The following is a 57,671-nucleotide window of genomic DNA, read 5'->3' as shown; positions in this document are numbered from 1 at the left end:
CGCCGGGCCAACAACCAGATGCAGGCAACCACGGCGCTGACCAGGGACAACATGGCAACGGCATATAGCCCGCCCCCCGTTGCAAGCACCGTCCACACGGTTGTTGCACCGAGCACGCCCTGGATCAGTCGAATGGTATAGACCTCCGTGACGCCACCGCTTCCCTCAGTCAACGCTAGGACGGGAAGAAACAGGAAGTTGGCCGCCGTCGCACCAACCAGCAAGGCCCAGGGCCCGCGCCAGTCATAAGCCAGATCGGCCTGAGCGCCGAGGATGAAAACGACACCGGCCGGATAGGCCAGCAGAAATATCACCGCCGCCAAACCGTACCAGCGCAGGGACAAACGTGCCAGGTCAAGAAAACGGGAGCAATCCTCCCCTTCAACCGTGCCGCCGCGGCCCCAGGACAACCCAACAAACTCCCGGGCCGCAAACTGAACCAGCACGGCCGACAGGCCCATATCCAGGGCCATATGCAGGGCCGCAATACCAGCCAGCGTGTAAAAGTATCCTTGCTCGGCGGGTGACAGAAAGTGGGCGACAAATACCAAGGTAAACACACCGGCCAAAGCTTGCCATGCACGCTGAACAAGCACCATCGATGACCCAGCAAAAAAAGAAATAAATCCACCCTTCTCTAATAGCACCCTTGTGCTCCAAATAATTTTCCGCTACTTATTCTGACTGGGTTTTTCTAATGCCTTGGTAAAGAGCTGGAAATCAATCGTCTGATCTGTCTTCACCCCATCTTTAAGGAGTTTCCCGGAATCCACGATCAAACAACAGGCATTTTCAAAAATGATTGTTCCTGCCTGCAATTCATACTTTTTATTCATGTCTTTCTCAACAAATAAATATACCTTGTGATTCAGATAACTCCTGAAATAGGGTTTATCTTTCCAGCGATCAGCAACCCAATCCCCTGGAACAATCCAGGGCGTCGACAATATTGCCGGATACATTACCCGATTACTTTGTAGACGATACGGATACATGATAACGTTTTGAAAATTTACCCCTTTAACATCTTCATGGAGAGAGATTTTAAATTCCTCAATCAAAGTTGCTTCGTTTTTATACTGAATAATATAATTCGAACCACTTGCTATAATGGGCAAACCCATCAAAAGAAAAACAATATTTTTTGCAACAAGACTCGACGAATATTTATCAAAAATTGCTCCAATTGCAGACCAAAATGCCATGAACAGTATGGCAGCAAAAAATATATATATCTTCATGTACAAATAATTGTTATCAGGTTTCTTCCAGAAAATTAACACTCCCCAAATAACAACGAAAACAATGCTGGCAATTTGAAGGACGTTGACGTCGGGTTTGGTTATTTTAAAATTCAGTATCAGTGCATGAAGAATCGCATATGAGAGTACACACCCGAAAATTATATTCAGCGTGGATCTGGATAGCAGTGTTCCCGGCGACTGGAGCGTTAGTTCATATATATTCACAAAACCCAGGATCTCATGCGGCAAAGCCCAGTGCGGCTGCATGTAACCGTTCCCACCCGCCTGCATTAATTGAGCCCATGCATACCTTGCCCAATCAACAACGTGCCCGCTAGGCAGAACAAGCATGGCCAGGCCCCAGCCGATAACAAGGATGATATATGGTCGCCACTTTATCGATCTATTGATAAGCAGATCCACTAAAAAAGCGAACATGAAAAATGGCAGCAGGATAAATACAGCGCCGTCAATCAAGCAAAAAAAGCCGGCTACAAATACAAGAGCAAGCAAAAGTACCTGTCTTACTGTTTCTTTTTGACTATCCTGATTCGAAACCCTAAGCGCCTCATAACCCATCATTAACAGCGTAAAAAAACAAAGCCCTAAAGCATTGGCGTAAAATCCTTCATACCAAAAATTCAATACATTTGCGTTCAATGCAAATGCAAAAAAACCGATTAATGCGGCACCTGTCCCAACATGCTTTTGTTTTTTTAACCAGAAAAAAATCAAACCGCATTGCAACAGGTGGGGTATGACCATCGACAAAAATATGGTTTCATATGCCTGTTTCGAAAAAGTGACTATCGTTACCAGCGTATGGTAAGCAGTTGTTCCCCATCTGAAGAAATAAAATAGAGCCCAAGATAACGTTGAATCGCCGTATTGGTTAAATTCGACTGCGGACATCCCTTCAAACTCTTTAACTCTCTTGTTGGCATCCATCCAGGTTGCTCCATCCAGAAAAAACTGCTCTGCATACGCATAGAATGCCATGTCAGGTGCAACTCTGATAGGTGAAGTTAGATACCCGGAGGTAAGAACCGGATAGATGAGAAGAAGAATTAAAGGGGTCAAAATCACGGTGACAATGACCAGAGCTCTTGGCAAATCAACCCACATTTCTGACAATAGCTGCGACAAATTTGCTCTGTTGCCATAAAAATTAACGAGCAACCCGAGCATGGATAGGCAAATCAGCGCGGCCACTAGATACCGGATATCTAAACTTAAGCCTATAAAAAAACCTCCAACGACCACTACCAAAAGGAGACCGCTTAGCGGAGCTAGCAACAAAAAAATAAACCGTTCTTTTTCTCGCACCTTACTACTGATGACGGGATTTATACCTATCCCAATTGCAAACAGGAACAGGTATGTAATTACAATAATTCGGTAGGCAGGGAATAAAAGCACTAGGGACAACTGCAAGGTGACCACGCATATGGTAACTAATGCGGGCAATTGGAGAGACCCTCGAAAATATTCTCCAGCCCCTCTTACCTGGGTGATTGCATTTCGCCCCACTAGACACAGCAACGCTAGCATCAACACACCCAACAGCAGCAGAATCCCCAGCGGAGCTTCTGTCTTGTATGCTGCATCGAGGTTAAAGTTTTTAATCGAACCGGCCAGTGTGCGTTTAGCGGCTAGCCCTGTTCCAACCACAATATGTGAAATATCCAGTTTTTCAGCATATGACTTCATGTTCGGAGCGCTTAACACCTCTAACCCGTTCAGATTCACGAGGAACAATTTGCTGGCCGCATATTGCAGCCTTAAAAAATATTGCCGGCCAGCCTGAATACTGTCCGATACCGGCAGTATCTTCCCATCGCCAAGAATGAGAACCAAATTGTTTGGAGGTTGAAACTCCATGCGAATTGCCTTATCCGAATCGCCCGTTTGGAAAAGGTTACCGTAAGAAAGACCATCATCCGCTACCTCAAAATTCAATGAAATGTCAAGTGACTGTAATTCCGCTCCTTTTGGCAATACTGCTAGCTGTAAAGGTGTGGTCGTTGGTCGGGATTTACCATTGGCATCAGCACTCGAATTTCCACGATATTCAATATTCTGAAATTGAACCGATTGATGTTGTTTGTTAAAGCCCACCCAGCCGACAAATAAAGCCGCGACACTCAATAAAATGACAAGCACCAAATCATGAGCTTTTGGTTGAAATGCCACATTTCGAAAGTAGTCAGTAAAACTCATACGCGTTTAGCTCAGCGAAGCAGTTGAATACATACATTAGCGGAGATTTTCGGTGTCGATTCGCGATTAGACATTTAAAACTTTTCACACAAACTTGAATCGAAATGCTGTTTTAACGCAAGGGTGTCAACTTCGACTGACCAAAATAATCCCGCCAATTATAAAAATCAGACCCGATATTTTGGCGAAATTCAAAGACTCATTAAATACCACCGCTCCTCCGACCATGACGAGGACGAATGTTAGAGAAGTTAAAGGGTAGGCCTTCGATAATTCCAATTTTGTTAGCGCCACTGCCCAAGCAATGAAACCCAAGAATATTGCTGCGAATGCGCTTACTATCCAGGGGGAAATAGATAGCTTACCAAGAAACCAAATCTTATCTATAAGTAGATCAGGAAACGGGCCAGCTATCGAAACCCGCCACTTAATTATTAGCTGGCTATACACATTCAATATAACCACTAACATGACATAAGCATAACTCATTTGATCTCTCATAGTAACTTGGCGAAATAATCAGCGATAGTATTCGTCGCTAGCCAGCCACTCCATTTTTATCTGCCTGATAACACGGATCAATGAAAACTCAGCCTGTCAAGTACAGTCCGAAACAACGAGTTGTAAGCCAATGCCATTTCAAAGCCTGTTCTATCCAGAACAGCGCACCTTTGAAGCCCGTGCAAAAACAACAATAGAAATTCCAAACGGCAAAGCAGACTTCGATAAGATGTATCGCTCTAATGCAAATATATATCGCAGGCTGGAGTTAATAAATGGCGCCGGTAAACCCATGGCTACCGAAGAGCCAACATTAAAAATTTTTGTTAAGATTATATACAGCACACTGATCGGAAATAAAAACGTATTAAAATAGCTTGCGTAAACAACATCGAAGCCACATTTGTCTAGTAACTTGCGGATTTGAGGAAGGGTATAGCGGCGCTTATGGTGGGAAAGCTCGTCATGAGAGCTCCATAACCAGTTATACGCCGGAACAGAAATCATTAATAAGCCATCTGCATTCAACTTCCCTTTTAACGCCGATATGGCAGCGGCATCGTCGTCTACATGCTCGATCACATCGAGCACTGCTACGAGATCAAAGATCTCTCCTGCATAAGGCACGGCATCTGGGAGCCACCCTTTTTCTACCGTTGCGACTCCCCTCGCAATGGCAACTGCCCTTGCGCCATCATCCAACTCAACACCAAATAGCTCACCATATTCTGAAAGCATGGAAAAGTTTCCACCATTACCACAGCCTACTTCCAATACGCGAACACCTTCTCTCAACTTGACGTGCTTATTCAACAGCGACTGAAAGATAATTCGCCTCGCTTGAAACCACCAATGTTTATTTTCGACTTCGGCAGCCTGGGTATATGTTTTCGATTCCATTAAATTCTTTACGCCTCAGATAGTGAAATAATATTTACTCATTACTTCGACCTACAACAATTTTTTCCAACACATAGGCAGGTCTTTTTCGGCTCTCATCAAGAATTCTCAATAAATATTCGCTGATAATCCCCAAGGAAAACAAAATGAGAGACCCTAGAATCAGCAGTAAGCCAACCACGGTCATCCATCCAGCGGGGGCAGCGCCTGTAATGTACCAGCGATATAGTAGAAACAAAAGGAAGAACATCGCCACAACGGACGCCGATAAACTCATCACAGTGATAAATCTGCTGGGTAGATAGGTGAATCCGATGAGCGTATCAAGTGTGAATCGAATTTTGGTGAGAAGTCGCCATTGTGAACTGCCCTTCTCCCGAATTTTTCTAGTAATTGGAATACGAACTGCTTTGTATCCAAACCAATAAATCAATACAAAAATCGAGGAATTTTTTTCGTTGATCTTGTTTATGTCATCGACGACCTGTCTATCCAGCAAGCAAAAGTCATAACCCATATCGGGGAAGTCAGAAAACGCGTGACGACGTATCAAGCTCCAATAGATCCCCGACACCTTGCGGTGCCACCAGAGCTCCTCACGTATCTGCCTTTCACCAATAACAAATTTCGCTCCTTCTGTCCAAACTTTAATCATCTCAATGAACATCTCGCATGGCTCCTGGAGATCTGCGGATATCACCCCAATGCAATCACCGGTCGCATGCTGCAGCCCCGCTTGTGTTGCTGGAGTTTGGCCAAAGTTTTTGGTGAGCTTGACCAGCTTGATTGCTTCAGGATGCCGAGATTGAAATTCTTCTAACAAGTTATACGACTGGTCTCTGGACCCATCGTCAACAAAGATCAATTCCAAGTCCATGTCCCACTGATCTAAACTATTTTGGAGCGCCAGTAACCGCGGAACGGTACTCGGAATGTTTAATTCATTCTGATAAATAGGAACCACGATAGAAAAAATACGCTTCATAGCTTCACTTTCAGTCAGGCAGGTCGCCTCATAAGTCACAATCTTGAAGCAGTAAACCTACTTGAACTGATCAGAATGATCCTTAGAGGCAGATAGAGTGAACTACCAAAATCACATACAAAGCAAATAGCTCATAGTCATGCAAGCCATTCAAAGAAACTCAGGAGGGAAAATGCCACATAGATTGGATCAATATCCTGTCGAATGGCAAGGTCGCCTCGAAACTATTTCTAGCATGAAGCATTCTTGTGTCATTAAATACAAAGCAATCATCAGTTTCACATTTAACCAGTTCAACACTTCTTGTGCGTTCTTTTCTTTCCAAAAATTCAAAAAAAGCATTACACATTCTCATAATATCTTGGTGAGACTTATCTGTGCGATAGAAATTCCAAAATACTTGAGGTGAATTCGAGTCTTTAAGAATTGTAGTCTCGTTAAAATATCCACCATCACCTTTGCTTATCACCACTTTGGTGGTAGTTAGGTCTTTAAAAAGCGCCGGCTCTTCGGATGCCAAGTCCTGAAAAAGCCTGGAAACTTGGTAAAACATTTGCTCTCCTCCGGATGCAGCTTGCTTCTCCATAATAAAAAAGTTGAGTTCGGCAGGCTGAGAAAACCAAGCATTGTCCGTATGAAAAGGTTGTTTCGTGTTGCTGTAAGCATAACTTGTCGCTTTATCAGGCTGAAAAGATATTTCCCACCAATCAGCCAGCTCAAGCTTTTCCGAAAAATTGTAGTGACTACGATCATGCTTTAACCCACAATCCGCAAGCAGAAAGCTCTTCCACTCGCTCGCATTTAGAAATTTCTTTCCCCCACGTATTATCAACGGTTCTTCACTCAAACGTAAAGAAAGAATTTCATTTTTAACCTCACTCAGCGATAACCGGCTATCCAGGAAGATTTCCATTACAACTCTCCAATATCATTGGCATCAAGAACTATATAGCTATGCATCATTTTTTTAATTTCACCTTTTTCACAATTCATAATAATGTCCATTATGGAAAGGCCAGGTGTAAATATTTTGGAAGAACTTGAATAGGCAGGAAAATTAGATTTGATAAATTTGAGATCACATCCGATTTTTTCGAATTTCTCAGAGTGGTATAGATTTTTCCCAGCTATAAGATTGACATATCGTAGCGACTTCTCTTTTACGCAAATGTCAACTATACGTTCTTGCGCTTTTAAACTTGAGTTGTTATAAATTGACGAAGTTGGAACAATAACTGCCTTTAATTCCAAATACTGAGCCACTTCAGTAATTGATTTAACACAGTAATTTACCAGTTTAGAAGAATCAGAATCTATAACTCTTTCGAGAAGCGCCATTCCCTCAGTTTTGAATGGTGATTTTGCATAGACAGTTTGAAATGTCCGCAGCATCTTCTTTTTCCATTTTCCGTCTTCAACAATATCGATTTCGTTAATCTTTCTATTTTGGGAAGCGGCTCTCAAAGGAATGGTAAAGTATCTAACTTCTCCTTCTATCGGAATTCTATTCCGATTGATCCATCCTCTATTAATATAGCTCACATCATCAAAAATGACGAATCGATCTACGGATTCAAGAAGGTGAAAATACCCTAAGTATGGAAAAAAATACGGCTGCATGACAGCCAGGTTCATAACCGATCCCCTGCTCCGCAAATAATACTCACTATCTTATTCTGGTTAAATAAATCCAAATCCGGATATATTGGAAGGCACAGGATATTTTCGGCAATCTGTTTGGCTACAGGAAGGTTATCCGGATTGGCTGATTTCAAAGAAGAATAGTATTCAAAGTCGGAAATTAATGGATAAAAGTATCGTCGCGCAATTATATTATTTTCCGCCAATAGCTCCTTGAGCTTATCTCTTGATAACGGGAAATCATCTCCTACTAAAATCGGAAAATACGAATAATTGTTTATGACTTTCTCGGGATACTCCAAACACGTTATTCCGGGAGTGTAGCAAAATGACTGCCGGAAAAATGAGTCGATCTTTTTCCTCTTGGCTATCGATTCATCAACATATTTCAGTTGGACCAAACCAAACGCCGAGTTTATTTCAGAAAGCTTCCCATTGAGTCCCAATTTGTTGACTGTAAGCTCATCTCCGTATCCGAAGTTTTTAGTACTATCAATAAGCGCTTTCATATCAGCGGAGGAGCAAACAATGGCGCCGCCTTCAAAAGTGTTAAAAACTTTTGTTGCGTGAAAACTTAAAACGGACAAGTCGCCATATTTTAAAATACTACCCGTTTCATCTTGCACCCCAAAAGCATGAGCTGAGTCGTAAATAACCTTTAAGCCATATTGTTTGCCTATCTTTTCCAAAGCCTGCACATCACACGGAATACCGTAACAATGTGTCGCTAAAATGGCCGTCGTTTTTTGAGTTATTGCCGCTTCAACCTTCGTTGGGTCTAAATTCATGGTCAGTGGATCAATATCAACAAAAACCGGTGCTAAATTATTCCAGGTAATTGACTGACTGGTTGCAATAAACGAATACGGAGACGTTATCACTTCACCAGAAAGGCTCAGTACTCTCAGCGCGGTTATCAGGGCTATTGTTCCGTTATTGAAGAGGGAAATGTGCTCGACGCCTAGGTGATTGCAAAGCTCATTCTCAAGTTGTCGATGAAATTTCCCTCCATTCGTTACAATTCTGCTTTCCCATATTTCTTCCAAATAAGGAATAAACTCTTCTAACGGAGAAAGCGAAGGTCGGGTAACAAATATTTCAGGATTTTTTGCCATCATAGGATGTATTGTGATAACTTTTTATCTTTAGCGCAATTTTTGAAGCGTACATGGTGCAAAAAGCGTTACGTCTACAATCTTTTAATCGCCATCCACCAGATCAAAATTCTGAGTGCCTCTAACGATATATAACGGCCGTCCTTTGATCTCACGGTATATTTTGCTGATATATATTCCGAGAACGCCTGTAGACAACAGTTGAATACCGCCAAAAAACAAAATGATAACGGTCGTAGATGTCCAGCCTTGGATAGAAATTGAAGGATCTATAATTTTACTTATGACAAGTAAAATTGCGAGAATAAAGCTGATTGAGGTGATAAATACCCCAACCAAGCTGGAAAAATAGAGTGGTTTGTCGGTGAAAGAAGTTAAGCCGTTCATTGCAAAGTTGACATACTTCTTGAGTGAAAATGTCGAGACCCCTGCGTAACGCTTATCTCTCTCGTACGTAACTCCTATTTGTGAAAAACCGACCCATGCCACCATTCCTCGATAGTAGCGATTTTCCTCTCGCATCAGTTTTAGTGAATTAATCACCACCTTATCTATCAGTCGAAAATCGCCCGTATCTTTGGGAATATCGGTTTCACTAAGTGCTCCAATGATTCTATAATATAATTTCGCCACCAACTTGAATACCGGATTTACCCCTTGCCTTTTAGGTCTCACGCCATATACGACTTTATACCCTTGTTCCCATTGAGCTATAAAATTATTAATCACCTCAGGTGGATCTTGCAAATCATCGTCAATAATGAGAGCCAACTCCCCTCTGGAATAATCGATGCCTGCGGTAATACCAATTTGATTACCAAAATTTCGCGAAAAATCTATCAGTTTAACTGCGGGATCGCTCTGCGCAATAGTTTCGAGTATGCTATATGTATTGTCAGTACTGAAGTCGTTAACGAATATAAGTTCATATTCAAAACGGGGGGCCAACGAAAGCAATACCGCCTTAGTTCGTCGATAGAATTCCCAAATGCCATTTTCGTTATTGTATGTCGGAACAATAACTGACAACAATTTGGAAGATGCTCTTAGATGCCCGAAATACTTTCCCAAAGATCTGGGTATATATCTCTCGCCGAAATCGATATCCAGACGCGCCAAAATTAACCGAATGTCCGAAACATCGATTTCGTAACCAGTGCCTTTATCCACTAGACGATATCGGGCTTTCACATCAAAAAACTCTTCAACGTGTCGAACTAGCTGCAAAACCGTAACTTCGCAAGGATTAGCAACGTTAAAGATTTTGTTCAGATTCTGCTTTTCTTTCAAAATCTCGCCAACAATCGAGTGCACGTCATCAATGTCAATTAGATTTTTCTTAGCATTTTCCCAAAGCTCGAAATCCATTCGATTACAGACTGAATGTACAAGGAACTTAGCTAAACTCGTTTCAGTATCACAAAGGCCTAGGACTTGGGGCAACCGAATAATCAAAAACTTCTTTGCAGTATTTCCAACTAATTTTTCCATCCGCGTCTTGTGCAGTACGTAGGGTGTGTACGCAACCGCTGGATCATTAACACTACAAGAACTGAAATAGACAAATGTGACGTTACCAGCAGCCGATAAAGCTTTCGCCAACGCCGTTTCCTCTGCCGAAATTATTTTTTCATTTTGAATACTAGAATCGTTTACACTGCCCGCAAAAACAGTATGCGGAGACTGAGATGTGTAATCCGAGAATCTATTTGCTATTACGCCTGTACCAATCACTGAGCCCATTAATTCCTCCAAGAATTGGAAGCAGCGAAAGCTTTCTATCCCCTAGCGCCTACTGGAGGGCGCCCGAAGAAAAAAGACGCGAACGCTGATACTTTTGCCGACAGTCTATTTCTTAACAACTGCCAAAATCGAGACGCCAAACGGTAAATTTAGAATTTTCAGCAAATATTTCTCTAGCCCGAAAATCCACCTCAGCAACGAGTTGACTGGCGCACTCGGCATATCCACATCAGATGCCCCGTCCCGACCAAGAATGTTATTAAACATGCGGACTAAAAAAACGATTGGGAAAAGAATGGTGTTGAAGTAAGAAATTTTTTCTATTGTAAAGCCCGCCTGCATTAACTTCGTCTTAAGTTCCGTGAGCGTATATCTCCGTTTGTGCTCGTTCATTTCATCAAATGCCGACCAGAGGAACATATAGGCTGGCACAGTGATTATTGCTTTACCATTGGCAGTCAGCCGACTCCTCATCGCTCTTAATGCATTAACATCTTCATCCACGTGCTCGATTACATCCAGTGCGGTAATGAGATGAAAGAAATTCTCTGGATAAGGAACTTGGTCCGGCAAAAAACCCTTTTCTACTTGGCCTTTGAATATTTCTTTACTAAAGTTTATTGCTTCATCAGACATATCCATCCCAAACGTTTGACCAACATCTGCTAGCGCGCAGAGCATCAACCCGCTACCACAACCGATATCTAGAATGTTAACTTTTTCATGCCTGTTCACATGACTATCTATGGCATCCAAAACAATTTCTTTCTTTGTGACGAACCACCAATGCTTCTGTTGGATTTTAAAAAAAATCCGATACATATTGATATTCATAATTGACCCAGCTTATTCATCTCAATAGTATAGAACTCAAAACTTAACGAGCGATTATCGCTGTGCAGAAGTCGACAAAGGTTTACCCAATTCTCTGACTTGTTTAGCTATTTCTATAATACTTGGCGTACGCTTCGCATTTACCAAAATATTTTCAACAAAAATAACACCCAACATGCAAATCATAATCGCGGTGTTCATTAAATTATTTAATGACATGAATTGGTTTCCATTAAAGTAGAGATATCCTTTACTAATAAAAAGCAAACCAAATAAAATGGTATAAAGGACATCGGTCTTTGCAGTCTTGTAATTCGTGATGAAGTAGAAGCACGGAATGAAAAAGAACAGCAATTTATAATCAGTAGAAGTTGGCGTAAGCAGGCAGAGCGCGATGCACAATACGGCAATCTTTTTCCAGAACTCCATGGCGCTTACAATTGCATATCCAGTCAGTGACAATAGACTCATACCAGACACGATATAGTATATTGGCATAAACGGCTTAGTTTGAACATCCGGCCATATTGTCCTGAATGAGTTTAGAATGCTATGGCCGAAAGAAATACCACTTGTAGACTCGACCATTACGCTATTATAATAAGCCATCCCTTTTATCAATCCGTCCAAATATAAATCTAAAGTCGTAGGCCAAAACATAAAAGGCAACAAAGACATGACCAGAGTCCAAGCCGCTGTATACAAAATGTAGCGGTAACTTTTATTTGTTAGAAACAGGACAACGAAAATTGCGGGGTAAGCCTTCATAGAAATCGCCGCAGCCAAGAATGCCACGGCCGTAAGCGGCCGATCCGTCGTATAGAAGAGAAAAAATAGCGCGGTGAAAATATATACTAAAATCTCTAGATTGGCGGTATGTATTGTGAAAAGAAAGGGATACGACATCATGAAAATGACGAAAGTATAGAGAATAGAAGCTGATCCACAATTAGCTCTAAGAAAGCGCCAAGACACCCAGAACGCAATTATCGATGCGAACAACAGATAAAACGCAACAGCCCTGTATGAGTTTCCTTGGCCCATCCAGCCAAATAGCCCAAGAAATAAAGCTGCAAATGGGAAATAGTTTGATTCACCACCAAGGCCAGATCGTGAAAATAGATCATATACCCGAAAGAAGTCGCAAAAAATATTTGCCGGGTAGTGAAACATGGTGCTCATCCACCCTGTGCCTGGAGCGGGGCTCCACGCCCATGCAAACGCATTTTTTATGTAATGAAACACAATCGACAGCATGGTTCCAACGCAAACAATGGTAGCTACCCAGGCAACTTTCTCTTGGCTCTCGAGAGGACGTATTGGGTTTAATTTTGCTCTGAAGGATTTATACCAACTGATCCACTGACCGCCCCACGCGTGCGCTATGCCAGGGAATGTCTTGTAGGGAAGTGAACACAATAGCGCGACACTTAACATGATGGTAAGCAACCAACGCGACAGTTTGGCAGCAGTGTCGTAATAACTGTAACTACTGTTGATCTGAAAATTTTTGACTGTTCCGAGCAACGTCCGCTGTTTTGCCAATCCTGCCCCTACAACGATATTCGACATATCAAATCTTTCGGCAAGCGCTCTCTTATCCGTTATATTCAGCGCTTCGACCCCATCGATAAAAACCTTTAAAAAGTCATTTTTTTCATATCGTAAGCTTATTCCGTAGTACCGTCCGATTTGAATTGATTTTGAAAGCGGAAATACCTTGCCGTTGCTTAACACGAGGACCAAGTTGCTGGAGGGCTGCAATTCCATTCGAATAGCGTCTATGGAATCCCCCGTCTGAAATAAGTTTCCATACGAAAATGTCGGCTCGTTTGTGATGAACTTGAATGAAATATCAAGGTCTTTCAAAACTCCGGGATGGTCGATTTCGTTAATAGCAACCGGCCCCGTCAACCGGGGAGAAGTTTCCTGCTTCCCATCCACCAGCGCACCGACATAATTCACGCCACCCACCGTGATCCTCCCCATCGATTTGGATTGTGCGGCCCACGCAAGAATAACAACACATGTTGCCAGCGATAACCATTTGAGAAGCATCGGCATGTTACGAGCAAATATCATTCAGGTCGCTACCTTTGAATTAAGAAACATATTGATTCACCTGGGAATTTTCGAGAGCCCAGACCGCAAAACCCATCGCTGAACACCTCAGCCAAGCACGACTCCAGATGTCATGAGAAAATTAATTTATCCCGGTATAAACCTCGAATACAAATTGAGTATCTATTCCAATTCCATCACGAACTCGTTTGCCGGTATCAATTATTAAGTAAGCATCATTTTCAAAAACAAGCGTACCAATTGATGTAGACCGAACTTTTTCCAATTTTTTCTCTGCAAAAATATATACCTTGTGGTCCAGATATTTTTGATAATAGGGCCTATCCTTCCAACGCTCAGCAGTCCATCCGCCGGGCATCATCCATATAGCGGGAATTATAGCTGCATACATCACTGGAGACCCGGAGATCCCAACTGGGTATAAAACAACATTGCTGAAATCGATGTACTCCAGTTCTTTATGCAGTGCGATTTGATGCTTCTTCACAAGCGTCAATTCATTTGTATATTGCAATATGTATACAGAACCGGTCACACCAATTGCGATTGAAAAAAACGAGAAGAATAGCACCTGATGACCGGCCCAGCGACGCAAATGCTTATCGTAAAAAATCACCAACGAGGTCCAGAACGCGATAAATACAATTGGCAGAAAAAATACGTACGACTTCATATACGTATAGTTATTTTGGGGACTTTTATAAAATACAAGTGCCGCAGAAACTGCCGTCATGAAAATGGCCGTGATATGCAGGGCATTGTTTTTTCGTTCCTTGTGCTTCGCATACAACGCCAGCAAATACATAGCCACAAGCGAAAGACCTATTCCTAGAATGAACTGCCACATAGGTCGAGTGAGTTCCTTACCAGCGACATCGGGGGTCGCACCCAGATAGATGCTGGCCAGCCCCAGGATCTCGTGAGGAAACGCCCAAAGCGGCTGGGTATACCCGTTGCCTCCTTCTTGGGTCAATTGCTTGAACGTCAGAGCCGCCCACTGCAAAATAAAGTTGCAAGGGAGTACCATCACCAAACCAAATATAGCTGAGCCCAATATTGCGAGATAAGGCGTAAGCCGGATTGACCTATTAAGAAGCAAATCCACTACAAAAACTACGACTAGAAATGGTGGTAAAACGAAAAACACGCCTTCTCCATAACTTAAAAGACTGGCAGCAAACGCCGCTGAGCAAAGTATGAAGGCAGGAATATTGCTCTTATTGAATATCGATGGCATCTCACGAAAATAAGCGAAAATAATCAGAATAAAAACGAACAGGCTTAGGGCGAAGGCGTTGCCATAAAAGCCTTCGTACCACATATTAAGCATGTTTGGGTTTAGTACGAACGCGAAGGCCCCAAGCACGGCTGGAACGGCGGCAATACCTGCCTTATTTTTTAGCCAAAATAATATCATTCCACAAGTAAACAGATAAGGAAAAAGCATCGATACAAATGCCACCTCGTAAATATGCTTTGCAAAGGTTAGGTTTGCCGCAGCCGTTTGAAACGCGGTCAAGCCCCAGCGAAAATAAAACATCAGCGGCCAGGACATGGTGGCCTCGCTGTAGCGATTTATCTCCCCGGGTGACATTCCTACAAACTCTGATACCCGTAAATTTGACGCACTCCACGTTCCGCCATCGAGTAGATACTGCGCCATCTTTGCATACGACGCCAGATCCGGACCGATCCTGTAAGGAGATGTAAGATACCCTGGAAGGAGGACAGGAAGTAACAGCAACATGATGAGAGGCGTCCCGATGACCGTGAAGTAAGCCAAAGACACCGGAATGCTCAATTTAATCTCTCGGAAATTTGCAAAAAATCGGGCTCTCCAAAATATACAATTAACTGCTAGGTAGATAGATGCAACCAGCAACAGCGCCGGCACTAATTTATTGATGTTAACGTCGAAGCCCACAAAATAGCTTCCAACGATCGCCAGAAAAATAAACCCAAAGAATGGAATGAACAGAAAAGAAAAAAATCTGTCACGCAGGAAGTCCGGGATTAGATTTATATAAAAGCCAAGACCAATAAAATACAGGAATAGGTAGATAAGGATGACATCCTTGTACGCTGGCAACAGTGCCAACAGTATCCCTTGAAAAACGATGACCCTCAAGGGCGCGCCCACGGCGGATTTGAAAATGCGAGTCACCGCCCGCCGAATTCCGTTGAAAAAGCCGATTTTTAACAGCGCGCATAAAAGTAGAGAGAGCGCGAGACCTGCAGTTGCGACCAGAGACAACAAAGCATGCAAGGACCTTGGAACGTAGCGCACGGCGGCTCTCGTGACCCGCGAGAGGTTTCCCTTCACTACCGACACATCCCTTATCTCGCCGAGAAACGGCCTGCTTCTATCGAATCCCACCCCAAGCAAAAATTCTGATAACTGCATTGAGAATCCACGACTGCTGACGTCCGCAACTTGCTGTCCGTCCAGGAAAGCGCGAACATACTCATGGTTTAAGGCCTCTATTTCCAGCAAATACCACTGTCCAACGCTAATTTGGTCGGAGATATATATGACACGATATCCATCCTTCAAACTGGAGTCTGCGATAATCAATGTCGCAGTTGAATCCTTAAACTCAATGCGCAATCCCGTATTGAACTCTGCAGTTTGGAAAAGGTTTGGGTACCCTTCAGAGTTGTCCAGCCGAAACCGGAGTTTCAACCGAAAGTGAGCCCCACCCGGATGGTCAATCCTCCCTAATTTGGGGAAGCTATCCCCCTGGTTGTACGAGGAGACATTGACATACTCCTTGTTCTTTATAAAATCGTCGGCTTTAAAAAAAGGTAAATAGATATTCATAACCGATAAGGCTATTAATATCAGGAAAAACGAAAGGGCCGCTATTGTTATTCGCGAAAGGATTCGATCAGACAAAATTCCTCCCAGATCCGATTTGGTCTACAGGAAATTTATTCTTTAGTCGCTCGGTATTCGATGACTTTTAACCATGCGAAACTTAACAGCACGCCCAGCGCTAGTCCAAGCAGCGCGGTTCTCCAAAGGGATGTAAATATGCGCTTACCGGAGACGGAGGCCGCTTCAAGAAGGGCTGTTGGACGCCCATTAGCAGCAGACAATGATTCTCTTAACGCCAAGGTGCGCGCCATTTTTTGTTCCAGAACAGGCTGAGTGGCAATAATGACCAACCCTGCGACAGCCCTGTCGCCACCAAGCGGCCTGTTGGCTGCTGCCTCCATGCGTTGCGCAAGCGCATTAATCTGAAGTTCCAATTGGACAAGTTCTTTCTGGGCGTCGGCCTGATAGGAGTTCAGGATGATCTGATGCTTGGAGACAAGTTCAGCAACAACAGCGTCAATGGCAACACGTGCAAGCTGTTCTGAATTGGCGGACACTGAGATCGCCAGTGAGTCGCTATTTCTGGTCGGACGAACGACCATTCCACCCCCCTCATCAACACTCAACAGAGCTAAAAGCCTGTCATCCTTCGCGCGTTGGGCAACGGCTTTGACAAATGACGGTGACTTTAACCGTTCAACAACGGTAGATATCGGCTCGATAGACGAGGTGTTGTAGCCTTGGCCTTGGCTTTGAGCCTGGCTCTGGGAAAACTGCCCCACCCTCACCAGCGCCTGACCCATCCATCTGTCAGGTTGCACAAAGTACGCGCTAACGCCCAGAACTAGTCCAATTGCTCCGCCAGCCGCAATCCAAGTAAATTTGTTCGTAGTAACCACTTGTAACCTCTTCATTTTAAAATGCTCTGGGGGATGAAGCTGGATGCTTCTCTAAAAAACATTCCGCCTTAGGCTTTTTGACCTTAAAAGCGAATTCATAAGTCAGCGTCAGCAGAAATAACAAGTTAATTCCCGGCCGAATAAAACTTCCCGCGCCTAGCTGCCAGAATATTTCTATACTTTCGTCGGCCAAATAGGAATACTGCAGGCCGATGCTTTCATTTAATATTAAGATTAAGTCAAGAGGAATGGCCAATAAAAATATGTACAACATATAAACCCGTTTTTTTTGCATCTTTATGAGGACGGGAACAAGCGCCAGATACAATATAAATGTATAGCCTCCCACCCAGATGCCCAGATTACTGATGGCAACGACAAGTATGGCAAAAATCTCGCCATCACGGAGTGCAGTATTTTTGAAAAACACACTTGCTACTGAGAGGCCCAAAACGAGCCATTTAATCGTTTCAATTACAGCGATGAAACGGAATATTGTTTCAGCAGTAACAACTTCGGCAGCGAATGCTGCGCCCTCAGGATGACCGAGGACATATGAAAAAACAGATACGCTGGACGGAAGTGCCAACACTTCCCTCAAAGAAAAAAGAGTTTCCTCTTTTGAAAAACTCAGCAAGTTGCCAAAAAATACCAGGAAGTTATCATCCATAGCGAGACCTGTCGCCAGGAAAATCATTCCGGCAATTGCAGCGCAGCTGACGAAACCCCTCCAGTTCCGCCTAGCTAGGTAGTAAATCATCAAGATTGCAAAATAGGGCTTAAAATTGATCAGCAACGCAATATAAAAAGCTCTCGGCGTGCCAACAGTGGAAGTGCCAAGCGCCAGTATAAGTGGGCAAAAAATGATTAGATTTCCCCGTTCTAGGGAGAAAAGCATGGGAGCACTCAGTACAACTGCGAAGTAGATAAGTATTTTCTGGATTAATGAAAATTCTTGCCACTGTCTGAGTCGCAGTACAAGTATTGGCAATGTCAGGTAAATGAGAAGAAAGCTCAGAATTAATCCCAGGGAACCTTCTCTCATGTTTGCCGGATCGCCCAAACCACCGCCCATCAGCAAAAAATTCCATCCTCTGACAATAAGAAAACTCAATGGCGGATAAACTGCACCCCATTCAATATAGCGGCCTTCGTCGTATGCCCAATACAGCACATTGAACAGGTCCATGAACGTGTCTGACTTGTCATAAATGAATGGGCTTGGCAGATAGCCCTGCTTGTTGAAATAGTAGATGTAATAAAAAAATCCTGCCACATTGAGCAGCAGGATCAATGAGATGAAGGCAGGTCGTGAAATTAGCCGGCCATACAGCAACACCTCCTTACCTTTCAAAATTGATTCTCTCTTTTTCCACGACTACTGGGCGCCGTTGAAGATACGTATGAATGGAGCCGATGTATTCACCTAAGATGCCGATGAACATCAACTGGACCCCGAACAGGAAGAACAGGCCTATAACCACGGGGGCGATCCCGAGCGGAAATGAATCCCAGAACAGCATTTTGAGAATCAGGAACACGATTGCAGCAAGAACACTGATGGTGCCCAAGGCAAAGCCTACAAAAGCTGCAATCCGGATCGGGACTTTGGAATGGCTAACGATCCCCAACATTGCGATGTCATACAGCGTGTAGAAGTTGTTTTTTGATATGCCTCGCAGCCGTCTCGGTTGATCGAAGGGAATGGTCTTGATGTCGTAACCCAGCTCGCAAATCAGACCACGTAGAAAAGGATAAGGGTCGTTGATCTGGCGCAAGTGGTCCAGCACCTTGCGGTCGTACAGACCAAATCCAGTGGAATCAGCCACCAGCGAAATGTCGGAAATTCCGTCCACAAAACGATAGTAGGCCTTGCGGAGCGCATGGACCCAGGCAACGCCCTTGCTTACGGGTTTGATGGCCATGACAAGCTTGTAGCCTTCTTCCCAATGCTGAATGAATTGCGGAATCAATTCAGGGGGATCTTGCAGGTCTGACGCGAGGTAAATCGTCGCTACGCCGCGTGACTGAAGGATGCCGTAATAAGGTGAACGAATGTGTCCGAAGTTGCGCGCATTCACGATCACCTTCACGGCCGGATCCCTTGCAGCAAGGTCCCTCAATTTGGCAACCGTTCCATCTTCCGAATGGTTATCAATGAAAATCAGTTCGAAATCGTATTTCGTCAGATCAGCAATCGCAGCCTTCACGCGCGCATAAAGCTCATCGACATTGGCCTCCTCGTTAAAGCAGGGCGTCACGATACTCAATAACGGTCGTTCAGACATTGTTCTTCTCCGGTTTCGGGGTGGCGATCGTCAGCATGTTGCCCAGTTTGAGCCCTACCGTCATGCGCCCGAATTTTGGTACAGACTTCACTTTCATCCCAAAAGCCCACAGGAGATGTTTCAACAGAAAGCCGACCTCGAAGAAATTGACGGTTTTGCTCCGCTGCAGTACTTCAAACCCGGCAGCTTCCAGCAACTTGCGCATACTGGCAGGGTTGTAAATCTGGGGGTGCTGCAGACAGAAAGCCGGCCACCTCCAGCCAACCACACGCCGCAGCAGGGACGACTCGTTGTGAGTGACCAAAAGAAGTTTGGCCCCAGGACTAAGTTTTTTCCGTAGCTCACGCAAGGTAGTCACCGGGTCAAGCAGGTGATCGAGGACATGGATCATCACTGCAGCTGATGCGGAATGATCAGGCACGTGCGAAAACCCAAACATGTCATGGATAACGTGATATTTGTGGCCCTCTACAATCCTGCTCAGTGCCGGCAATACATCCCTATTGGGCTCAAACAACCAGTATTCGTTGTATTTTCCCTCGCGTACACAATTCTCGGTAAACAGCCCAATGTCTGGCCCCACCTCAATGAAGCCACCGTCAAGATTCGAACAACTCTTGAGTGCCTCAAAGTAGCCCCGCTGCGTTTTGCGCAAAGCTTCCATAGGGACTTCCGCCATATTGGGCGGCATCTGTCCGTATAACTCCTGCAACTGGGTGTCGTTGAAAAAGGTAGGCGCATAAAGCAACCCACAACCATCACAACGGACATAGGAGAAAAATACCTTGTCTTTGAAAAAGCCATTCCAGCAGGGCACCAGCGCGGCATAGTCAAGCGTCTCTGCCGTGACCTCTGAACGGATTTCCGCCTGTACGGGCGCTGTAGTCGCGCATACCGGACAGATGCGATGGAGAAATTTGGTCTGTTCCATTAACGCGTAGCCTTGGAAGATGAAAATGTAATGCGACTGTGCCAAAAATAGCTGGTGACGATGATCAGAACCGCGAACAGGGTTTGGCCCCATACCGGCGTCATCCCAGCCAATTCCACGAGTGCGGGTAAAGCAGCGAGATTAACCAGAAAATAGGATAAATGGAACATCAGGAATTTACCGGATTCACGCAAATAATTGCCTGAAGTTCTGAATACCAAAAATTTATTCGTCAGAAATGCAAAGGTGATGCACACGATCTGGCTGATGGTCAGAATCACCAAATAGTGAAGTTTTAACGGTGCGGCCAGAAAAAACAGTGCCGGATAGACCGACAAGCCGATGACAGTATTAAAAGCCCCGGCCAGCAGAAACCTGATCTTGGTCTGATGGCGGTTGGCAATATCCAGGCCTTTGTCCAGCCCTGCCCGCCATCGAGCCATCACTGATCCTCAATCAGGTCGATGAGCATGTTCTCCCGCAACTGTTCCCTGGAAAGAAACGGCGAGAGGTCTTCCAGTGCGGGAGACGTGATGCGCCCATCCGGCCATTGCTTGGCTCCCAGTTTGGGCGCAAATGACAAGTTCTCGTCCAGCATGATTTCGCAGACTGACGGACCATCAACAGCCATGGTCTCGGCAATTGCCTGGGCCATTTCTTCGTGGTTCGCGCAGCGGCGATAAGGCAGGCCAAAAGCCTCGCTGAGACGACCAAAATCAGGAAATGTGACCCCGCTCTTGGGACCGCCGCCTACTTCCACGCCACCGAAGAAATTGCGATGTGTTTGAAAGATGGACACGTAGCCGCTGTTGTTCAGGATGAATATCTTGATGGGTAGCCGGTTGCCAACAATGGTCTGCAGTTCCTGAAGATTCATCATGATGCTGCCGTCGCCGGCAAGGCAGACCACAGGCTTATCCCCGGAGGCCTTGCAAGCGCCGATGGCCCCTGGCAGGTCGTAGCCCATCGTCGCGCAACCGGAGTTGGTCCACAAGCGTTGGCCGGGCTTGAGTTCGGCGGTCTGAAAACTGACCACGCATGCAGAACCGTTCGCCGTCACTACTGTCTGACCTTCTTCCAACTGATCAAACAGGGTCTTCATGAAACAGTAGGGATTGACCCTGTCATTGTTCCAGTACTCCGGCAACACCACCGGAAAGCGCTGTTGCCGCTCCTTGCACCAGGCCAGCCAGGTTTTCTGCTCTTGCGAAGGCCCGGGATAAGCATGGTCTGCCAACACCGGCAACAAGTCCGCAAGACTTGCATGAACAGGCATGTCGGCCTTGACTGTGGGCTTCTTCAGCTCGTTCTCGTCGATATCGACCCAGATCTTGTAGGCCTCTCGTGCGAATGTTTTCCAGTTGTAGCTCACTTGGCGAATATTGAGGCGACTGCCCAAAATAAGCAAAAGATCCGAGTTTTGAACGGTGAAGTTCCCCGCCCTGTCCCCAATCGTTCCAGGCCGTCCTGCGTAGGTCGGATGAGCGTCCCAGATCACGTCGTGGGCGTTCCATCCGGTCACAACCGGAATGCCAAGCTTCTCCACCAGACGGAGGAAGGCGGCATGCTGGCCACTCAGCCGCACGCCGCCGCCGGCGAACACCACAGGCCGCTTTGCGGCGGCAACTTTCTCGAGTATTGCCGAGCTTACGGCGTTGAGATCGGTCTGCTTCCAGGGCTCATCCAGCTCGGCGGGATCGAAGCCCGGCAAGCTGTCGGGATCGATTTGCGCCCCCTGGACATTCAGAGGGATGTCCAGCCAGCATGGACCAGGACGACCGGCATTGGCCAGATAAATGGCCTTTTCCAGGTGATAACGAATGGTCTGCGGATCGGTCACCATGAAGCAGTACTTGGTGACGGGGCGCACCAGTTCCTCGATATCCAGTTCCTGGTCGCCATACTGCCGCAATGGCAGGCCGGTGCTGCGGACCGTTGTTTCCCATTTCACTTGGCCAGACAGGACCAGCATGCCGATGGAGTCGACAAAAGCGCCATAAACGCCGGTAATGGCATTCGTGCCCCCGGGGCCAGACGTCACATTGACAACCGGCAAGCGATTAGTGAGTCGATAGTAGGCTTCTGCGCCAATGGCACAAGCTTGTTCATGGTGGTTGAACACGCAGTCCAGGTCTTTATGCGTTCCCAAAGAATGATTCAGGTGCATGGCGCCACCACCTGTAACCATGAACACATGGCGTACACCGTGCTCAACAACTTTTTGGGCTACATAATCTGATAATTTCATCACTTATTTTCCTTTCCATCCATGCCAGAGCGCAGTTCTGCGTATTGCTTCATTCAAGCCAATTGTTTGATGCAGGCCAAGATCGTGGCCGATGAGGCTGGTATCCGGGACATAACGTCCGAGGTTCCAGCCTTGATCCGGGGCACCGAGCACTTTGTAACCTACTTTGCCAAGGGTATCAGATACCGTCTCGGCCAACTCCCGCACAGATATGGATACGTCAGATCCTACGTTGTAAGATTTGCCCGGTTCTGCACGAACCAGCATGTGCCACAGCCATAGCGTAAGATCTGAAGCGTAAAGATAGGACCGGCACGGCAAACCATTGCCATTGACCGTGATCGATTTTCCTTGCATCGCGTCGCGTATGAAATTCCCGGCCGCAAAGTGGATGTCCAAAGACAAATAGGGTCCAAGCAAGGCAAATATGCGGGCGGTCGAAATTTTCACCCCAAACTGCTTCTGATAAATGGCGCACAACATTTCCGCCGCCCTTTTACCTTCCGCATAGGCAGCGCGAGGATCAGTACAGCTGGGACCACCGGTCCAGTCCTCTGCCACTTTTTCCATCTCCCAGGGCTGCTGACCATAGACGGCCCCTGAACTGAGAAAGAGCACCCGACCCACCGCTTTTTCTACCGCGAAATCAAGTGCCCTGCGTGTTCCCTGCAGCACCGTGTCAAACATGCGCCGGGGATCATTTTCGTTGAGATCGGCGCTGGCGTCAGTAGCGGCGTGGATCAAGTGAGTGAATTCGCCCGGGGGTGTTTCGAAATTACAGACATCGCCAGCAATAAAACTGAAACCGGGATAGTCAGCCAGGTGGGGGACCTTGCGCCGAAAAGCCTCGGGATCCCGAGTCAGAACAGTGGCCTGCACACCGAGATGATGGCGCTGGTCTGCGTGACGCAGGCTTTCCAGCAGCCAACATCCGATAAAACCGGTACCCCCGGTAATAAACAGCCGGGCTCCACGCAGTGACGGCCAGACGTCCGCGGCGGCGCCGGTAATAAAATCCAGATCCTGTTCAAAATGCCAAGGTGTCATTGGTTTGCCTGCGTTACCTGCATCACATCTGTTGTTGTACAGCCGGGTGCACTGGGGTGACACCGGCCCCTATTTTGTCGCCGGAAACTGGCAGGACCTCCCAGGTAATGGCTTTCAGTGCGTTCTCATAAGCAAAAGCGATATCACGCAAGACATCACTGTTCTTTGGCTCTGAAACCAGTTCAAGTTCACCATCCCGACGAGGACAAACCATGCGGTAGACACCGGAAAGATGCTTCTTGTCATTATCGAATTTTTCCAGCGCCAGATCCAGGTGGATCACCGGAGGTGAAACGACGAGACCCCTGCCATCCAGCGAAAGCAATGAACGAACGTGGCTTGCGAGAACCTCAGTTCTTTTCAGGCCGGTTTGCGACAGCCATCCCCGGGCTTTTGCAAACTCAACGGCAACCATCATGCCAATGCCGACGGCCACCCCGTGAGAAACGCCAAAATGCGTGCTGGCCTCAATCGCGTGACCAAAGGTATGGCCAAAATTCAGCAGCAACCTTTCCTTTTGGTCAAATTCATCGGTCTCGATAAACCACTTTTTGGTTTTGAGTGAGCGCACGAGCACCCGTTGAAGGGTGTCCGTCGACATTCGCACACCAGGATCATCCGAAAGATAGGCTTGAAAGTCGTCATAACCGCGCGCGTAGCAGATTTTCCCCGCTTCAAACAAGCCACCCACAATCATTTCAGGGTCCAGAGTGGCGGCGAAATCAACGTCGATCACGACCTCTTTCGGCGGATAGAAATTGCCCACGAGGTTCTTGTAACCCAGCACATTGATCGACGACTTTCCGCCTATACACGAGTCGGCCATACTGAGCAAAGTGCTGGGCATATACGTCCAGCGAATTCCCCGCATATAAATCGAAGCTGAAAATGTGGCAATGTCCTGAATAACGCCCCCGCCCACCACGACCAAATGGGTTGCCCGATTGGCCCCCAGTTCGCGTAACTTCAGGATAATGCCGGCCATGCACTCCAGGGCCTTGTTGCTTTCCGCAGCGTTGACCAATATTTTCCGCTCCGCAGGCACCGGTAGCAGGGTCGCAAAATAATCGTCAATCAAAAACAGCGCATCCGGGTTATCAGCGATGATTTGCTTGAGCAAGCCCCGCCCCACAACCACTCTGTAGCTTCCACCAGAAGCCGAAACTTCAAACGATTCTTGCATATGAAAATCCCCTGTCGGCTGCGACAAACTGTCCAGTGATGCCCGTATTTTCCCGCGAGCACAGGAAGCCAACGAGTTGGCATACGTCATTCAACCCGGGGAGGCTTCCCAGAGGAGTCGCCGCTTCAAGACGGCTGATTTGTTCACCACTGAGATTAGCCCGGGTCATGGGCGTGTCCAGAGCACCAGGCAGTACGGCATTCACGAGATATCCAGATTGGCCGAGATCAACTGCAAGGGACTGCACCAGGCCGTGCAACGCAGACTTGGTGATGCAGTACGAAAGCTTGTTTTGACGGGCCAGGTTCTGCCAGATTGAACTGATGATACAAAGGCGCGCCGACTGGGCCAGCAGGCCCCCACGCAACATGGCTTGCAGGGCCAGAAGTATGTAAGTGACGTTGGCGGCATACAGCGACTCATGCACCTTCAAATCAAAGGTGTGGATGTCGTCGCTGCAATTCGCTCCCTGCGCCCAGACGACTGCGTCGAACTGCCGGGAATAACCGGAAGGAAACTTTGCGTCGCCATCCAATGCGTCCCAAGCCAGCCAGTCGGCCCCGGACTGAGCCCCATTAGGAGCCACCCCTCGACGGCTGACTGCCGTTACCGCATAGTCCTTTGCAAGAAAACTCCCGCAAAGCGCCTGACCGATTGCACCAGATGCGCCAAAAATGACTACCGTCTGCTTAGGCACAGCTTAAAAGTGAAATATGGACCAACAACCATTTCTGAAAGCAAGGCTACAAGCAGTCGGTCAAAGACCACGCTCATAAATACTTTTCTTCAGCGCTTCGTTGTTGGCATAAGGCGTATCCAGAACATCGATGGTCAAGGCCGCGTCCTTCTTGCACGCGTCGAGCATGCGGTGACCAAATTTCCCCAGCATCAGTTCGCGGCTGGAGATTTGACCCTTCTGCAATGGGATGGAGAGGTAAACATCGTCTTCCGTCAGAAGTTGTCCCTTCTGCAGATCGTGCTTGGCGTATACGCCCCGAATGTAGGAATCAAGATAGGCCGTCTCGCGTGCCAGCGGCGCCCTGCGTTGCGTTCCCGGATTGCCGCACATTTCGCGCGCCTTGTGCCAGCTCTTGAACCATGTGTCGATCTGGTGAGGGAGCGACGAATAGGTGGCGACTTTGAATCCATCAGTATCGATGTCCACATGACGCTCAAATGTCCGGGCGCCTTTTGCATAGGCTATCTGCACGGAAGAGGTCCAGTCATGGTACTCATGGCAGGAATAACCAATCACGTGGTTCGGATAGCGCTGGCGGAGAAAGTCAACCTGATTCAATTCGGCTTCCGCATCCTCGTGGGGATAGGCTGCAACACAATGATTGAGCGCAAGCGGGATACTCCTGTTCTCAAAGAATGTCACCAGATCGTCGTTATCCTTTTGCGACAGACCACCCAGGGAAACGATGACGGGTTTGCGGGTGGAGGCAATCTTTTCCAGCAAAAGCCAGTCGTTATTGTCGGCACTTGCAACCTTGATGATGGGCATGTTGAACTCAACACACCAGTCCACCGACTTTTCATCGAAAGGCGTGGCCATGGGAATACATCCGCTGCGAACAATGGCTTCGACCAGCGTGGCGAATTCATCTTTGGACAGCTTGGTATCACTGACCCGCTTGACATAACGTATGTCTTCACGGCCGATGAAATCCTTGTGCACAAAGTTGTCAAGATCGCGAAACTGAAGCTTGATTGCCGCACGGACATTGTTGAACCTGACAATTTTTGCGTACTGGTCCACGATGGCCAAACCGCGCTCAAGATTCCCCTGGTGGTTACTGGCCATTTCCAGGACAAAAAGGTCATCAAAAATATTAGCGTTCATAGTGTTTATATCGAAGTTATTGAAAAAATAAAAACTCAAAAAACAATTAGCAAAATGAAATGCCGCAGCGTTTCCCAAAACATGAAATCACAGTTGGTAGCCCTCAATTTGGCCCAGGGCTATGTCCCGCATGTTCTGCCCTGCAAGATAGGCCCGATGCCAAACAACAATTCTTTCAATGGCCTGCTCAATCCTCCAGCGCGGGTGCCAGTCAAGACGGGACTGCGCCTTTGAGCAATCGAGCTTTAAAAAGTGCGCCTCATGCAGACTGCTCTGACCATCTAATACCCATGACGCATCGTCGCCCCATTGCTCTGTCATTTTCCCGACGATCCACTCCACCGGCTTGGCGTCCACATCATGTGGACCAAAATTCCATCCCTCCGCGAACTCTGCACCTTTTTCGTAAAGCTTCTCAGCAAGCACCAAGTACCCTTTCAGGGGTTCCAGAACATGCTGCCAGGGGCGGATGGCGTGGGGGCTGCGAATCAAAACCGGTCGACCAGCCTCCATCGCACGCAACATATCGGGTATCAGCCGGTCGGCAGCCCAGTCACCACCACCGATCACATTGCCCGCCCGGGCTGTCGCCACCGCCACACCATGCTTCGCATAAGTGGCGGGATTGAAATAAGAGGCCCGGTAAGACGAGACGACCAATTCGGAGCAGCCCTTGCTGTTGCTATAGGGATCGTAACCACCCATTGGCTCGTTCTCGCGATAGCCCCATACCCACTCTTTATTTTCATAACACTTGTCGCTGGTCACAACAACCACCGAACGAACAGTGCCTGCGGCTCGCACAGCTTCCAACAGGTGCACCGTGCCCATCACATTGGTGGAATAGGTTTCCACCGGATGATCGTAGGAATAGCGCACAAGGGGTTGCGCCGCCATGTGAATGACCACCTCAGGGCGAGCCTCCTTCACCGCGCGGGACAAGGCAGCACCGTCCCGGATATCGCCAATGATGGAAGTCATTCCCTGTGCCACGCCGGCAACCTCGAAGAGACTCGGGCTGGTAGGCGGCTCCAGCGCAAATCCTGTTATTTCTGCACCCAGACTTTGCAGCCAAAGACACAACCAGCCACCCTTAAAGCCCGTATGACCCGTCAGGAATACCTTGCGGCCACGCCAGAAAGAATCCTGCATCACCACAACTTCCATGGCGCCTTGCCCGAAGCCCACAATTCCTCGAGCTGATTTTTGTCGCGCAGCGTATCCATCGGCTGCCAGAAACCATGGTGCAAATAGGCCTGAAGCTGATCGGTGCGCGCCAGCTCTTCAAGCGGCTTGCGCTCCCATATCGATTCGTCGCCGTCAATCAAGTCAAGAACTTTCGGGGACAGAACGAAAAATCCGCCGTTGATCCAGCCGCCGTCACCATGGGGCTTTTCAAGAAAACTGCGGACCGAAGTACCCTCCAGGCCCAAAGCCCCAAAGCGGCCTGGCGGCTGGGTGGCAGTCATTGTTGCAATACGCCCATGTGCATTATGAAAGGCGAGGGTTGCGGTGATATTGATATCCCCAACACCATCGCCGTAAGTCATGCAAAAATCCTCATCGCCTAGGTACTCGGCAACACGTTTTAAACGCCCTCCCGTCTGAGTGGTCTCGCCCGTGTCGACCAAGGTGACTCGCCATGGCTCAGCCTTCTGCCGATGAACTTGCATTGAGTTCGCCGCCATGTCAAACGTCACATCCGACATATGAAGGAAATAATTGGCAAAGTATTCCTTTATGACATAGCCCTTGTAGCCACAGCAAATAACAAAGTCATTTACACCATGAGATGCATAGATTTTCATGAGGTGCCAGAGAATCGGCCTGCCCCCAATTTCTATCATCGGCTTGGGTTTTATGGAAGTCTCTTCGCTAATTCGCGTACCCAGTCCACCAGCAAGAATTACAGCTTTCATTTGATTCGATCTAGTTTTTTTTAGATTCTACGTGAACACAACTTGGGACTAAGTTTATCCAACAAACGGAAACTTAGCGCGCACCGTCAAAAACCATGTGTTCGCCAGCCTGATCCTTAATCGAGAGTTGTGGCCAGTTGCCGCTCAAGGGCCACGCGATGGACAGTGTTGGATCATCCCATGCGATACACCGCTCGAACTCTGGCGCGTAATAGTCAGTGGTTTTATACAACAGGTCCGCCGAATCACTGATGACTAAAAACCCATGCGCCAGTCCGGGAGGAACCCAGAGCTGGCGGTGATCGTGCTCGTTCAATTCCAGGCCAAACCATGTTCCGAAGGTCGGCGACGCGGGGCGGATATCGACGACCACGTCGAAGACAGCGCCGCGAACCACGCGCACCAGCTTGCCCTGCGGCTGACCCAACTGGTAATGCAGACCACGCAACACGCCTTTGGCAGAACGGCTATGGTTGTCCTGCACAAAGCAAAGATCGGTGCGCGTCGCAGCATTGAATTCGCGCTGGTTGAAACTCTCAAAAAAGAACCCACGCTCGTCGCTGAACACTTTGGGCTCGATGATCAACACATCGGCGATAGTTGTAGTAGTTACTTCCATGATCAAATTCCAAGGCATGGATCCCGGGTCAGGCCCGGGATGACAGGAGACTGAGCAGGTACTGCCCATAGCCGTTCTTTGCGAGCGGCTGCGCCAGCTTTTCTAGTTGGCCGTCGCCGATAAAACCATTTCTCCAGGCGATCTCTTCGGGGCATGCGATTTTCAGACCCTGGCGATGCTCCAGTGTCGCGATGAACTGGCTGGCATCGAGCAGGCTGTCATGGGTACCGGTGTCCAGCCAAGCGTAGCCGCGCTGCAGGATTTGCACCTTCAACTGGGCGCGCTCCAGATAAACCTGGTTGACGGTCGTGATTTCCAGTTCACCACGAGCACTAGGCTTGATGGATTTGGCAATATCGACGACCTGATTGTCATAAAAATACAAGCCTGTGACGGCATAGCTGCTTTTAGGCACAGCCGGTTTTTCTTCAATGCTGCCTGCCTTGCCGGCCGCGTCGAAGGCCACGACCCCATAACGCTCGGGATCCTGCACGTGGTAGGCAAAAACCGTCGCGCCCGCTTGCTGGGTATCGGCCTGCAGCAGCAGCTTTTGCAGGTCGTGCCCGTAGAAAATATTGTCGCCGAGCACCAGCGCGCTGGGTGCGCCGGCCAGAAAATCCTCGCCAATGATGAACGCCTGCGCCAGCCCGTCGGGATTGGGCTGCACCGCATACTGAAGCTTCATGCCCCATTGCGAACCGTCACCCAGAAGTTGCTCGAAGCGCGGCGTGTCCTGCGGCGTGCTGATGATCAGCACCTCGCGGATGCCCGCGATCATCAGCGTGCTCAGCGGGTAATACACCATGGGCTTGTCATACACCGGCAGCAATTGCTTGCTCATGGCCAGGGTGGCCGGATGCAGACGGGTGCCGGAGCCGCCGGCGAGGACAATGCCTTTGCGTTGAGTCATGAATAGGTCGTCAGATGATTTCTGCCAGCATGCGGGCAACACCTTGCTGCCACGCGGGAAGCTGCAGGTCAAAGCTGGCCTGCAGTTTAGCGGTGTTCAGGCGGGAGTTGTGCGGACGCGTGGCCGGCGTGGGGAACGCCGTCGTTGGAACCGGATCCATCGTGGAGGGAGATGCCTTGAGGTCCACGCCGGATTTTGACGCGAAATCGACGACGAAACGCGCATAACCGTGCCATGAGGTCTCGCCAGCAGCAGCCGCGTGGTAGATCCCCGCGAGGTCGCCAGCGCTTCCCGGCAGCGCGCTGCGCACCATGTGGGCCGTGAGGTCAGCCAGTAAATCGGCACCGGTCGGTGCACCAAACTGGTCGTCGATGACGCTCAAGCGGTCGCGCTCCCTGCCCAGCCTGAGCATTGTTTTGGCAAAGTTGCCCCCGCGCGCCGAATAAACCCAGCTGGTTCGCAAAATCAGGTGCGTCGCGCACCGGGCCGCGATGCGCTGCTCGCCTTCGAGCTTGGTCTGCCCATACACATTGAGCGGACCGGTCGGGTCGCTTTCTGCCCACGGCTTGCTGCCGCTGCCGTCAAAAACATAATCGGTCGAATAGTGAACCAGCCACGCACCGACGGCGCTGGCGGCTTCGGCAAGCACGCCCGGCGCTTCGGCGTTCACTGCATAGGCGGTTGCCACATCGCTTTCTGCTTTGTCCACTGCGGTATAGGCGGCGGCATTGATGATGACGTCGGGCCGCACCTGGTGCACTGTGGCGCTGATCCCGGCCAGATTCGCGAGATCACCGCACAGCTCCGTGCTGTGCCGGTCCAGCGCAACAATTTCACCCAAAGGCGCCAGGCTGCGCTGCAATTCCCAGCCGATCTGGCCGTTTTTTCCGAAAAGCAGGATTTTCATGCAGCGGTCACGCCGGCATAGTGGGTGTCAACCCAGTCCCTGTACGCCCCGCTTTGAACATGCGCCACCCACTCCGGGTTGGCCAGGTACCACTGCACCGTCTTGCGTATCCCGGTTTCAAAGGTCTCGGCCGGCTTCCAGCCCAGCTCGCGCTGGATTTTCCCGGCGTCGATGGCGTAGCGGCGGTCATGGCCCGGGCGGTCCTTGACATAGCTGATCTGCTCGCGGTAATGCTTTCCATCGGGGCGCGACCGAAGTTCGTCGAGCAGGTCGCAGACGATGTTCACAATGGCGATGTTGGGCTTTTCGTTCCAGCCGCCCACGTTGTAGACCTCGCCCGCCCTGCCGGCTTCGAGCACGCGGCGAATCGCGCTGCAATGGTCTTTCACATAGAGCCAATCGCGCACCTGCATGCCATCGCCATAGACCGGCAGGGGTTTGCCGGCCAGCGCGTTGACAATCATCAGGGGAATCAGCTTTTCGGGGAAATGGTAGGGGCCGTAGTTGTTGCTGCAGTTGGTAGTGAGCACCGGCAAACCATAGGTGTGGTGGTAGGCTCGCACGAGATGGTCGCTGGCGGCCTTGCTCGCGGAATAGGGGCTGTTGGGTTCGTACCGGTGCGTTTCCGTGAAGGCGGCCTCCGTGGGTGCGAGTGAGCCGTATACCTCATCGGTCGACACATGCAGGAAACGAAAGCCGGCCTTGGCCTCAGCGCCCTGACCGCCCCACCAGGCCCGGACCGCCTCGAGCAACCGGAAAGTGCCAACGATGTTGGTCTGGATGAAATCTTCCGGGCTTGAGATGGAGCGGTCGACATGGGATTCGGCCGCAAAATTGATGACGGCGCGGGGCTGGTGCCGGGCCAACAAGTCGGCCACCAGCGTGCTATCGCCAATGTCGCCCTTGACAAAAACATGCCGCGGATCATCCCGCAAAGTCGCCAGGGATTCCATGTTGCCCGCGTACGTGAGCTTGTCCAGATTGACAACCGGCTCGTCATGCCTGGCCAGCCAGTCAAGAACAAAATTGGCGCCGATGAAACCCGCACCTCCGGTAACCACAATCATGAGCCTGTCCCTCTGTGTCTCTATGCGCCTGCGCCTCTTGACGCCCGCTTGTATTATGCCTTTGGCGCTCCGGCCGACATGCACCTTCGTCGCAGGGCATAAACAAAAAAATCGCCCACAGGGAGCGATTTTCCGGATAGGTCGCAAGAACGGTCAGAAATGTATTCCGCGCATCATCTGCTGCAGCGCTACAGCCTCGGGCGACAGCGTCTGCTTGACCGGTTTGTCGCCCGGCTTCGCGCCCTTGGCGGCCGATGAGTCGGGGAACATGCGGAAACTGGTGTTCATGGCGATTTGCGCCACGCGCGGCAGCAGCGCATGCAGCACCTGGCCGGCAATGCCCAGGCGGGTGGCGATGCGCACCGGCTTGAAGATGCAGGCCTGGGCCACCAGGTCGGCGGCCTCCTCCGGGCTCAGGGTCGGTACGTTGTTGTAGAGGTTGGTCGGGGCGATCATCGGTGTGCGCACCAGCGGCATGTTGATGGTGGTGAAGGTGATGCCCTGGTCGGCAAACTCGCTGGACGCGCAACGTGTCCAGGCATCCAGGGCCGATTTGGAGGCCACGTAGGCCGAAAAGCGCGGTGCATTGGTCAACACGCCGATCGAGCTGATATTGACCACATGGCCCTTGTGTCTGGCGACCATGCCGGGCAAAAAGCCCATGGTGACCCGCAGGCAGCCGAAATAGTTGAGCTGCATGGTGCGCTCAAAATCATGAAACCGGTCATAACTGGCCTCGATGGCGCGGCGAATCGACCGGCCGGCGTTGTTGATGAGGAAATCAACGCCGCCGTGTTTCTCGATCAGCACCTGCACAAAGCGGTCGCAGTCGGCCATGTCGGCAATATCCACCGGGTAGGCGATGAAGTGGTATCCCTTGGCCCGCGCCTCCTTGCAGGCCTCGTCGAGCTTGTCCTGGTCGCGACCGCAGATGAGGGTGATGGCGCCAGCTTCTGCAAACTTGTGGGCCGCCGCCAGGCCAATGCCCGAGGACCCGCCGGTGATCAGCACCACCTTGCCGCTGACGGTGCCCTTGAGCGAGCGGTCGATGTGCAGGTCGGGGTCGAGGTGACGCTCCCAATAGTCCCACACGCGCCAGGCGTAGTCCTTCAGGTTGGGGCATTCCACGCCCGAGCCTTTCAGCGCGGCCAGCGTTTCGCGGCAGTCAAAACGCGTCGGGTAGTTGACGAAAGTCAACATGTCCTCAGGCAGGCCGAGGTCGGCCATGATGGCATTGCGTACACGGCGCACTGGCGCCAGGGCCATCAGGCTTTTCTTGACGCTGCGCGGGATGAAGCCGAGCAGGGCCGCATTGACGAACAGGTTCATCTTGGGCGCATGCGCGGCCCGGCTGAAGATGTCAAGCACATCGCCAACGCGGTACCCCACCGGATCGACCAGGTGAAAGCATTTTTTGGCAATGCTTGCCTTGTGGCTGATGACGTCCAGCGCATCGACCACAAAATCGACCGGCACGATGTTGATGCGTCCCCCCTCCAGACCCACGGCAGGCATCCACGGCGGCAACAGCTGGCGCATGCGCTGGATCAGCTTGAAGAAGTAGTACGGCCCGTCGATCTTGTCCATCTCGCCAGTGGTGCTGTCGCCCACCACCATGGCCGGACGGAACACGGTCCAGGGCACTTTGCACTCCTTGCGCACGATTTTCTCGCTCTCATGCTTGGTCATGAAATACGGGTGGTCGTAGTTCTCGGCCTCCTCGAACATGTCCTCGCGGAACACGCCTTCGTACAGGCCGGCTGCAGCGATGGAACTCACATGGTGGAAATGCCCGGCCTCGATGGCCTTGGCGAACTCGACCGTGTGGCGGGTGCCGTCCACATTGACGGCAATCTGGCTTTCCTCGTCGGCGCTCAGGTCGTAAACAGCCGCGAGATGGTAAAAATGGTCAATCTGGCCTTTGAGTTTTTTGACGTCTTCGCTCGAGACGCCGAGTTTCTTCGCCGTGAGATCGCCATGGACAGGCACCGCCCGGGCAGCACTGACGCCCCAATAGTCACGCAGGGCATCCACCTTGCCAGCACTTTCCTTGCGGATGAGGAAATACACCGTCGCACCCTTGCGCGCCAGAAGCTTCTTGACCAGCCGTTTACCGATGAAGCCGGTGGCTCCCGTGACGAAATACTGCATTGTGTTCTCCGCAAGATAACTCTGAACTTGGAGATTCTTGCCCAAGCCCGGTTGCCTGCCGGTCAGCAGAAACCCGCGCTCGCCCTGTTTGGCGCCGTTTTTCCGTGGGGCGAACCACTAGCGTTTTAGGAGCACGCCCCTAAACCTGCACGCCTGCAGCGCTTATATTTTGACAAGGGTGCCTCCCAAAGGCGGCGCCAATCAGTCATCCACCTATCGACAGGAGTTCCCATGGTCAAGAAACTGCAAAAAATGAGCGCTGACAAAAGATCCGGTCCCCAGCTCTCGGGCGCCGTGAAGGAATCGGCCCAGCAGATCTGGCTGGCCGGCCTCGGGGCCTTCTCCAAAGCGCAGGAAGAAGGCGGCAAGGTCTTCGAGACGCTGGTCAAGGAAGGTCTGTCCATCCAGCGCAAGACGCAGGCTGTGGCCGAAGAGAAGATTTCCACCGCCACCAGCAAGATGGCCACCATGGCGACCGACATCACGTCGAAAGCCGGCACCCAGTGGGACAAGCTGGAGAACATTTTCGAAGAGCGTGTCGCCAAGGCCCTGAACAAGCTGGGCGTGCCCTCTGCCAAGGACGTGGACGCCCTCATCGCGCGCATCGACGAGCTCAACAAAAACGTGCAGAAAATGGGCGCCAAACCGGCTGCATCCAAAGCAGCGCCACGTGCTGCCGCAAAACCCGCCGCCGGCAAGACCGCAGCGCGCAAACCAGCCGCCAAGCGCGCACCGGCCCGCAAGTCGGCCTGAGACCTGAGGCCTCGACCCCACAAAGGACGTTGACGCGTCCTTTTTTTTCGCCCGCTCCCCTCTGAAGGATTGCTGCAAAGCAGCAAATTCACGAGACGCCCCGGTCTACACTTCCGATTCATGACATCAGCAAAATCTCCTACCCGGCAACCAGCGAACAAGGCGAAAAAGACGAAACTCCCTGCCGCCGCGCCGCGCATCGCTCTGGCGCTGGCGGGCGGTGGACCGTTGGGCGCCATTTATGAAATCGGTGCATTGTGTGCGCTGGACGAATCACTGCAGGGACTGGCGCTGACCAAACTGCATCACTACGTGGGCGTTTCGGCCGGCGGTTTCATCGCGGCGGGCCTGGCCAACGGCATGACACCCCGAGAGCTTTGCGCCGCTTTCATTGAAAACGACCACCAGGCCTCCGAGGTGTTCGACCCGGCCTGGCTGATGGTGCCGGCCTATGGCGAATTTTTGCGACGCAGCATCATGCTGCCCGGCCTGGCAGCAACCGCCTTGTGGCGCGCCACGGTGGGACGCAAGCCTCTGCTGAACGCGCTCGAAAAACTCGGCCCCGCCCTGCCGACGGGCGTGTTCTCCAACGAGGAGGTGGACAAGCGACTGGCACTGCTGTTCTCCAAGGCAGGACGGACCAACGACTTCCGCAAGCTCAAGACGCGGCTCACGCTGGTGGCCACCAATCTGGACAGCGGCGACGCCGCACCTTTTGGCCAGCCCGGTTGGGACCATGTACCGATTTCCAAAGCCGTGCAGGCCAGCTCGGCCCTGCCAGGGCTGTTTCCGCCGGTGGAGATCGACAACCACTATTACGTGGACGGTGCGCTGAAGAAAACCCTGCACGCCGGGGTGGCCATGGACGGCGGCATCGACCTGATGTTGTGCCTCAATCCGCTGGTGCCGTTCGACGCCACGCGGGTCCCCGGGCTGTCCATGACGCAGCGTGTGATGCAGCGCGGCCTGCCCATGGAAAGGCAGACCATCCCGCGCATCGTCGACGGCGGACTGCCGGCCGTGCTGAGCCAGACCTTCCGCTCCATGATCCATTCCCGGCTGGAGCTGGGCATGAAACACTACGAACACGCCTACCCCGACACCGACATTGTGCTGATCGAGCCGGACCACCGCGACGCCGAGCTGTTCCTGGCCAACACCTTCAGTTATGCCCAGCGCCGCCAGCTGGCCGAACACGCCTACCAGAAGACCCGCGACATGCTGCGCTCGCGCCAAACCACGCTGTCGGCCAAGCTCGCCCGGCACGGCATCTCGCTCAACCTCGAGGTGCTCGAGGATTCACGGCGCCACCTGGTCAGCGAGCACCCCGCCGCCACCCGGCTGGGCCGCGCGATCAATTCACTGGAGGAAATGATGGAGGACCTGAGCCACGCCCTGCAGGCACCGCCGGCCCGCCCTGCCCGGCGCTCGACTATCCTGATTCCAACACCCGGGTGAGTGGGTTAGAGTCGAATAAAAATACGAGGTAGACACCATGGCGAAAAAAGCGCCGCGCCGAACTGCTGAACGCATCCTGGAAGTGACGCTTGATCTGTTCAACCGTTTCGGCGAACCCAATGTCTCAACCACGCTGATCTCGGCCGAACTGGGCATCAGCCCCGGCAACCTTTATTACCACTACCCCGCCAAAGACGAGCTGATCAACTCGCTGTTTGATCGCTACGAGCGCTCCCTGAGCGAGCTGCTCAACGCCAGCGACAGCGTGCGTGATGTCGAGGACGCCTGGTTCTTCATGCACACGTTGTTCGAGCTGATCTGGCAATACCGCTTCCTGTATCGCGACCTCAACGACCTGCTCAGCAAGAACCGGCGCCTGGAAACCCACTTCCAGTGGGTACTGAAAAACAAGACCCGCTCGGTCAAGACCATGCTCGACAGCATGAGCCGGGCCAACACCGTCAGCATCGACTCGCGCGAGGTCGAGGCCACGGCCACCAGCATGGTGGTGGTGCTGACCTACTGGCTGAGTTTCGAATACGTGCGCGACCCGCGCAACGCACTGGAGCCGGAGAACGCCCAGGCCGCCCTGCTGCGCGGCGCGCACCATGTCCTCAACCTGCTGATTCCCTACCTCGCGCAGGGCCAGCGCATGCACCTGCAGGCCCTGGTGGGCGCCTACACCAGCCCCGCCTGATCGCCGATTTTTCAGCCAGCCAACAATAAATTCCAAGGAGACGACCGATGGGCAAATGGACTACTTTCCCCCACGCCGGTGACTATGCATTCGATGCCACCAGCCTGAAGAAAAACTGGGCCCGCCTGCACCAGGGAGACTGCGAGCCCTTGCCCAAGGACGCCGCCGTGCTGCAGGCCTGGGTGCTGTTCCATAACGGCGAATTCCAGAAGGCCGCCGAAGCGGGCCTGAAGGCAGGCGGCGCCGGCATCACCGTGGCCAACAAGGCCACGTCCATCTACGCCAACTACCTCGAGAACAGGGAAAAGACCAAACTCGAGCTGTTCATGGAAGTCGCCCAGCGCGCCGAAGCCCAGCAAGCTGCCGATCCCCAGAACGCCAACGCCTGGTACTGGCAGGCGTACGCCCTCGGGCGCTACAGCCAGGGCATCAGCGTGGCCAAGGCGCTCGCCCAGGGCCTGGGCAGCAAGGTCAAGAACGCGCTGGAGCAGGCCATCAGACTCTGCCCCAAACATGCCGACGCGCACATTGCACTGGCCGCCTTTCATGCCGAGGTGATTGACAAGGTCGGATCCCTGATCGGCGGCATGACCTACGGCGCCAAGAAGGACGTGGGACTGTCGCTGTTCAAGGAGTCCCTCAAGCTCAACCCGGGCTCGGCCATCGCCATGATCGAATACGCCAACGGCATGGTGATGCTCGAAGGCGACAAGCGGATGAAAGAGGCCACCAAGCTCTACGAACAGGCCGCCGCGAGCACCCCAGTGGACGCGATGGAGCGGCTCGACGTGGAAATGGCCAAGGCCGAACTGGAAGATTGAGCCACAAAAAAAGAGAGGCGCATTCGCTATAGTTTTTATAGCTGAATGCGCCTATATCTCAAGGACTTGAACCCGAAAAGACTATGAAGTCAGGCCATCCACCGCCTGGAACAACGACTCCCGTGCCTGGCTGATGATCTGGTCTTTCCACGCGTCGGTGTCCACGTAAAACGCATCCATCATCTGCTGCTTGATCTGCGCGGCCAGTGCCGGCGGCGCATCGCGGTGGATATTGAGCCAGTGTTCGGCGCGCAGGGCCTGCATCATCTCGAAGGGCGGCAAGGTGCCGTACTCCATCGCGATGCCGGTGTATTCCGCGTCGGGGCACTCGTCGTAGATCGAGGTCCACATCAGGCCCGTCAGGAAAGCCGAGCTCGACGAGCCATCGTAAATCGAGGTCACCGGTGTCGCACCGCCGCCGCCCCACCAGGCGCGTGCCCGGGCCAGCGCCGCCTTGTCGTCGCGGCAGGCGCAGATGCGTTCGCCAACACCGCTGGGGCCCAGGCCGGTGTGAACGTCAATCCATGCCACCCGCCTGGCTTGGCGCGCATGGGTCTGCAGCACCTTGCGCAGGGTCTGGTTGCTCCAGGTCGGCGCGGTGCCGCCGAAAAACAGGCCCTCGGGGAACTCATGCTGGCCGCGCGTGATGGCGGCCTGGTAGGCGTCCATGCCGCGGCTGCCAATGTAATGGTCGGTGGCCACCTTGTTGTCGTCGTTGGGCGGCCACTGCTCGGGCAGCAACAGCGGCTGCAGCTCGCGGTAAGCCTCGTTGACGGGCAAGGTCTGCGAAAAGTCATGGAAGTTGCGGTTCAGGTCCACGTTTTCATGGGTGGTGCGCCGGATGTGCGAAAAACCATAGGGGTTGAGCGCATGCACATAGAGCACCGCCACGCCCTGCGCCCTGGCCTTGGCGCGCCACTCGGCGTCCCTCAAGGCAAACACCTGCACGCCGGAACCGCAGTAACCTTCAACGCCATGGCAGGCGCTGCTGAGAATCAGCAGGGAGCGGGCGTCGACCGGGCCGTCCCGCACCACGTCCATGGCCAGCACCTCGCCCTCGCGGCCGGTTTCGGGGTGCAGGTGCGAATCGACCTGCAGGCCGGCCGCAGTGGCCGCTTCCAGGAATTTGCCGCGTGCCTCGGCATAGGTGCCGGAAAAAGCGTCAGTCACTCCGCTCATGCTGCGTCCTTGGCCAGCCAGCTTTCGCTCAGGCGCACCCAGAAGGTGGCCCCCAGCGGGATCAGGTCATCGTTGAAGTCGTAGCTCGGGTTGTGCAACATGCAGGGACCGCCGCCATGGCCCATCTCGCGGTGCGCGCCGTCGCCATTGGCAATAAAGACATAAGCGCCCGGCTTGGCCTGCAGCATGTAGGAGAAGTCTTCCGCGCCCATGGTCGGTTCCTGGGCAATCACGTTGGCCTCGCCAACGATCTCGGCCATCACCTTGCGCGCAAACTCGGTTTCCTTCGCATGGTTGATGGTGGGCGGGTAGTTGCGCACAAACGCAAACTCGCACTCGGCGTCATGCGCAGCGCAGAGGTGCTCGGCGATCTGCTTCATTCGTTTTTCAATCAGGTCCAGCACCTCCAGCGTGAAGGTGCGCACCGTGCCCTGCAGCTCGCAGCTGTCGGGGATCACGTTGGTGGCCTCGCCGGCATGGATCATGGTGACCGAAATCACGCCGGCATCCACCGGCTTCTTGTTGCGGCTGATGATGGTCTGGAAGGCCTGCACCATCTCGCAGGCCACCGGCACCGGATCGACGCCGTTGTGCGGCAATGCAGCGTGGCCGCCCTTGCCGCGAATGGTGATCTTGAATTCATTGCTCGAGGCCATCACCGGGCCGGTGCTGGCTGCAAACTTGCCGACCTGGGTGCCGGGCCAGTTGTGCATGCCGAACACCGCGTCCATCGGGAACTTGTCGAACAAGCCGTCCTTGATCATCTCGCGCGCGCCACCGCCACCCTCCTCGGCCGGCTGGAAAATCAGGTAGACCGTGCCGTCGAAATTGCGGTTCTTGGCAAAGTGCTGCGCAGCGGCCAGCAACATGGCGGTGTGGCCGTCATGGCCGCAGGCGTGCATCTTGCCCTGGGTCTTGCTGGCATGTTCAAAGGTGTTGAACTCCTGCATCGGCAGCGCGTCCATGTCGGCGCGCAGGCCGATCGCGCGGCTGGAGGTGCCGTTCTTGATGATGCCGACCACACCGGTGGTGCCCATGCCGCGGTGAATGGGAATGCCCCACTCGGTCAATTTTTGCGCCACCACATCGGCGGTGCGCACTTCTTCGAAACACAGCTCCGGGTGGGCATGGATATCGCGGCGCACGGCGGCAATGCCGGCGGCCTGGGTGACGATGGAATCAATGACTTTCATGAAAACCTTTGGGTGATCAGGCCCGCCCCACCCGCTAGTCTCGTGGTGATTGGCGGACCCAGGGTTGACCTTGGTAGTGCGCATAGTCTGCCAGATTTAGCAGTTGCACGTCGCCGCGCGAATCGCCGTACGCATGCAAAACGACCGACGCTGCGGACAGGCCGCGGCCTGCCAGCCAGGCCTGCAGGCGCAGCACTTTTTCCTCGCCGTGGCAATTGCGGGTCGTCATGCGCCCGGTGAGCGTGCCCTCCCGGAGCTCCAGCTCGGTGCAGAGAACCGCATCCAGGCGCAGGGCCTCCCCCACCCCGTGCAGGTAAATGCCGGGCGAGGCACTCACGATCACGCAGCGATGGCCCTGCTGCTGGTGCCAGCGCAGCCGTGCCAGCGTCTCTTCCTGCCATTGCCGCGGCAGGTACTGCGCCACAAAATCGGCCGACCAGCGCTCCACCTGCGCCGCGCTGCGCCCGCCCAGGCTGACCTGCAGCAGGCGCGCCTTCGCCCGGTGGTTGCTGGTGAGCCGGCAGGCGTAGGCTGCCAGCCAGGGGCTGCTGCGCAGCGCGGCGAGCAGAAACCGCGGCCAGCCCAGGCTGCGAAGCAGATAGGGAAGCAGCGTGTCGCGCCGGGTCAGGGTGCCGTCGAAGTCGAAAGCCGCGATTTCGACGGGAGCCCCAGACGTCGGGGGCGTCACTGCTCCGGGATCTGGCATCGCACCTCGCCGCAAAGGCGCTCACAAAATGGGCAGCCCGTCATCGGCAGCCACGCGGGGATGTTGTAGAAACGCCGGTAAATGGTGGTCAACACCCCGTTCTTGTAGGCGGCGTAATTGAAGTTGCGGCCCTCGACCGCGTAAAAAGGAACGCCGTCCTGAGTGAAATTCAGCACCTGCACGCTGTCGAAATACGGCTGGTAGTCGGCCAGTTGCGGCTCCGCGCCCATGTGGACGATGCGCACGGTTTTGCCCTGGTAGAAAGAAAAGTCCACCAGCATGTCATCCTGCCGCGCATGGAAGTTTCCGGGGCCAAACACCGGCACGTACTGTTTCAGGGCATAACCATAAATCACCGCCGGTGTGTAGGCATTGGCCATCAGCTCCACCCCGGGGGCCGTCACCTGCGCCAGCATCTCGTTGGTTTTGTAGCTGCGGATGATCTGCGGATAGAGCTTGGCGTTTTTCCAGTTGTCCAGCGAACTGGCGTGCAGACCTGCCACCACCAGCACATGCAGAGCGGCAAACGCAGCCATGCCCAGTGCACAGGTCTTGAGTTTGTCGCGCGGCAGGGCAAAGGCCAGCAGCGCAAAACCGAAGGGGTAAAACGACAGCACCCAGTGCAGCCCCACCACCTTCTTCAGCGACAGCAACGCAAAAAACAGCAGTGGCACGACCACCACGCAGGCCAGCAGCCGCTGCTGCCGCGCCGCGGCAGCCAGCGCCGCGCGCTGCTTCCAGGCCAGCCAGGCCGCCACCGGCGTGACCAGGTAGACCAGCATGGCCAGGTAGAGCAGTGGCTTGTTCCAGGCGAAGCTCTCGCCTTCGTTGCGGTTGTAGAGGTTGAACATGATGTTCGACCAGCCGTGCGACATGTTGTAGGCGATGTTGATGGCCGGGCCGGGCAAGGCGCACAGCACCAGCAGCGCAAACGCCGCCCAGCGTTCGCGCCGGTAGACCGCGAAATACACGAGGTAGGTCAGGCCGAGCACCACCGAGAAGTACTTGGACAGGAAGGCGCAGCCCAGCGCCAGCCCCGACAGCGCGTACAGCCCCCAGGCCGTTCCGTCCATGCGCTCGCGCCGCTCGGCACGCAGCAGCAAGGCCACCGACAGCACCGACCAGAACATCAGCGGCGTGTCGGTGGTGATCAGCACATTGAGCCAGTTGAGCGGGGCCAGCCAGAAAAACAAAACCGCCCAGGCCGCACGCACGCGGTCCAGCGGGGCCAGCGCCCAGGCCACCAGGCCGCCGAGGGCCAGTGGCAGCAGGACCACCGGCAGGCGTATCGCCCAGGTCGTGTCGCCCAGTGTCGCGCGCACCAGGGCAATCAGCCAGCCGACCATGGGCGGATGGTCGTAATAACCCCAGTCGGGATAGACGCCCCACCAGTAGAAAAAGGCCTCGTCGCCGGTGATCGGAAACGTTGCGGAGAGCCACAGCCGCAAGGCCAGCGACAGCGCACCGGCAGCGACCAGCCAGCGCACCAGGAAAGGGGACAGAAGGGGGGCAGCCGGGTCGGCGGAACGTTCAAGCATGGGCAGGAGAAATTATCTGAAACTGATGTCGCGAATGGCGGCACTATAGACCAGCGCCAGCGCACCGATGGCCACGGCCAGCCACAGGGTCAGCACCCGGACCAGCACGGTGATGCCCAGCGCCTGCGCAGCACCGGCGCCATGGAGTACCAGCAGGCCGGTCAACAGCGCCTCCATGCCGCCCAGGCCGGCCGGCAGCAGGGAAAGCGCGCCGCCGACCATGGCGACGGCATAAAAGCCGGCGGCCTGCAACATGCCGATGGACAGACCCGCCTCACGGCACAGCAGCCAGACGGCCAGGCCCTGCGCAGCCCAAGCCACGCCGGTCAGCGCCAACCACACAGCGGGACGGGTCGCCAGGCACTGCCAGGCATCCCGCAGCCAGGACAACCGCAGCAGCAGGCGCCGTCGGAACACAAAAAGAAGCACCAGCAGGGCGAATGCGGCCAAGCCACTGCCCAGCGCCAGACGGTAAGCCACGGGACCACCCAGCGCGACCAGCCACCAGGCCACCGGCAGGCACATCAGCAGCAGGCACAGCAGGTCGGCCAGTCGTTCCGCCCCAAAAATTGCCAGACTTTGCGCCGTACCCAGCGGACGGCGCGCCAGCATCAGCCCGCGCGCCGCCTCGCCGATGTTGCCCGGCGTCGGCGTGAAGGTGTACCCCGCCAGGTACAGGCGCAGGCCTTCCGCGAGACCGAGCGCACGCCCGTAATGGGCCATCCACATCCGCCAGCGCAGGCCGCGCAGCAGATAGTTCAACAGGCACAGGGCGGCGGCCTGCAGGCCCGCGAGCGAGGCGAGCCGCTGCAGGGTCGCCAGAGCACTGCCTTCGCCGAAAACAGCCAGTGCCACCGCATAGGCGGTGGCGGCCAGGCCCAGAACCAGCAACAGCGGCTTGAGCGGCAGGCGTGGCGCCGGCCGGGCCGGCGGCTTCAAAAGCGGCGCCCCAGAAACACCAGCAACCAGACCGCCAGCGCCGCCACAATCCAGGGGTCACGCACCAGGTCGCGCGACACGTCCTCGCCGCGCCCCCGGTGCACCTGGTAGGCGTAACGCAGCATGGCAAACACAACGATGGGCACGCTGTAGACCAGCCGGTTGCCGTGCTGCAGCTGCGCTTCGGCGCTGGTGGCAAACAGGCCGTAGGTCATGAGGCTGGCTGTCATGGTCACGGCCATGAACATGTCCAGCAGGGCGGGCGGATAGTGATCCAGCACGGCACGCTTGGCCGCCTCGTCGTGAAAGGTTTCGGCCTTGCGTTTTGAAAATCCCAGGAACAGGGCCACGAACAGGCCGGCCAGCAGCATCCAGCGCGACGGCGGAATGCCCACCGCCAGGGTGCCGGCCAGCAGCCTGAGCATGAAGCCCGAGGCAATGATGGACACATCGACCACCGGCACATGTTTGAGCCGCCAGGAATAGGCCAGGTTCAACGCCACGTAAATGCCCAGCAGCACCAGCAAGGTTGTGTTGCCGGCGGCAAACGCCAGGCCCGCGACCAGCAGCAGCGCTGCCAGCGCCAGCGCCATCGCGGGCAACACGGCGCCGCTGGCCAGCGGCCGGTGGCGCTTGACCGGATGGCGGCCGTCACTGGCGCGGTCCAGCCAGTCATTGAGGATGTAGACCATGCTGGAAAAACAGCAGAAAGCGGCAAAGGCCTTGAGCACGGCCAGCGCCAGCGGACCGTTGCCCCAGGTCTGGCTGAACACCAGCCCGGCGAACACAAAGGCGTTTTTCAGCCATTGGTGGGGGCGCATCAAGGTGACGAGGCGGAACAATAAACGCATGGGCGGAAGAAAACTAGGTTGGGGCGGTGGGGTGGCGCAGGCATAGACCACGTGCGCGCGGTCGGGTTCAAGCATAACCGCCCCCGCCGCGGTCGCAATTGGGCCAGAATCAGACATGACCTTTGCCCATACCCTGCCCGCCCTGTCCTCTTCCGACCTGTCCGCCCCGGCCCTGGCGCTTGCGCAGACGCTGGTGCGCATGAACACCGTCAGCCGCAACTCCAACCTGGAGCTGATCCATTTCGTGCGCGACACTCTGAAAAAATCCGGCGTGGACAGCCGCATCACCTGGAACGCCGACAAAACCAAGGCCAACCTGTTTGCCACGCTGGGGGAAGGCAAACCTGCCGGGGTGATCCTGTCCGGCCACACCGACACCGTACCCTGGGACGGGCAGGACTGGTCGGTCGATCCGCTGTCGGCCCTGGTCCGCGACGGCAAGCTGTACGGGCGCGGCAGCGCCGACATGAAAAGTTTCATCGCGCTGACGCTGGCCCAGGCAGACGCCTTTTTGAACAGCCCCGCGCCTTTTGCCATTCACCTGGCGCTCAGCTACGACGAGGAGGTCGGCTGTTTCGGCGTGCGGGAATTGGTCGCCGACATGAAGGACGCCGGCATCAAGCCGCTGGCCTGCATCGTGGGCGAGCCCACCAGCATGGTGCCGGCCATCGCCCACAAGGGCGTGTACCGCTACAAGTGCTGTGTGCGCGGCAAAGAGGCGCATTCGTCGCTGACGCCGCAATCGGTCAACGCCATCGAGATGGCGGCGCGGGTGGTGGGCAAGCTGCGCGACATGGCCGAAGGTTTCGAGCGCGACGAGCCGCGTTATGAAGGTTTCGATGTGCCTTTCAGCACCGCCAGCGTAGGCCAGTTCCACGGTGGGATTGCCGACAACGTGGTGCCGCGTGATGCCGAGTTCCGCTACGAATTCCGGGACCTGCCCACGGCCGACGCGGCTTCTATGCAAAAAGAGGTGCTGGCCTATGCCCGGCAAGCGGAACCAGCTATGAAAAAGATAGCACCGGAGGCAGGTTTCAGCTTCGAGACGATTTGCGAAGTGCCGAGCTTTCTGGGTTCGGCCAACGACGCGGTGACGCGGCTGGCGCAGCGCCTGAGCGGCGAGACGCGCACAACGCAGGTGGCGTTTGGCACCGAGGCCGGCATTTTCAAGAACTCCGGCATTTCCACCGTGGTGTGCGGGCCGGGCAGCATCACGCAGGCGCACCAGCCCGACGAGTTTGTCAGCCTGGAACAGCTCGCACGCTGCGAGGCCTTTCTGCGTGGGCTGGCCGCGACGACCAGCATCGCCTGATCATCGGCAACCGGCGGTGATCAACCGGTCGGCATGAAAAAAGCGCCTGAAGCATCAGGCGCTTTTCTTTTCAGGAAGTGGTGACCGGTGCAGCTCAGGTGCGCACACGTCCGTCGCCGGTCAGCATGGACAACTCCACAAAGCTGGAGGCCACATGGTCGGTCGGCGAGAAGGACACGGCAAATCCGCCCAGCGACTGGCTGCCCAGACTCTCCAGGCCGGCAATCAGCGAATCGCGGCTGAGCTTGCCGCTGGCGCGCTTGAGGCCCTCGACGAACAGCTTGGCGGCCACGTAACCTTCCATGCTGGAGAAATTGGCCTGGGCATCCTTGCCGGCCGCTTTGACAGCATCGGCAAACTCGCGCGCAATCGGACGCGCCGCGTTATAGGGCGAAGGCATGACCTGGGACACCACCACACCGGCACCGTCCTTGCCCAGCTCGTCGGCCAGTGCCTGCGTACCGACAAACGACACGTTATAGAAGGTGCCGCCGTAACCGGCCTTGCGTGCGGCGCGAATGAAGGCGGCACACGATTTGTAGGCGCTGATCTGCACCACGGCGTCCGGGGCCGCGGCGATCAGGGTCTGGACCGCCTTGGCCACATCCACGGAATTGCGCTCCACCGTGGCCTGCGCCACCGTCTTGAGCCCCAGTCCGTTCAGGGCCAGGGTGACGCCGTCCAGACCGGCCTTGCCGTAAGCGTCGTTCTGGTAGAACACCGCAATCTTCTTCAGCCCCAGGCCGGTCAGCTGCTTGACGATGAGGCCGGTCTCGTCGTTGTACGACGCGCGGACGTGAAAGGCATATTTGTTGAACGGGTCGCGCAGGCCCATGGCGCCGGTGAACGGGGCAATAAAAGGCACCTTGTCCTTGGTCGCCAGCGGCAGGGCCGCCAGGCTGGTCGGGGTACCGATGTAGCCAAACAGCGCAAACACGTCGTCGGCAATCAGCTTGCGGGTGTTCTCGGCGCAGCGGTCCGGCTCGTAACCATCGTCCAGGTTGCGGATTTCAATCTGGCGCTTGCCCACGCCACCCTGGGCGTTGACCTGGTCGAAATAGACCTTGGCGCCCTGGTAGAACTGGATGCCCAGTTGCGCGGCAGGGCCGGTAAAGGCGGCCGACTGACCAAGGATGATCTTGCTGTCGGACTGGGCCCGGGCAATGTTGAAGCCGGCCAGCATGGCGGCGCCGGCAGTGAGGGAGAGTTTTCGGCGAGAAATAAGCATGCTTACATTTTCGCCAAAGACAGGGCCCGCGACACAGCAGCCCCCATCACGCCACAGGCCTCTTTTTGAGTATTTACTACTTTAGTTTTAAGAACTAACCCTATAGATGGTCAACCCGGTATTTTCCGTCAGAAATTCGTCAGACTTCTGTCGCGGGGGCCCCACTATTCGCGCACCCGCCCCTGCGAGTCGATCAAACCGAGCTCGACCAGCCGCGAACCCACGCGGTCTTCCACAAAGTGAATGCGGAAGCCGCCGATGCTGAGATCGTCCAGGGCCTCAATGGCCTTTCTGACCTTGGCTCGCGTCGGGTCCTTGCTGATGCGGCGCAAGGCTTCGGTGTACACGCGCGCCGCAATGTAGCCTTCCACCATGTAGACATTGGGTTTGCCGAGCTTGGCCGCGGCGGCGTCGGCCTGCAGCTCACGCACCAGCGCCACCTTGGAGCCATCACTTTTGGGAACCACGCGTGCCACCACCACGCCGGCACCTGACTTGCCGAGCTGTTCGGCCAGCAGGCTTTCGCCGGTATTGGAAAAACCATAAACCGGCCCGCGAAACCCCTTGGCCCGCAGTTCCCGAACCACCGACGCCGCACTCTGCGAATCACCGATCACCAGCACCGATTCGGGACCCGGCGCCAGGGCCTTGTCCACGGCGCCAGCCACCGCTCCGCTGGAAAAGGCAGCATTGGCAAGAAGGTTGGCGCCCATGCTGGTCATGGTTCGCTGCGCCGAGTCCAGTGCAGCCAGCGACTCACCATCGTTGGCATGCAAAATGGCCAGCTTGCGCGCGCCCAGGGCGGCTGCATGTTTGGTGATGGCCGCGGCTTCTTCCGAGTAGCCGGGACGCAGCGAGTAGATATTGGCATACAGCGCGCCGCGAAATTCGTCGGCCGCCGCCATGGGGGCGAACAAAATGATGTCGCTGTCCTTGATCAGGGGATAAGCGGCCGTCACCTGGGGCGAACCGTAAAAGCCGAACAGGGAAAGCACCCCCTGGTCGAGCAGCTTCTTGGTGTTGGCGGCGGTGTTGGCCGGGTTGCCCTGGTCGTCCAGCGTGACCAGTTCGATCTTGCGTCCGTTGACCCCGCCAGCCGCGTTGACGTTGTCAAAGTAAAGCTTGGCGCCTTGATGAAAAGGCTGTGCCAGCGAGGAACCCGGGCCGGTCAGCGCCAGGCTCTGGCCCAGCACGATGGCGGTTTTACTGACCCCTTCCTGGCTGTGCACCAATGCCCCGGCGAGCGCCAGGACAGCTACGATGAGGGTCTGCCCCAGGGTGTGTAATGTTTTCATATTGATGGCCCTGGCTGAAACGCAAGCAGGGTCGGCTCCTAGTAAGAAAATGTAGTTCTATTTATGACGCTTCCCATCAGCATCTCCCCTAGTGTCAATTTCACGCATGGCACGGCCAAGGTGCGCGGCGCCTGCCCGCACGACTGTCCCGATACCTGCGCCCTGCTGACCACCGTGGAAAACGGTGTGGCGGTCAAAGTCCAGGGCAACCCCGACCACCCCCAAACCGGCGGCGTGTTGTGCACCAAGGTGTCGCGCTACACCGAGCGCAGCTACCACCCTGAACGCATCCTGCAGCCGCTCAAGCGGGTGGGGCCCAAGGGTTCGGGACAGTTCGAGCCTGTCAGCTGGGACAGCGCGCTCGATGAGATTGCCGCGCGGCTGCAGGCCATCACGCAGCGCGACCCGCAGGCCATCGCGCCCTACAGCTACGCCGGCACCATGGGCCTGGTGCAGAGTGAAAGCATGGCCGCACGCTTTTTCAACAAGCTGGGCGCCTCGCTGCTGGATCGCACCATCTGCTCGGCCGCCGGCGGCGAGGGCCTGACGCAGACGCTGGGCCGCAAGGCCGGCATGAAGGTCCAGTTTTTTGCCGAAGCCAAACTCATCCTCATCTGGGGCAGCAACTCGATCGCCAGCAACCTGCACTTCTGGCGTTACGTGCAGGAGGCCAAGCGCCAGGGCGCAAAAATCATCTGCATCGATCCGCGCAAGACCGAAACCGCTGAAAAGTGCCACGAACACATCGCCCTGCAGCCCGGCACCGACGCCGCGCTGGCGCTGGGCATCATGCATGAACTGATCGTCCACGACTGGCTGGACCACGCCTTCCTTGAACGCCATACCATCGGCTGGCCTTTGCTGCGCGAGCGTGCACTGCTATGGAATCCGGAGCGCGTCGCGCAGGTCTGCGGCGTGCCTGTGGAACAGGTGCGCTCGCTGGCGCGTGATTACGGTCAGTGTTTTGTGGACGGGCAGCCGGCGGCGATCCGCCTGAACTACGGCATGCAGCGGGTGCGCGGCGGCGGCAACGCCACACGCGCGGTGGCCTGCCTGCCCGCGCTGACCGGGGCCTGGCGGCACCGCGGCGGCGGCCTGCTGCTGTCGAGCTCGGGCATGTTCCCGGTCAACCAGGCCGCGCTGCAGCGGCCCGAGCTGCGCGCCGGCCGGCAGCCGCGCACCCTCAACATGATCACCATCGGCGACGACCTGCTGAGAAGCAGTTCTGCGGCTTTCGGCCCGAAGATCGAGGCGCTGATCGTCTACAACAGCAACCCGGTGGCGGTGGCCCCGGAGTCGGGCAAGGTGGTGCAGGGTTTTGCGCGCGAGGACCTGTTCACCGTGGTGCTGGAGCATTTCCAGACCGACACCGCCGACTATGCCGACTTCATCCTGCCGGCTACCACCCAGCTGGAGCACTGGGATGTGCACAGCGCCTATGGCCACACCGATGTGCTGCTGAACCGCCCGGCGATCGCCCCTGTGGGCCAGGCCCGGCCCAACACCGAAATCTTCCGCGGCCTGGCGGCCCGCATGGGCTTCACCGAGCCCTGTTTTGCGGAGGACGACGAAACCCTGTGCCGCACGGCCTTCAGCCACCCGGACGGCGACAAAATCGATTTCAACGAACTGCTGGACAAGGGCTTTGCCACGCTGCCCGGCCCCGACGCGCCGTTTGCAGAGGGCCGCTTTCTGACCCCGTCGGGCAAATGCGAATTTTTCAGCGAACGGCTGGCCGCACAGGGACTGGACGGCCTGCCCGACCATGTGCCCAACCACGAGCTGGCCGGCAGCTCGGCCGACTACCCTCTGGCGATGATCTCGCCGCCGGCGCGCAACTTCCTGAACTCCACCTTCGTCAACGTCAAAAGCCTGCGCGACATCGAGGGTGAACCGCTGCTGGAGATCAACGCGCAGGACGCCGCCGCGCGCGGCATCAGCACCGGCAGCGTGGTGAAGGTGTTCAACCAGCGCGGCAGCTACCGCTGCAAGGCCAGGGTGTCCGACCGGGCGCGCGCCGGCGTGGTGCACGGCCTGGGCATCTGGTGGCGCAAGTTCGGCCTGGACGGCACCAATGTCAACGAACTGACCAGCCAGCACCTGACCGACCTGGGGCGCGGCCCGGTGTTCTACGACTGCTTGGTCGAGGTGCAACTTGACGGAGCGCCCGCGCTCTAAATCTGGTGCGCCTCTACCCCTTCACGCCCCGCACCGCCGCCCTGCTTGCGGGCGTGCTGCTGGGCCTGTCCGGTTGCGCCAGCCTCGGTTATTACTGGCAGTCGGTCAGCGGCCATCTGCAGCTGATGAACGCCGCCCGGCCGGTGGATGACTGGCTGCAGGCCAGCGACACACCCGACAAACTCAAGGCCAGGCTGGCCCTGACGCAGCAGATCCGGCGCTTTGCGGTGAGCGAACTGAAGCTGCCCGACAACGCCAGCTACCAGCGTTACGCCGACCTGCGGCGCAAGGCCGTGGTGTGGAATGTGTCGGCCGCGCCCGAGTTTTCGCTGACCTTGCAGACCTGGTGTTTTCCGGTCACCGGCTGTGTCGGTTACAAGGGTTATTTTGACGAAGCCCAGGCGCGCGCCGAAGCCGACAGGCTGAGCGCGCAGGGGCTGGAGGTCAGCGTTTACGGTGTGCCGGCCTACTCCACCCTGGGCTGGATGAACTGGGCCGGCGGCGACCCGCTGCTGAGCACCTTCATCGGCTACCCCGAGGGCGAACTGGCGCGGCTGATCTTTCATGAGCTGGCGCATCAGGTCGTGTATGTCGCCGGCGACATGGACTTCAACGAATCCTTTGCCACCGCCGTGGAACGCCTGGGCAGCGCACGCTGGCTGGAGGCCCACGGCAGCGCCGCCGTCCGCCAGGAGTACGCGCTGTACAGCAAGCGCCGCCAGCAGTTTCGCGCGCTGACACTGGGGCTGCGCCGCGAGCTCAGCGAGATTTATGAACCAAAAACGGCCCCAGCGCCCGACCGTGTTGCGCAAGCAGCTATGAAAAGCGTAGCAATGCAGACCTTTCATACACGCTACGCCGCGCTCAAGGCCGGCTGGGACGGGTACGCCGGTTACGACCCCTGGGTGGCCCGCACCAACAACGCCTCGCTGGGCGCGCTGGCCGCCTATGATGAGCTGGTGCCGGGCTTCGAGGCGCTGTTTGCGCGCGAAGGCAGCGACTGGCCGCGGTTTTATGATGCGGTCAGGCGGCTGGCCGCCCTGCCCAAACAGGAGCGGCACGACGCCCTCCGCCCTTCCATCACCACGAAAACCGAGGAAACACCCCATGGCTGACATCCATATCGAACGCGAGCACAGCCTGGGCATGGCCCAGGCACGCAAGATCGCCTTCCAGTGGGCCGAACAGGTCGAGGAAAAGTTCGACATGAGCTGCACCTACGAGGAAGGCGACAGCTGTGACGAAGTCAGCTTCACCCGCTCGGGCGTCAGCGGCACGCTCAAGGTGACCAAGGACGTTTTCGAGCTCGACGCGAAACTGGGCTTTCTGCTCGGCGCCTTCAAGGACAGGATCGAAGGCGAGATCGTGAAAAACCTCGACACGCTGCTGGCCCAGAAGGCGCCGGCCGCCAAAAAGGCTGCGGCGAAAAAGAAGGCCTGAGGCGTGGGGACTCCCTCTTCACCAGCCGGGGCCGCGGAACCGGCTTTGCCGGGCCGCAGGCGCAGCGCCCCTCTTCTTCGTGCAAGGGGCAGCGCACCGCCGAAGGCACACGAAGTGACAAGCGTGGGGGCCCTTTGAACCTCGCGCGGTTCGACCTGGTGTCCATCCGGCTGGCGGTGGCCTGTGCCCAGACCGGCAGCCTGACCGCTGCGGCGCGCGATTCGCACCTTGCGCTGGCGGCCGCCAGCCGGCGCATCCGCGAACTGGAAGGCGCCCTCGGCGACGCGCTGTTCGAGCGCCATGCGCGCGGCCTGCTGCCCACCGCGGCCGGCCGGGTCTTCGTCAAACACGGCCTGACCCTGCTGCAGACCATGGAGCACCTGGTAGGCGAACTGGCCGATTTGCGCCAGGGCATCGCGCGCCACATCCGCCTGTGTGCCAGCAGCGCGGCCATCAGCCAGTTCCTGCCAACCCTGCTGGCGCAGTACGGCCGGCTGCATCCGCAGGTGCGCGTCGATCTTGAAGAGCAGGTGTCGGAAGCCGTGGTGACCACCCTGCGCGAGGGCCGCGCCGACGTCGCCGTGTTTGTCGAGGGGCCGGACACGAGCGGCCTGGCCACGCGGCTGTTTCGCGAGGACGAGCTGGTACTGGTGTTGCCCGCCAGACATCCCCTGGCAGGAAAAAAAATGCCCATCGCCTTTGCCGACACGCTGGACGAGGAATGGATCAGCCTGACCGCCGGTGCCGCCATGCTGCAACAGCAGCAGCAGGCCGCGCTCGCCGCCAACCGCCCTCTCAAGCTGCGCATGCAGGTGCGCAGTTTCGACGCGGTCTGCCACATGGTGGCCTCCGGGCTAGGCATTGCGGTGCTGCCCAAGGGCGTCAGCCTGCCCATCGTCAAGACCATGAAACTCGGCTGGCGGCCCCTGAGCGACGCCTGGGCGCAGCGGCGCCTGCTGCTGGCCACGGCGGCCGGCGACAACGAGGCGGCGATTGTGTCGCTGGTGGATTTCCTGGCGGCGGGCGCCCAGCCTTCGCAAAAGGCGAAGGCCGGACGCCGCAACAAGTAATGGACGCCAAGTGCCCCGGGCGGCACACTGCGCGGCCATGGACACCTCTTCTTCTTCATCCGCCGGGCCGCTGGCCGGCCTCAAGGTTCTCGAACTCGGCCAGCTGATCGCCGGACCCTTTGCCGCCAAGACCCTGGCCGACTTCGGCGCCGAGGTGGTCAAGATCGAGCCTCCCGGCGCGGGTGACCCGTTGCGCAAATGGCGCCTGCTCAAGGACGGCACCTCGGTCTGGTGGCAGCTGCAGTCGCGCAACAAACGCTCGCTGGCGCTGGACCTGAAGACGCCCGAGGCCCAGGACATTGTGCGCAAGCTGGTCCTCGAGTCCGACGTGCTGATCGAGAACTTCCGCCCCGGCGCCATGGAAGGCTGGGGCCTGGGCCCGGACGAACTGCTGCAGCTCAACCCGCGCCTGATCATGCTGCGCATCAGCGGCTACGGCCAGACCGGCCCCTACCGCGACCGGCCAGGTTTCGGCGTGGTCGCCGAGGCCATGAGCGGTCTGCGGCATCTGACCGGCGAGCCCGGCCGCGTGCCGGTGCGTGTCGGCGTCAGCATCGGCGACACGCTGGCCGCACTGCACGGCGTGATCGGCATTTTGCTGGCCCTGCAGCACCGCCACAGTTCGGGCCAGGGCCAGGTGATCGACGTGGCGCTGTACGAGGCGGTCTTCAACTGCATGGAGAGCCTGCTGCCCGAATACAGCGCGTTCGGCGCGGTGCGCGGCCCGGCGGGCAGCGCCCTGCCTGGCATCGCGCCCAGCAACGCCTATGCCTGCAAGGACGGCGGCTATGCGCTGATCGCCGGCAACGGCGACAGCATCTTCAAACGCCTGATGACCGTGATTGGCCGCGAGGACCTGGGGGCGGACCCCACGCTGTCCGACAACGCCGGCCGCGTGGCGCGGGTGGCAGAGATCGACGAGGCCATCGGCCAGTGGGCGGCGCAGCGCACGGTCGACGAGGTGCTGGCGCTGCTGGACCAGGCCTCGGTGCCGGCCGGCCGCATCTACACCGTGGCCGACATCGCCGCCGACCCGCACTACCGGGCGCGCGGCATGCTGGACGAACGCCACATGGACGACGGCACCAGCTTGATGCTGCCCGGCATTGTGCCCAAACTGTCGGCCACGCCGGGCAGCCACCGGCGCAATGCACCGGCCATCGGTCAGGACAGCGACGCCGTGCTCAAGGAACTCGGCCTGAGCCCTGAACAGATTCGCGGCCTCCGGGAAAAAGGAATCGTGGCATGACACAACGTATTTATTTCAACGAAGTCGCCACGCGCGACGGTTTCCAGATCGAACCCGTATTCATTCCGACCGACACCAAGGTGGCGCTGGTCGATGCACTGGGCGAATGCGGTTACGCCAAGATCGAGGTCACCTCCTTCACCTCGCCGAAGGCGATTCCCATGCTGCGCGATGCGGATGAAGTCATGGGGCGCATACGCCGCGTGCCCGGCGTCGAGTACACGGTGCTGGTGCCCAACCTGCGCGGCGCCGAACGCGCGCTGGAAGCCAGGGCCGACGAGCTCAACCTGGTGATGTCCACCTCGGAGACGCACAACCTGGCCAACCTGCGCATGCCGATGGCGCACAGCTTTGCGGCCTTGTCCGAAGTCATCACCCTCGTGAACGGCCGCACGCCAGTCAACGTCTCGCTGTCCTGCTGCTTCGGCTGCCCGATGGAAGGCAAGGTACCGCAGGCCAGCGTGCTGGACTGGGTGGCCCGTTTTGCCGACCAGGGTGTGCGCGGCGTGACGATTTGCGACACCACCGGCATGGCGCATCCGGCCCAGGTCGGCCGCATGGTGGAGGCGCTGCAGGCGCGTTTTTCGGACCTGCAGCTCACGCTTCATTTTCACAACACGCGTGGCATGGGCCTGGCCAATGTGCTGGCCGCGGTGCAGGGCGGCATCACGCGTTTTGACGGCTCGCTCGGCGGCCTGGGCGGCTGCCCCTATGCCCCCGGCGCCAGCGGCAACATCAGCAGCGAAGACGCCATCCACATGCTGGATGCGATGGGTTACGACACCGGCATGGACCTGGACAAACTGCTGGAAGTGGCACGCCAGATGCCGGCCATCGTCGGCCATGAGGTGCCCGGCCAGGTCGCCAAGGCGGGACGCATCACCGACCTGCATCCGGCGCCGGACTTTGTCGCGGCGCTGCGGGAGCAATTTTCATGATCGACCACCTGGACCATCTGGTGCTGACGACTGCCCATGAAGCGGCCTGCGTGGACTTCTACACCCGCGTGCTCGGCATGGCGCTGGAGACCTTCACCGGCGGCACGCCGCCGGTGGAACGCAAGGCCTTCCGCTTTGGCCAGCAGAAGATCAACCTGCACCTCCAGGGGGCCGAGTTCGAGCCCAAGGCGCACCGGCCCCAGCCCGGCGTGCTGGACCTGTGCTTCATCGCGAACGTGCCGCTGGCCGAGGTCATGGCCCGGCTGCAACGCGAAAACTGGCCCATTCTCGAGGGCCCGGTGCTGCGCACCGGTGCCACGCAAAAAATCCGCTCGGTCTATGTCCGTGACCCGGACCTGAACCTGATCGAGATTTCCGAGCTGGCCTGATCACCGCCCCCTTCCTTTTTCCCTTGCTTCCCTTTCCCAACATCCCCATCCCAGGAGACCAGCCATGCCCACCATTTCAAGAAGAACACTGATCACCGGCGCCGTCGCCGCGGCCACCGTAGGCGCCGCCCCCGCCTTCATGGGCAGCGCCTTTGCGCAGCCCGCCGGCAAGCCCATCACGCTGGTGGTGCCCACCCCGGCGGGCGGCACCACCGACATTGCGGCGCGCCTGCTGGCCGAGCCGCTGGGCAAGCTGCTGGGCACCTCGGTGGTGGTGGACAACCGCGGCGGCGCCAATGGCAACATCGGCGGCCAGCTGGTCGCCCGTGCCCCGGCCGACGGCACCACCTTGCTGGTGCAGTACTCGGGCTACCAGTGCATCACGCCGCTGCTGCAGCCGGTCGCCGGCTTTGACCCCGGCAAGGACCTCAAGCCCCTGGGCCATTTGATCGACGCGCCGCAACTGATGGTGGTGCGCAGCAATTTCCCCGCAAACACCTTTGCCGAGTTCCTCCAGTACGCCAGGGCCAACCCGGGCAAGGTGAACTACGCCTCCAGCGGCAATGGCTCGCTGCAACACGTAACCACGGAATTGCTGAAGGACCTGACCAAAACCTACCTGGTGCACATCCCCTACCGCGGCACCGGCCAGGCCCTGACCGACCTGCTGGGCGGCTCGGTCGACTTCACCATCACGACGCCGCCACCGCTGCTGCCGCATATCCGCTCGGGCAAGCTCAGGGCGCTGATGGTGACAGGCCGCACGCGGCTTGCCGCGTTGCCGGAGGTGCCGACCGCCACCGAACAGGGCGTGCCGCTGGTGGCGTCGTCGTGGTTCGCCGTGTATGGTCCGAACGGCATCCCCACCGAAACATCGGCACGGATTTCAGCCGCGATCAAGCAGGTGGTGGAGTCCGACACCTTCCGCAAACGCGCCGAGGAACAGGGTGCCAAGGCCGTGTTTCTGAATAGCGCGGAACTGGCCAAGCTCGAGACCACCGAGCGCGGCATGTGGAACCGGATCATCAAGGTGTCGGGGATCAAGGCGGATTGATGGCAGGGGTTGAGCTCGTGCTGCTGCTATTTAATTCATAGCCGATTGCGCTTGTCTGTATTGGGCTAATGGCCTGTTTTTTATGGAGGTTTTCGGGCTGGGCCAGCCCCTTGCTCGTCCGAGCTCTTGTTGTGCTTCGGGCAAGCCGGGGCTCGGCCCGGCGGCCGACTCACTGTCTCTTGCTTCGCCAAGAGAAAGTAAGCAAAGAGAAGGCGACCCGATGGTCTGGGTCCCCTGCGCTGCGCTCCGGGGCAACCTGCGGTGCTCACCGAAAGCGGGGCCGAGCTCGAACTCGCTGCGCTCAAACAATCGCTCGTCCTGATCCGCTTTCGGCTGCGCTCCTCGGCCCAGCCCGACGGGTGGGGAAACGAAGACAAATACCAATGTCGAATGCGGGGAGACCTGACGCGCGCAGCGCGTCAGGGCGGAGTCAATCGACCCTTATGTTTGCACGCGGCAGCAGCACACGTAGCCAAATGAAGTCCCCCTCCATCGCCCAGCGGGGCGAGGGAGGGGTTAGGGGTGGGAGTGGGGAGTTACGCCTACTGTCCCAAGCGAACCGGGAACGCAGCGTGATGCCTGCGAGGGAGAACTCGCGCCGTTTCAGCTCAACGACTCAATCAAATCCACATACTGCTGCATCGCCTCTTCCTGCGAGGTGCCCTTGAGGTTGTTCCAGGCATCCCACTTGGCACGCGCGACCATGTCGCTGAAGCCGGGCTTCTTCTCGGTGTTGTCGCCGATGCTGCCCTGCTTGTAGAGCGCGTAGATCTTCAGCAGGGTGGCGTTGTCGGGGCGCTCGCTGAGGTTTTTGGAATCGGCCATGGCCTTGTCGAAAGCGGCTTTGAGGTCTGACATGAAGAGGCTCCGTGGTTGTTGGATGTTGCGGTGAATTGGGGTAACTGCCCGGTATCTTAGCCACTGCCTTGCCTGCAGAATAGGGAATTCACCCCATCCGGGACGATTGGTACACGGAGTTTTCATGGTCACACGCGTTTCGGCCCAGGCAGCGGGCAAAAAGGTCGCAAGGAACGTTCAGAAAAACGTCAAGCGCGCGGTCTCGGGCACGCTAGGCCTGACCGGGGAACGCATGAGCAAGGTCGACACCGCCTGGCTGCGCATGGACACGCCGTCGAACCTGATGATGATTGTCGGTGTCTGGCAGCTCACGCCGGGTGTCAGCCACGCGGCGGTGTGTGAGCGCATGGAAAGCAGCCTGCTCAAGTACGCACGTTTTCGCCAGCGTGTGATGGAAGATGCCGCCGGCGCGACCTGGGTCGAGGAC

52 protein-coding genes (2 of these 52 only partly in view) are annotated in these 57,671 nt (G+C 55.5%); 14 read left to right on the top strand and 38 right to left on the bottom strand.

The window, feature by feature from the left end; genetic code table 11:
- From AAG813_RS11580 to AAG813_RS11440, 29 genes are all read right to left on the bottom strand, one after another.
- Positions 1–647, bottom strand: partial view of a hypothetical protein gene (locus tag AAG813_RS11580; protein WP_341915056.1) — the beginning only. The gene continues 679 nt to the left of window position 1, outside the view; only the first 647 of its 1,326 coding nucleotides appear in the window; its start codon is at positions 645–647; the stop codon falls past the left edge of the window.
- Between the two features lie 24 nt (positions 648–671).
- Entirely contained in the window at positions 672–3,464 is a 2,793-nt protein-coding gene (locus tag AAG813_RS11575) for a hypothetical protein (RefSeq protein ID WP_341915054.1), read from the bottom strand.
- A 126-nt stretch (positions 3,465–3,590) separates the two neighbouring features.
- A complete protein-coding gene (locus tag AAG813_RS11570) occupies positions 3,591–3,953 on the bottom strand; it encodes an EamA family transporter (protein ID WP_341915052.1) in 363 nt (120 codons plus the stop codon).
- Between the two features lie 162 nt (positions 3,954–4,115).
- Positions 4,116–4,865: a class I SAM-dependent methyltransferase gene (locus tag AAG813_RS11565; RefSeq protein WP_341915050.1), complete on the bottom strand. Its 750-nt coding sequence runs from the start codon at positions 4,863–4,865 to the stop codon at positions 4,116–4,118.
- 34 nt (positions 4,866–4,899) lie between these two features.
- Positions 4,900–5,850 carry a glycosyltransferase family 2 protein gene (locus AAG813_RS11560; RefSeq protein WP_341915048.1) on the bottom strand — a complete coding sequence of 317 codons (951 nt, stop codon included), beginning with the start codon at positions 5,848–5,850 and terminating at the stop codon, positions 4,900–4,902.
- Positions 5,851–6,010: 160 nt separating this feature from the next.
- Complete coding sequence (locus tag AAG813_RS11555) at positions 6,011–6,763, bottom strand: TauD/TfdA family dioxygenase (RefSeq protein WP_341915046.1); 753 nt, start codon at positions 6,761–6,763, stop codon at positions 6,011–6,013.
- Complete coding sequence (locus AAG813_RS11550; RefSeq protein WP_341915044.1) at positions 6,763–7,485, bottom strand: WbqC family protein; 723 nt, start codon at positions 7,483–7,485, stop codon at positions 6,763–6,765. Before AAG813_RS11550 ends, AAG813_RS11555 begins: the two co-directional genes overlap by 1 nt.
- Positions 7,482–8,609 carry a DegT/DnrJ/EryC1/StrS family aminotransferase gene (locus AAG813_RS11545; protein ID WP_341915042.1) on the bottom strand — a complete coding sequence of 376 codons (1,128 nt, stop codon included), beginning with the start codon at positions 8,607–8,609 and terminating at the stop codon, positions 7,482–7,484. The genes AAG813_RS11550 and AAG813_RS11545 overlap by 4 nt, the downstream gene beginning before the upstream one ends.
- An 81-nt stretch (positions 8,610–8,690) precedes the next feature.
- Complete coding sequence (locus tag AAG813_RS11540) at positions 8,691–10,349, bottom strand: glycosyltransferase (RefSeq protein ID WP_341915040.1); 1,659 nt, start codon at positions 10,347–10,349, stop codon at positions 8,691–8,693.
- A 105-nt stretch (positions 10,350–10,454) separates the two neighbouring features.
- Positions 10,455–11,183: a class I SAM-dependent methyltransferase gene (locus AAG813_RS11535; protein ID WP_341915038.1), complete on the bottom strand. Its 729-nt coding sequence runs from the start codon at positions 11,181–11,183 to the stop codon at positions 10,455–10,457.
- A gap of 54 nt (positions 11,184–11,237) precedes the next feature.
- Positions 11,238–13,247 (bottom strand): glycosyltransferase 87 family protein, encoded by a 2,010-nt coding sequence (locus AAG813_RS11530; protein ID WP_341915036.1) that lies wholly within the window; start codon positions 13,245–13,247, stop codon positions 11,238–11,240.
- A gap of 139 nt (positions 13,248–13,386) precedes the next feature.
- Positions 13,387–16,086: a hypothetical protein gene (locus AAG813_RS11525; RefSeq protein ID WP_341915034.1), complete on the bottom strand. Its 2,700-nt coding sequence runs from the start codon at positions 16,084–16,086 to the stop codon at positions 13,387–13,389.
- Positions 16,087–16,196: 110 nt separating this feature from the next.
- Complete coding sequence (locus AAG813_RS11520) at positions 16,197–16,997, bottom strand: hypothetical protein (RefSeq protein WP_341915032.1); 801 nt, start codon at positions 16,995–16,997, stop codon at positions 16,197–16,199.
- 1 nt (position 16,998) lies between these two features.
- Positions 16,999–18,336 carry a glycosyltransferase 87 family protein gene (locus tag AAG813_RS11515; protein ID WP_341915030.1) on the bottom strand — a complete coding sequence of 446 codons (1,338 nt, stop codon included), beginning with the start codon at positions 18,334–18,336 and terminating at the stop codon, positions 16,999–17,001.
- Positions 18,326–19,270, bottom strand: a complete 945-nt coding sequence (locus AAG813_RS11510; protein WP_341915028.1) for a glycosyltransferase family 2 protein — start codon at positions 19,268–19,270, stop codon at positions 18,326–18,328. Before AAG813_RS11510 ends, AAG813_RS11515 begins: the two co-directional genes overlap by 11 nt.
- On the bottom strand, positions 19,263–20,201 hold the full coding sequence (locus AAG813_RS11505) for a class I SAM-dependent methyltransferase (protein WP_341915026.1): 939 nt from the start codon (positions 20,199–20,201) through the stop codon (positions 19,263–19,265). Before AAG813_RS11505 ends, AAG813_RS11510 begins: the two co-directional genes overlap by 8 nt.
- A complete protein-coding gene (locus AAG813_RS11500; protein ID WP_341915024.1) occupies positions 20,201–20,644 on the bottom strand; it encodes a GtrA family protein in 444 nt (147 codons plus the stop codon). Before AAG813_RS11500 ends, AAG813_RS11505 begins: the two co-directional genes overlap by 1 nt.
- Complete coding sequence (locus AAG813_RS11495; RefSeq protein ID WP_341915021.1) at positions 20,644–22,449, bottom strand: thiamine pyrophosphate-binding protein; 1,806 nt, start codon at positions 22,447–22,449, stop codon at positions 20,644–20,646. The genes AAG813_RS11500 and AAG813_RS11495 overlap by 1 nt, the downstream gene beginning before the upstream one ends.
- Positions 22,450–22,452: 3 nt before the next feature.
- A complete protein-coding gene (locus AAG813_RS11490; RefSeq protein ID WP_341915019.1) occupies positions 22,453–23,496 on the bottom strand; it encodes an NAD-dependent epimerase/dehydratase family protein in 1,044 nt (347 codons plus the stop codon).
- A gap of 22 nt (positions 23,497–23,518) precedes the next feature.
- On the bottom strand, positions 23,519–24,679 hold the full coding sequence (locus tag AAG813_RS11485) for a 3-dehydroquinate synthase family protein (protein ID WP_341915017.1): 1,161 nt from the start codon (positions 24,677–24,679) through the stop codon (positions 23,519–23,521).
- Positions 24,663–25,376 (bottom strand): SDR family oxidoreductase, encoded by a 714-nt coding sequence (locus AAG813_RS11480; protein ID WP_341915014.1) that lies wholly within the window; start codon positions 25,374–25,376, stop codon positions 24,663–24,665. The genes AAG813_RS11485 and AAG813_RS11480 overlap by 17 nt, the downstream gene beginning before the upstream one ends.
- A 60-nt stretch (positions 25,377–25,436) precedes the next feature.
- Complete coding sequence (locus AAG813_RS11475; RefSeq protein WP_341915012.1) at positions 25,437–26,525, bottom strand: N-acetylneuraminate synthase family protein; 1,089 nt, start codon at positions 26,523–26,525, stop codon at positions 25,437–25,439.
- Positions 26,526–26,612: 87 nt separating this feature from the next.
- Positions 26,613–27,692 (bottom strand): CDP-glucose 4,6-dehydratase, encoded by a 1,080-nt coding sequence (gene rfbG, locus AAG813_RS11470; RefSeq protein WP_341915010.1) that lies wholly within the window; start codon positions 27,690–27,692, stop codon positions 26,613–26,615.
- A complete protein-coding gene (gene rfbF / locus AAG813_RS11465) occupies positions 27,677–28,444 on the bottom strand; it encodes a glucose-1-phosphate cytidylyltransferase (RefSeq protein ID WP_341915008.1) in 768 nt (255 codons plus the stop codon). The genes rfbG and rfbF overlap by 16 nt, the downstream gene beginning before the upstream one ends.
- Positions 28,445–28,517: 73 nt before the next feature.
- The gene (rfbC, locus tag AAG813_RS11460; protein ID WP_341915006.1) at positions 28,518–29,063 is read right to left on the bottom strand and encodes a dTDP-4-dehydrorhamnose 3,5-epimerase; all 546 of its coding nucleotides are present in this window, start codon (positions 29,061–29,063) and stop codon (positions 28,518–28,520) included.
- A gap of 28 nt (positions 29,064–29,091) precedes the next feature.
- Positions 29,092–29,973, bottom strand: a complete 882-nt coding sequence (rfbA, locus tag AAG813_RS11455; protein WP_341915087.1) for a glucose-1-phosphate thymidylyltransferase RfbA — start codon at positions 29,971–29,973, stop codon at positions 29,092–29,094.
- A gap of 10 nt (positions 29,974–29,983) precedes the next feature.
- Complete coding sequence (gene rfbD, locus AAG813_RS11450; protein ID WP_341915003.1) at positions 29,984–30,880, bottom strand: dTDP-4-dehydrorhamnose reductase; 897 nt, start codon at positions 30,878–30,880, stop codon at positions 29,984–29,986.
- Positions 30,877–31,947 (bottom strand): dTDP-glucose 4,6-dehydratase, encoded by a 1,071-nt coding sequence (rfbB, locus tag AAG813_RS11445; protein WP_341915001.1) that lies wholly within the window; start codon positions 31,945–31,947, stop codon positions 30,877–30,879. Before rfbB ends, rfbD begins: the two co-directional genes overlap by 4 nt.
- A 153-nt stretch (positions 31,948–32,100) precedes the next feature.
- Positions 32,101–34,098 carry an SDR family oxidoreductase gene (locus AAG813_RS11440; protein WP_341914999.1) on the bottom strand — a complete coding sequence of 666 codons (1,998 nt, stop codon included), beginning with the start codon at positions 34,096–34,098 and terminating at the stop codon, positions 32,101–32,103.
- A 231-nt stretch (positions 34,099–34,329) separates the two neighbouring features.
- Between AAG813_RS11440 and AAG813_RS11435 the strand changes: the two genes are divergently transcribed.
- The 4 genes from AAG813_RS11435 to AAG813_RS11420 all read left to right on the top strand — a co-directional run bounded on the left by AAG813_RS11435 (position 34,330) and on the right by AAG813_RS11420 (position 37,827).
- Complete coding sequence (locus tag AAG813_RS11435; RefSeq protein ID WP_341914997.1) at positions 34,330–34,851, top strand: phasin family protein; 522 nt, start codon at positions 34,330–34,332, stop codon at positions 34,849–34,851.
- 120 nt (positions 34,852–34,971) lie between these two features.
- Positions 34,972–36,309 carry a patatin-like phospholipase family protein gene (locus tag AAG813_RS11430; protein ID WP_341914995.1) on the top strand — a complete coding sequence of 446 codons (1,338 nt, stop codon included), beginning with the start codon at positions 34,972–34,974 and terminating at the stop codon, positions 36,307–36,309.
- 37 nt (positions 36,310–36,346) lie between these two features.
- On the top strand, positions 36,347–37,006 hold the full coding sequence (locus AAG813_RS11425; RefSeq protein ID WP_341914993.1) for a TetR/AcrR family transcriptional regulator: 660 nt from the start codon (positions 36,347–36,349) through the stop codon (positions 37,004–37,006).
- A 47-nt stretch (positions 37,007–37,053) separates the two neighbouring features.
- Positions 37,054–37,827: a hypothetical protein gene (locus AAG813_RS11420; RefSeq protein WP_341914991.1), complete on the top strand. Its 774-nt coding sequence runs from the start codon at positions 37,054–37,056 to the stop codon at positions 37,825–37,827.
- Between the two features lie 81 nt (positions 37,828–37,908).
- On the opposite strand, the gene AAG813_RS11415 is transcribed toward AAG813_RS11420, so the two are convergent.
- From AAG813_RS11415 to AAG813_RS11390, 6 genes are read right to left on the bottom strand one after another with little or no spacing between them, the layout of a single operon-like run.
- Positions 37,909–39,006, bottom strand: coding sequence for a M14 family metallopeptidase (locus tag AAG813_RS11415; RefSeq protein WP_341914989.1), 1,098 nt, complete (start codon positions 39,004–39,006; stop codon positions 37,909–37,911).
- On the bottom strand, positions 39,003–40,199 hold the full coding sequence (locus AAG813_RS11410) for a M20 aminoacylase family protein (protein ID WP_300517661.1): 1,197 nt from the start codon (positions 40,197–40,199) through the stop codon (positions 39,003–39,005). The genes AAG813_RS11415 and AAG813_RS11410 overlap by 4 nt, the downstream gene beginning before the upstream one ends.
- A 34-nt stretch (positions 40,200–40,233) precedes the next feature.
- Positions 40,234–40,905 (bottom strand): HAD family hydrolase, encoded by a 672-nt coding sequence (locus tag AAG813_RS11405; protein ID WP_341914985.1) that lies wholly within the window; start codon positions 40,903–40,905, stop codon positions 40,234–40,236.
- On the bottom strand, positions 40,884–42,443 hold the full coding sequence (locus AAG813_RS11400) for a glycosyltransferase family 39 protein (RefSeq protein WP_341914984.1): 1,560 nt from the start codon (positions 42,441–42,443) through the stop codon (positions 40,884–40,886). Before AAG813_RS11400 ends, AAG813_RS11405 begins: the two co-directional genes overlap by 22 nt.
- Before the next feature lie 12 nt (positions 42,444–42,455).
- Positions 42,456–43,382, bottom strand: coding sequence for a lysylphosphatidylglycerol synthase transmembrane domain-containing protein (locus AAG813_RS11395; RefSeq protein ID WP_341914981.1), 927 nt, complete (start codon positions 43,380–43,382; stop codon positions 42,456–42,458).
- Complete coding sequence (locus AAG813_RS11390) at positions 43,379–44,233, bottom strand: decaprenyl-phosphate phosphoribosyltransferase (RefSeq protein WP_341914979.1); 855 nt, start codon at positions 44,231–44,233, stop codon at positions 43,379–43,381. Before AAG813_RS11390 ends, AAG813_RS11395 begins: the two co-directional genes overlap by 4 nt.
- Positions 44,234–44,348: 115 nt before the next feature.
- On the opposite strand from AAG813_RS11390, the gene argE reads away from it, so the two are divergent.
- Entirely contained in the window at positions 44,349–45,545 is a 1,197-nt protein-coding gene (argE, locus tag AAG813_RS11385; protein ID WP_341914977.1) for an acetylornithine deacetylase, read from the top strand.
- Positions 45,546–45,639: 94 nt separating this feature from the next.
- Here the strand turns inward: argE and AAG813_RS11380 are convergent, their stop codons facing one another.
- Positions 45,640–46,773, bottom strand: a complete 1,134-nt coding sequence (locus AAG813_RS11380; protein ID WP_341914975.1) for an ABC transporter substrate-binding protein — start codon at positions 46,771–46,773, stop codon at positions 45,640–45,642.
- A 164-nt stretch (positions 46,774–46,937) separates the two neighbouring features.
- Complete coding sequence (locus tag AAG813_RS11375; RefSeq protein WP_341914973.1) at positions 46,938–48,068, bottom strand: ABC transporter substrate-binding protein; 1,131 nt, start codon at positions 48,066–48,068, stop codon at positions 46,938–46,940.
- 63 nt (positions 48,069–48,131) lie between these two features.
- On the opposite strand from AAG813_RS11375, the gene AAG813_RS11370 reads away from it, so the two are divergent.
- The 8 genes from AAG813_RS11370 to AAG813_RS11335 all read left to right on the top strand — a co-directional run bounded on the left by AAG813_RS11370 (position 48,132) and on the right by AAG813_RS11335 (position 56,386).
- Positions 48,132–50,246: a molybdopterin oxidoreductase family protein gene (locus tag AAG813_RS11370; protein WP_341914971.1), complete on the top strand. Its 2,115-nt coding sequence runs from the start codon at positions 48,132–48,134 to the stop codon at positions 50,244–50,246.
- 2 nt (positions 50,247–50,248) lie between these two features.
- Positions 50,249–51,361: an aminopeptidase gene (locus tag AAG813_RS11365; RefSeq protein ID WP_341915085.1), complete on the top strand. Its 1,113-nt coding sequence runs from the start codon at positions 50,249–50,251 to the stop codon at positions 51,359–51,361.
- Positions 51,354–51,686: a polyhydroxyalkanoic acid system family protein gene (locus tag AAG813_RS11360; protein WP_341914969.1), complete on the top strand. Its 333-nt coding sequence runs from the start codon at positions 51,354–51,356 to the stop codon at positions 51,684–51,686. Before AAG813_RS11365 ends, AAG813_RS11360 begins: the two co-directional genes overlap by 8 nt.
- 134 nt (positions 51,687–51,820) lie before the next feature.
- Positions 51,821–52,756, top strand: coding sequence for a LysR family transcriptional regulator (locus tag AAG813_RS11355; protein WP_341914967.1), 936 nt, complete (start codon positions 51,821–51,823; stop codon positions 52,754–52,756).
- Positions 52,757–52,793: 37 nt separating this feature from the next.
- Positions 52,794–54,005: a CaiB/BaiF CoA-transferase family protein gene (locus AAG813_RS11350; RefSeq protein WP_341914965.1), complete on the top strand. Its 1,212-nt coding sequence runs from the start codon at positions 52,794–52,796 to the stop codon at positions 54,003–54,005.
- The gene (locus AAG813_RS11345) at positions 54,002–54,943 is read left to right on the top strand and encodes a hydroxymethylglutaryl-CoA lyase (protein ID WP_341914963.1); all 942 of its coding nucleotides are present in this window, start codon (positions 54,002–54,004) and stop codon (positions 54,941–54,943) included. Before AAG813_RS11350 ends, AAG813_RS11345 begins: the two co-directional genes overlap by 4 nt.
- Complete coding sequence (locus AAG813_RS11340) at positions 54,940–55,332, top strand: VOC family protein (protein ID WP_341914961.1); 393 nt, start codon at positions 54,940–54,942, stop codon at positions 55,330–55,332. The genes AAG813_RS11345 and AAG813_RS11340 overlap by 4 nt, the downstream gene beginning before the upstream one ends.
- A 64-nt stretch (positions 55,333–55,396) precedes the next feature.
- Positions 55,397–56,386 (top strand): tripartite tricarboxylate transporter substrate binding protein, encoded by a 990-nt coding sequence (locus tag AAG813_RS11335; protein ID WP_341914960.1) that lies wholly within the window; start codon positions 55,397–55,399, stop codon positions 56,384–56,386.
- Between the two features lie 603 nt (positions 56,387–56,989).
- On the opposite strand, the gene AAG813_RS11330 is transcribed toward AAG813_RS11335, so the two are convergent.
- Positions 56,990–57,244, bottom strand: a complete 255-nt coding sequence (locus AAG813_RS11330; protein ID WP_341914958.1) for an acyl-CoA-binding protein — start codon at positions 57,242–57,244, stop codon at positions 56,990–56,992.
- A 124-nt stretch (positions 57,245–57,368) separates the two neighbouring features.
- Here AAG813_RS11330 and AAG813_RS11325 point away from each other — a divergent pair, with 124 nt between their 5' ends.
- Positions 57,369–57,671, top strand: partial view of a wax ester/triacylglycerol synthase family O-acyltransferase gene (locus tag AAG813_RS11325; protein WP_341914956.1) — the start only. The gene runs 1,230 nt beyond the window's last position; 303 of the gene's 1,533 nt are visible here — the first part of the coding sequence; its start codon is at positions 57,369–57,371; the stop codon falls past the right edge of the window.

Origin of the sequence: Polaromonas sp. YR568 (assembly GCF_943371715.1) — a bacterium.
In the GTDB taxonomy this organism is placed as follows: domain Bacteria; phylum Pseudomonadota; class Gammaproteobacteria; order Burkholderiales; family Burkholderiaceae_C; genus Polaromonas.
Note: the sequence above shows the minus strand (reverse complement) of the source record. Positions and strands in the feature narration are given on the sequence as shown.

Bases quoted from the DNA above. Each gene is read 5' to 3' on its own strand.
- AAG813_RS11415 (WP_341914989.1), bottom strand. From the start codon at position 39,006: ATGAGCGGAGTGACTGACGCTTTTTCCGGCACCTATGCCGAGGCACGC.
- rfbG (WP_341915010.1), bottom strand. From the start codon at position 27,692: ATGGAAGTTGTGGTGATGCAGGATTCTTTCTGGCGTGGCCGCAAGGTA.
- AAG813_RS11525 (WP_341915034.1), bottom strand. From the start codon at position 16,086: ATGAATATCTATTTACCTTTTTTTAAAGCCGACGATTTTATAAAGAAC.
- AAG813_RS11370 (WP_341914971.1), top strand. From the start codon at position 48,132: ATGACGCTTCCCATCAGCATCTCCCCTAGTGTCAATTTCACGCATGGC.
- AAG813_RS11390 (WP_341914979.1), bottom strand. From the start codon at position 44,233: ATGCGTTTATTGTTCCGCCTCGTCACCTTGATGCGCCCCCACCAATGG.
- AAG813_RS11560 (WP_341915048.1), bottom strand. From the start codon at position 5,850: ATGAAGCGTATTTTTTCTATCGTGGTTCCTATTTATCAGAATGAATTA.
- AAG813_RS11440 (WP_341914999.1), bottom strand. From the start codon at position 34,098: ATGCAGTATTTCGTCACGGGAGCCACCGGCTTCATCGGTAAACGGCTG.
- AAG813_RS11485 (WP_341915017.1), bottom strand. From the start codon at position 24,679: ATGCAAGAATCGTTTGAAGTTTCGGCTTCTGGTGGAAGCTACAGAGTG.
- AAG813_RS11380 (WP_341914975.1), bottom strand. From the start codon at position 46,773: ATGCTTATTTCTCGCCGAAAACTCTCCCTCACTGCCGGCGCCGCCATG.
- AAG813_RS11430 (WP_341914995.1), top strand. From the start codon at position 34,972: ATGACATCAGCAAAATCTCCTACCCGGCAACCAGCGAACAAGGCGAAA.
- AAG813_RS11350 (WP_341914965.1), top strand. From the start codon at position 52,794: ATGGACACCTCTTCTTCTTCATCCGCCGGGCCGCTGGCCGGCCTCAAG.
- AAG813_RS11375 (WP_341914973.1), bottom strand. From the start codon at position 48,068: ATGAAAACATTACACACCCTGGGGCAGACCCTCATCGTAGCTGTCCTG.
- AAG813_RS11340 (WP_341914961.1), top strand. From the start codon at position 54,940: ATGATCGACCACCTGGACCATCTGGTGCTGACGACTGCCCATGAAGCG.
- AAG813_RS11335 (WP_341914960.1), top strand. From the start codon at position 55,397: ATGCCCACCATTTCAAGAAGAACACTGATCACCGGCGCCGTCGCCGCG.
- AAG813_RS11540 (WP_341915040.1), bottom strand. From the start codon at position 10,349: ATGGGCTCAGTGATTGGTACAGGCGTAATAGCAAATAGATTCTCGGAT.
- AAG813_RS11360 (WP_341914969.1), top strand. From the start codon at position 51,354: ATGGCTGACATCCATATCGAACGCGAGCACAGCCTGGGCATGGCCCAG.
- AAG813_RS11550 (WP_341915044.1), bottom strand. From the start codon at position 7,485: ATGAACCTGGCTGTCATGCAGCCGTATTTTTTTCCATACTTAGGGTAT.
- AAG813_RS11530 (WP_341915036.1), bottom strand. From the start codon at position 13,247: ATGCCGATGCTTCTCAAATGGTTATCGCTGGCAACATGTGTTGTTATT.
- rfbF (WP_341915008.1), bottom strand. From the start codon at position 28,444: ATGAAAGCTGTAATTCTTGCTGGTGGACTGGGTACGCGAATTAGCGAA.
- AAG813_RS11425 (WP_341914993.1), top strand. From the start codon at position 36,347: ATGGCGAAAAAAGCGCCGCGCCGAACTGCTGAACGCATCCTGGAAGTG.
- rfbD (WP_341915003.1), bottom strand. From the start codon at position 30,880: ATGAAAATCCTGCTTTTCGGAAAAAACGGCCAGATCGGCTGGGAATTG.
- rfbB (WP_341915001.1), bottom strand. From the start codon at position 31,947: ATGATTGTGGTTACCGGAGGTGCGGGTTTCATCGGCGCCAATTTTGTT.
- AAG813_RS11505 (WP_341915026.1), bottom strand. From the start codon at position 20,201: ATGGAACAGACCAAATTTCTCCATCGCATCTGTCCGGTATGCGCGACT.
- AAG813_RS11405 (WP_341914985.1), bottom strand. From the start codon at position 40,905: ATGCCAGATCCCGGAGCAGTGACGCCCCCGACGTCTGGGGCTCCCGTC.
- AAG813_RS11545 (WP_341915042.1), bottom strand. From the start codon at position 8,609: ATGATGGCAAAAAATCCTGAAATATTTGTTACCCGACCTTCGCTTTCT.
- AAG813_RS11500 (WP_341915024.1), bottom strand. From the start codon at position 20,644: ATGGCTCGATGGCGGGCAGGGCTGGACAAAGGCCTGGATATTGCCAAC.
- AAG813_RS11475 (WP_341915012.1), bottom strand. From the start codon at position 26,525: ATGAACGCTAATATTTTTGATGACCTTTTTGTCCTGGAAATGGCCAGT.
- AAG813_RS11555 (WP_341915046.1), bottom strand. From the start codon at position 6,763: ATGGAAATCTTCCTGGATAGCCGGTTATCGCTGAGTGAGGTTAAAAAT.
- AAG813_RS11420 (WP_341914991.1), top strand. From the start codon at position 37,054: ATGGGCAAATGGACTACTTTCCCCCACGCCGGTGACTATGCATTCGAT.
- argE (WP_341914977.1), top strand. From the start codon at position 44,349: ATGACCTTTGCCCATACCCTGCCCGCCCTGTCCTCTTCCGACCTGTCC.
- AAG813_RS11495 (WP_341915021.1), bottom strand. From the start codon at position 22,449: ATGAAATTATCAGATTATGTAGCCCAAAAAGTTGTTGAGCACGGTGTA.
- AAG813_RS11520 (WP_341915032.1), bottom strand. From the start codon at position 16,997: ATGAAGAGGTTACAAGTGGTTACTACGAACAAATTTACTTGGATTGCG.
- AAG813_RS11410 (WP_300517661.1), bottom strand. From the start codon at position 40,199: ATGAAAGTCATTGATTCCATCGTCACCCAGGCCGCCGGCATTGCCGCC.
- AAG813_RS11400 (WP_341914984.1), bottom strand. From the start codon at position 42,443: ATGCTTGAACGTTCCGCCGACCCGGCTGCCCCCCTTCTGTCCCCTTTC.
- AAG813_RS11435 (WP_341914997.1), top strand. From the start codon at position 34,330: ATGGTCAAGAAACTGCAAAAAATGAGCGCTGACAAAAGATCCGGTCCC.
- rfbA (WP_341915087.1), bottom strand. From the start codon at position 29,973: ATGACTCAACGCAAAGGCATTGTCCTCGCCGGCGGCTCCGGCACCCGT.
- AAG813_RS11510 (WP_341915028.1), bottom strand. From the start codon at position 19,270: ATGTCTGAACGACCGTTATTGAGTATCGTGACGCCCTGCTTTAACGAG.
- AAG813_RS11570 (WP_341915052.1), bottom strand. From the start codon at position 3,953: ATGAGTTATGCTTATGTCATGTTAGTGGTTATATTGAATGTGTATAGC.
- AAG813_RS11330 (WP_341914958.1), bottom strand. From the start codon at position 57,244: ATGTCAGACCTCAAAGCCGCTTTCGACAAGGCCATGGCCGATTCCAAA.
- AAG813_RS11345 (WP_341914963.1), top strand. From the start codon at position 54,002: ATGACACAACGTATTTATTTCAACGAAGTCGCCACGCGCGACGGTTTC.
- rfbC (WP_341915006.1), bottom strand. From the start codon at position 29,063: ATGGAAGTAACTACTACAACTATCGCCGATGTGTTGATCATCGAGCCC.
- AAG813_RS11535 (WP_341915038.1), bottom strand. From the start codon at position 11,183: ATGAATATCAATATGTATCGGATTTTTTTTAAAATCCAACAGAAGCAT.
- AAG813_RS11490 (WP_341915019.1), bottom strand. From the start codon at position 23,496: ATGACACCTTGGCATTTTGAACAGGATCTGGATTTTATTACCGGCGCC.
- AAG813_RS11565 (WP_341915050.1), bottom strand. From the start codon at position 4,865: ATGGAATCGAAAACATATACCCAGGCTGCCGAAGTCGAAAATAAACAT.
- AAG813_RS11575 (WP_341915054.1), bottom strand. From the start codon at position 3,464: ATGAGTTTTACTGACTACTTTCGAAATGTGGCATTTCAACCAAAAGCT.